The sequence below is a fragment of the Sphaerisporangium melleum genome, from assembly GCF_014646695.1.
GTDB classification, from domain to species: Bacteria; Actinomycetota; Actinomycetes; order Streptosporangiales; family Streptosporangiaceae; genus Sphaerisporangium; species Sphaerisporangium melleum.
Window position 1 is genome coordinate 1 of record NZ_BMNT01000037.1, and the last position, 42,274, is coordinate 42,274.

Genomic DNA, 42,274 nt, shown 5'->3' on the forward strand with positions numbered 1-42,274 from the left:
CGACCAGGCAACCGCATGGTCACACCGCAACCACGACCTCGCCGCTTGACATTCAACGTCCAGGGATGTCTGACACCTCAGTCCGGTTCCAGGCGGGGGCGCAGGCGGGCGGCGGCGGGGGCCGGATGGACGACCTCCAGCGCTCGCGCCAGCGCCTCCTCCACGCTCCCCGCGGTGCCGATCTCCACCGATCCCGGCCAGGGAGGGGTCCTGGCGGCCAGCGCCTCGGAGATCGCCCGGTCGGCGTCGGAGATCCCGCCGGTGCGCCGGGCCAGCCGCTCGGCCACCACCTCCGGCGGCGCCGCACAGCGCAGCGCGACCAGATCGCTGAAGGTACTCTGCGCGACCCGCCCGGCCTCCGCCCGGAAGGACGCGCCGGTCCAGGAGGCGTCCAGGACCACCGGCTCGCCGCGGCCGAGCAGCAGGCCCGCGCGGTCCAGCAGCTCAGCGTAGGTGCGTTCGGTCCACTCGGGACGGTAGATGCCCTCGCCGAACGCGGCGGGCGCGTGCCGTTCGGGGGTGATGCCCGCGAGCTCCTTGCGGACCCGGTCGCTGCTCAGCAGCGTGTACCCCAGCCGGTCGGCCAGGGCGGCGGCCAGCGTGGACTTGCCGGTGCCGGGCGGCCCGCCGACCAGCACCAGGGCGACCGCGCCCGCCCGCAGATGGCGCAGGGTCAGCCCGGTCAGATCGCGGGCCTCCCCGGCCGCCGGCCGGTCCCCCTGCAGATGCCGCAGGCAGGCCACCTTCGCCCGGACGAACGCCCGGTAGGCGATGTAGTGGTGCACCAGCGACGGCGGCGCGCAGTCCCCGGAGAACTCGGCGTACCACGCGAGGAAGGCCCGGGCCGCCTCCGGCGCGCCGAGCCGCTCGACGTCCATGGCCAGGAACGCCGCGTCGTCCAGCCCGTCCACGAACCGCAGCCGCTCGTCGAACTCCAGGCAGTCCAGGATGCGCGGCCCGTCGTCCAGGCAGAAGATGTCCTCGGCGAGCAGGTCGCCGTGCCCGTCCACGACGCGGCCCTGCCCGATCCGGGCGCGCAACAGCGGCTCGCGGCCGTCGACGAAACGCAGCGCGAGGCGCTCGGCCTCGGCGACGCGGGCCGCCTCGACGATCTCACCGGGGAGTTCGCGCACCTGGGCGAAGCTCGCCGCCCATCGCCCGCGCAGCGCCGGCCCGTCGCCCTCCCGGTCGATGCGCGGGCCACGGCGGGCACGGGCGTGCAGACCGGCGACCATGCGGGCCACGCTCCGCAGGTGCTCCTCCACCGCAGCGCCGGAGCGGATCAGCGCGGCCAGCCGCCGTTCGGGAGGCATGCGCCGCATCACCACCAGGTGCTCGCACGGCCGGCCGTCCGGACCGATCACGTCGGCGACGCCCTCGTAGACGTCCGGGGCCAGCCGCCGGTTGAGCTCGACCTCCTCCAGGCAGGCGGCCCGGCGCGCCTCCCGCCCGGTGAAGTCCAGGAAGCCGAACCGCACCGGCTTCTTGAGCTTGTACGCGCGCTCTCCGAGCAGCACCACGACGCCGGTGTGCGTCTCTGTGACCTCGGCCCACGCCCCCATCGCCGACCTTCCCCTCAAAAGGGCCGCCCCCTTGGGGAGACCTTCCCCGCCCGGCGCGTCCGACCCTCCGCGTCCGGCGCGTCGCGCGGCGCGGCGGGCGCCGCGCCGGACGGCGGCAAAGAGCGGGCAATCTTCCCCCCGGCGGGCGGCCACCGGCGGGACCGCGACCCGGCGGCAGGGTATGGGCCGATCAGCGCCGCCGCCGGTCCGGGCGGGCGGCGGTGGCCATCGGCCTGGAGGAGGCGCAGGTGCGCAACGCGATCGGGGTCCGGATCCAGGACGCCATGGAACGCCGCCACGCGGACGGGCGACCGGTCCGCGCGCCCTCCGCGCCGCCGGTCCGCACTGCCGCGTCGCGGCGGGCGTCGCGGGCCGCGCTGCTGCCCGCCGCGCTCGTGCTGGCCTGCCTGGCCCTCGCCTGGCCACCGGCCCCGGCGAGCGCCGCGCCGGCCGTCCCGCAGCGGCCGCGCACCACGGTGGCCAAGGGCGACCGCGGGCCGATCACCGTCGGCAACGGCCGGCACAACTTCACGTACGGCCAGTTGTTCAGCCCTACCTACATGCGCGGCGCGCAGCACGTCTCCAACGCCAGCGTCGTCGGCCACAGCCCGTCCCAGTCCGCCTTTTGTCGCAAGCGGCACAAGGTCTGCCACATCTCCGAGAGGATGTGGGTCTCCGGTCACCACCGCCCGCGCCGCGGGCACCGCCGCTGACCGGGCGCGCCGCCCTACGCTGAGACGTCGGTTGGAACCATGACGTGACCGGTTGGACGACAAAAGGGGCTCAGGTGGCGCTACCGTTTACGGAGTGGAGGAGATCGATCGCCGCATCGTGATGCTGCTGGCCGCCGACGGCCGCATGAGTTTCACCGACCTCGCCAAGGAGACCGGGCTGTCGGTGTCGGCCGTCCACCAGCGGGTGCGCAGGCTGGAGAAGCGCGGTGTGATCCGGGGGTACGCGGCCCTGGTCGACCATGACGCGATCGGCCTTCCGCTCACCGCCTTCGTCTCGATCAAGCCGATCGACCCCTCGGCGCCGGACGACGCGCCCGAGAAGCTCGAGCACCTGACCGCGATCGAGGCCTGTCACAGCGTCGCCGGAGACGAGAGTTACATCCTGAAGGTCCGCGTGCCGTCGCCGATCGCCCTGGAAGAGCTGCTGCAGCAGATCCGTGCGTCGGCCAACGTCTCCACCCGCACCACCATCGTGCTCAGCACCCCCTACGAGCACCGCACCCCCGATCTCACCGCGGGCACCTAGCCGCCGGCGGCAGCGGGCCGGGGGCGGCGCCCCCGGCCACGCGTCGCCGCGGCGTCAGGGGGCCGAGCGGCCACTGACGGTGCCGGCGAAGGCTTCGCGGGCCCGCGCCAGGGCCCGCGGCGCCGCGCCGAGCCGGTCCAGGCCGAGCAGCGCCGCGCCGGCGATCGGCGGCACCTCGGTCACCGCCGGCACCGCGTGCGGGGCCTGCGCGGCGTACCTTTCGGTGACCAGCGACGTCAGCAGCGGGTCACGGGCGGTGAGCACGCCGCCGCCCAGCACGACCTCGCACGGCCGCTCGAGCAGGCCGAGGCGGCGCATCGCGACCACTCCCATGACCGTGATCTCGTCCGCCTGGCGCTCGACCAGGCCCCGGGCGACGGCGTCGCCGCCCGCCGCCGCGGCCAGCAGCTCGGGCACCAGGCCGAGCAGCCGGTCGGGCCGCAGCTCGCCGAAGTGCAGCGCGATGACGACCTCCTCGGCCAGCCGCACCCCGAAGAACCGGCGGACCACGTCGAGCAGGGCGGTGCCGGGCCCGCGGCCGTCCTCGGCGCGCACGGCGTGCCACAGCACCTCCTCGCCGAGCCCGAGGCCGCCGCCCCAGTCGCCGCTGATCCTGCCCAGCGCCGGGAAGCGGGCCACCTCACCGGAGGGGGACACCCCTACGGCGTTGATCCCGGCGCCGCACACCACCGCGACGCCCCATGGCCGCGCGGCGCCGGCCCGCAGCAGGGCGAAGGTGTCGTTGCCCACCACCGCCGCCCGCCCGTACCCGCGGGCCAGGATCTCCTCCCGCAGCCGGTCCTCCTCCACCGGCAGGTCGGCTCCGGCCACGTAGGCCGCGACCAGGTCGGCGTACGGGGGCCGCGCGTCCGAGCCGAGGGCCCGGCGGGCGGTCTCGCCGAGCACGTCGATGGCCGCGGCCACGCCCGCGCTCTGCGGGAGGAAACCGCCGCCCCGGGCGGTGGCCAGCACCGTGCCGTCCTCGGCCACCAGCGCGACGTCGGTCTTGCTGTTGCCGCCGTCGACCGCGAGCACCGTCCTCACGCGGGCACCGCCCCGTCGCCCGCCCACGGCAGGAACGCGCGGTTGGCGGCGACCAGCCGGCCGGCCAGGTCGGCGGCCAGGGACGCCTGGCCGACCAGCGGGTGGGCCAGCAGCGCGTCGGTGACCCGGTCGGTGCCGCCGTGCAGGGCGGCTTCCAGGGCCAGCGCCTCGTAGGCGGTGACGTGCGCGATGAGCCCGGCGTGCAGCGGCTCGACCGGATCCACCGGCAGGGCGGCGGCTCCGGCGGCGCCGACGCGGGCGGGCACCTCGATGACCGCGTCCGCGGGCAGGAAGGGCAGCGTGCCGTCGTTGCGCAGGTTGACCACCTGGACATCCCCCCGGTCACCGGCCAGCGAGGCGATCAGCGCCACGGCGGCCTCGGAGTAGAACGCGCCGCCCCGCTCGGCCAGCAGCGCGGGCTTGGTGTCCACCGACGGGTCGGCGTACATGCGCAGCAGGGACTCCTCCAGGGCGGCGACCTCGGCCGCGCGCGAGGGTCTGCCGAGCTGCTCGGCCACGACGGCGTCGTGCTCGTAGTAGTAGCGCAGGTAGTAGGACGGGACGACGCCGAGCCTGCGGATCAGCGGCGCGGGCAGGCCGATGTCGGCGGCGATCTCCTCCCCGTGCTCGGCGAGCAGCCCGGGCAGGACGTCCCGTCCGTCCACGGTCACCGATCGCTCCCAGGTCAGGTGGTTGAGCCCCACGTGGCCGAGCGCGACGCGTTCGGGGGTGACGCCGAGGTGGGCGGCGAAGCGGCGCTGGAAGCCGATGGCCACGTTGCACAGGCCGATGGCGCGGTGCCCGGCCTGCAGCAGGGCCCGGGTGACGATGCCGACCGGGTTGGTGAAGTCGACGATCCAGGCGTCCGGCGCGACCTTGGCGACCCGCTCGGCGATGTCGAGCACCACCGGCACGGTGCGCAGCGCCTTGGCCAGCCCGCCCGCTCCGGTGGTCTCCTGCCCGACGCAGCCGCAGGCCGGCGGCAGGGTCTCGTCCACGTTGCGCGCGGCCTGCCCGCCCACCCGGAGCTGGATCAGCACGGCCTGGGCCCCCGCGGCGCCCTGCTCGACGGTGGTCGCGGTGGTGACGAGGGCAGGGTGGCCGGCCCGCCGCAGCATGCGCGCCGCCATGGCGGAGACCAGTGCCAGGCGCCGCTCGTCGGGGTCGATCAGCGCGATCTCCGACACCGGCAGCTCCTCGCGCAGCCGGGCGAACCCGTCGATCAGCTCGGGCGTGTACGTCGAGCCGCCCCCCACAACGGCCAGCTTCATTTACTTGACTCCTGTCAGCTTGACGCCTTCGATGAAGGCCTTCTGGGCGAAGAAGAACACGACGATCACCGGTGCCATGGCCAGCAGGGTCGCGGCCATGGTCAGGTTCCACTGGACGTGGTGCACGGCCCGGAAGGACGCCAGGCCCAGCGACAGCGTCCAGTTGCCGGGTTCGGTCCCGGCGTACAGCAGTGGCCCGTAGTAATCGTTCCAGCAGTAGAAGAACTGGAAGAGCGCCACCGCGGCGATCGCCGGCCGGGCCATCGGCAGGATGACGCGCACCAGGGTGCGGAACTCCCCGCACCCGTCCACCCGGGCCGCGTCGGAGTACTCCTTGGGGATGGTGACCAGGAACTGCCGCAGCAGGAAGATCGAGAACGCGTCCCCGAGCAGCATGGGCAGGATGAGCGGCCACAGGGTGCCGGTGAGGTGGAAACGCGCCCACAGGATGTACACCGGCACGGCCACCACCTGCGGCGGCAGCATCATCGTGGTGATCACCAGCAGGAACGCGATCCGGCGGCCGGGGAAGCGCAGCCGGGCGAGCGCGTACGCCGCCGGGATCGAGGACACCAGCGTGAAGGCGGTGGCGAGCCCGGCGTACAGCAGGGTGTTGCCGATCCAGGTCAGCAGCGGCGCCCGCTGGAAGATGCCGGCGAAGTTGTCCCACTGCCACTGCTCGGGCCACAGCCGGGAGGTCAGCGCCTGGTGGTCGGTCATCACGGCGGTCAGGCCGATGAACACCAGCGGGCCGAGGAACATGATCGCCAGGGCGATCGCGAGCGCGTGGGTGGCGATCCAGGTCAGCGCGGCGCGGCGGCGGTGCCCGGCCGGCGGGCGGGGCCGGGCCGCGGGAACCGGCCGTGCGGGCGCGGCGGTGAGGGTCATGCATCCTCCTCGGTGTCGCGGAACCGGCGGAGCAGGAACAGCGTGAACACCATCGACACCGCGAACAGGATCAGTGCCAGCACGCACGCGTATCCCATGGCGAAGTCGCGGAACCCCTGGTGGAACAGCCATTCGGGGAAGGTCAGCGTGGCGCCGCCCGGGTATCCGGGGACGAACACCGACCCGGCCGAGTCGGTGGCTCCGGAGGCGACCCGCGCCGCGACCATGGCCTGGGTGAAGTACTGCAGCGTCTGGATCACCCCGGTGATCGCGGCGAACATCAGCACCGGCCGGATCACCGGCAGCGTGATGTGCAGGAATCGCCGCCAGGCGCCCGCGCCGTCCAGGGACGCGGCCTCGTAGAGCTGCCGGGGCACGTCCAGCAGCGCCGCCAGGAAGATCACCATCAGGTCGCCCACCGACCACAGGGCCAGCAGCGTCAGGCCCGGCTTGGCCCAGTCGGGGTCGCCGAACCAGTCCGGGGAGGGCAGGCCCAGGGCCGACAGCAGTGCCGGCACCGGGCCGGTCCCCGGGTTGAGCAGGTACACGAACCCGAGCGTCCCGGCCACCAGCGGCACCAGGGACGGCAGGTAGAACACGGTGCGGAACAGCCCGGCGCCGGCCTTGAGCCGGGTGACGAGCTGGGCCACGCCGAGGGCGAACGTCACCCGCAGCGGCACCATCACCGCGACCAGCCACAGCGTGTTGCCGATCGCGGTCCAGGCCGCGTCGTCCCGCAGGAAGTACCGGTAGTTCAGCAGCCCCACCCATTCGAGGGTGAACAGGTCGTAGCGCTGGAAGGAGAAGTAGACGGTGGCCAGCAGAGGGTAGGCGAAGAACAGCCCGAACCCGGCGAGCCACGGGGACAAGAAGAGCAGGGCGACCAGGCCGCGCCGGCGCCGCGGCGCCGTGACCCGGTGGGGCGCCGCGCTCCCGCGGCGCCCGAGCGTCGTCGTCGCCATCGCTCAGCCGCCCGCGGTGAGCTTCAGCTTGTCGTCGATCTTGCGGTCCACCCCGGCGAGCAGCGCGTCCAGGTCCTTGGCCCGGCCGGATTCCCAGGCGATCTGGGCCTCCTGCAGCGTCTGCTGGTTGAACGCCGAGTTGATGTGCGCGGGCAGGGTGCTGCTGGCCGGGTGGGCGAAGATGTCGAGGAAGGTCTGGAAGTTCGGGTCGCGGTCCAGCTTGGGGGACTGCAGCGCGGGCAGCGTGCTCGGCACGTTGCGAAGGGCGTTGGACAGCGTGACCAGGGCGTCGGTGTCGGTGGTCAGGTGGCGCACCAGCTCCCAGGCGGCCTGCGAGTGCGCCGCGCCGCGCGGGATGCCGATGACGGTGCCGGCGATGAACCCGCCGCCGTACAGGTCGGGCCGGTCGTCGGCCACCGGCAGCGGCGCGGTCCCGTAGTCCAGATCGGGGGCGTCGGCGGCGATCATGGCGTTGCGCCACTCGCCGTCGATCGCCATGGCGACCTGGCCCTTCATGAACGGGTTGTCGGCCGACCACTCGTCGCCGAAGCTCTTGCGGAACCTCTCCAGCCTGTCGTAGCCGAACCAGTCGACCAGGTCCTTCTGCCAGGTCATCAGCTTCTTCCACGCCGGGTCGCCGCCGATGGCCGAGGTGCCGTCCGGGTCGGTCCACGTGGCGCCGACCATCGTCCCGGTGTGGATCGGGGCGTTCTCGTACATCTGGCTGCTCGGCACGAAACCGGCGACCTTGATCTCGCCCTTGGCGTCGCGCACGGTGAGCTTCTTGGCGAGCGCGGCGAGCTCGGAGAGGGTCCTCGGCGCCGGCTCGCCCTTCATGAGCTTCTTGTTGTAGTAGAGGCCGTAGGCGTCGGCGAGCATCGGCATCACGCAGCGCTTGCCCTGGTAGCGCGTGTACTCGGCGATCACCTTGGGGAAAAGCGACTCGTCGACCTTGGCGGCCGCCAGGTACGGCGACAGGTCCTGGAAGATGCCGGTCTTGCAGAACGTCGCGACGCTGTCGGTGGTGAACGACAGCGCGATGTCCGGCGGGTTGCCGCCGCGGGCGGCCTGGATGATCTGTTCGTCCTGGACGGCCTTGGTGGTCTTCACCGTGATCCACGGATGGGTACGCCGGAAGCCGGCGAGGGCGTCGTCGAACGCCTTGAGCTCGTTGTCGGCGACGAAGCCGTGCCACAGGGTGAGGGTGACCGGGGTCCGGTCGGGTGTGGCGCCGGCCTTCGGGACGGCCGGGGCGTTCTCGGTGCCGGCGGTGCAGGCGGTCGCGGCGAGCAGGGCCAGTGCCGCCGCCGCGAGCTTCGCGAGCGGGGGACGTGGTTTCACAGGGCCTCCCAGGGGGTGGGCGGTGCGGAGGGGAGAGGGCGGAGGCGGGACGGGGGTGGTCGGGAACGGCGGACACGGGGCCGGGGGAGGGACGGACGGGACGACGGCACGGCGGGGGAGCCGGGCCGCGTGCCCTGCGGAGCCGGGGTGAGCGGGCGAAGCCGGCGGGACAGGAGAGTGGCGGACCGGGCGCGGGTGGGCGACGGGAGCGATGGGACGTGGGACGGGTGGGGGGAGCCGGGAGGAGCGCTGCGAGCGGGGACGGTGAGGCAGGGAGAGCGGCGGGGCGGGATGGGCCGAGGTCAGGGGGAGACGGTGGAGGCGAAGACCTGTTCCCGGGTGATGGCCAGGGCCAGGCCGAGCGCGCCGGTCAGCACCGGATCGCCCTCGACGGCCGACGGCCGCACGGGCGGGCGCGGCAGGGTCAGCGCGTGCAGTTCCTCCTCCACCAGGGCGGCCAGCACCTCGCCACCGGCCAGCAGCATGCCGCCGGTGAGCACCACGAGCTCGGGGTCGGCCACCGCGACGATCGGCGCGAGCCCCACGGCCAGCCGGGCGGCGAGCTCGCGCAGCGCGCGTCCGGCCCGTTCTCCGCGCTCGCCCGCGCGGCCGATGTCCCGGACGGCGGCGCGCACCGCGCGGGCCGGGTCGGCGCCGCGCAGGCCGTGCGAGCGCAGCAGGCGCAGCACGGCGGGCCCGCCGGCCAGCGACTGGAACCCGTGGTCGCCCCGCTTGCCGGTCTGCCTGGCGGTCGGCGCGCCGGCGATCGGCATGTAGCCGACCTCGCCCGCGCCGCCGGTGGCGCCGCGGTGCAGCCGCCCGCCGAGCACCAGGGCGGCGCCGATGCCCTCGTCGGCCCACAGCAGCACGAAGTCGCCGTGGCCGCGGGCCACGCCGTGCGCCTGCTCGGTGAGCGCGACCAGGTTGACGTCGTTCTCGACGTCGACCGGTACGCCGAGGCCGGCGCGGAGGGCTCCGACCAGGCCGGGGATGTGCCAGCCGGGAATGTGCGCGGCGTAGCCGAGCCGGGCGGTGGCCGGGTCGACCGCTCCCTGGATGCCGATCACCACGCGGTGCAGGCCGGCCGGTGCGACCCCCGCGGCCCGGCACGCGCCCTCGACGGCCGCGCGTACCTTGGCCACGACGTCGCCGCCGCTCCTGCCGGGGGTGGGGTGCAGGTGCTCGCCGAGCACCGCGCCGGTGATGTCGGCGACCGAGGCGGCGATGCGCGTCCTGGTCACGTCCAGCGCGGCGACGTGCGCGGCGGCGGGGTTGATGCGGTACAGCTCGGCCGTGCGGCCCGGAAGTCCCTCGCGTACGCCGTCCAGCACGACCAGGCCGGCGCTGCGCAGGCGGGTGAGGAGCTGGGAGGCCGTGGGTTTGGACAGGCCGGTGAGCGCGCCCAGCTCTGGACGGGTGAGCGGTCCGCGTTCCAGCATGACCTGGAGGGCGGCGCGGTCGTTGATGGCGCGCAGCAGCTGCGGCCTTCCCGGCTGCGGGCCGGCGTTCGTGCCCTGCACGGCTCCCTCCTCCGCCCGATCTGTAGTTAGGAAACCTTCCTAACTAAGAAGGAACGTACAGCGGCCGCCCCGAGCGAGGTCAAGGGCCGCTACCAACCTGTGACCCGGCCGTGCGCCCCCTGCGTCCGTTCCGGCTCGGCCGCGGGGAGAGGCTCGCCGGAGCGAGAGAGGTGCGATTGGTGAGGGGTGCCGCATCCGGTCGGCGGAGACCGGGCCGCGCGGGGCGCGAGTGCCTGGCGGCGAAGTCCGGGCAAAGGTGGAACACCGGGTGGCCCTGTCCCGCCCGGTGTCACACGAACGATCTTCCCGTGGACCGGAGGGCCTGCTACGGCGTGCCGAGGTGTGCCGTCAGAGCGGGAGTTCGCACGAGTGCGCCGGCATGAAGAACGCCGCCTCGGAGGGCGGCGCGTGAGATCGGTCCAGGGATTGACCGATCTGCTATTCTGGGCCCTTGTCCCGACATTCCCTCGAAATACATAAAAGCCCGGAGTTTCACATTACCAGCAATAATAATGAAGCGGGGGCTTCTCGTCAAATAGAGGTGGCAAAGGAGCAGGAATACGTCACCGCGCTCTACGCGCGGCTCGACCTGCTGCGCGAACGCACCCGCAAGCAGCTCGACGGGGTCCTCGCGCAGGGCGGAGGCGGCACCCACCAGAACCGTTCCGAACGGGATTCCTTCGCCGGAATGTACGCCGAGCGCCTCGCCCGCCTGTGGGCCGTCGAGAACGCCCTGTGTTTCGGCCGCATCGACCTCGCCGCCGAGGGGCCGCTCTACATCGGCCGCCTCGGGCTGTCCGACGACGACCAGGCGCGCCTGCTCATCGACTGGCGGGCCCCCGTCGCCCAGCCGTTCTACCGCGCCACGCCCACCGAGCCGATGGGCATCACCCGCCGCCGCCACCTGCAGACCAAGGGACGGCGGGTCGTCGGCGTCGACGACGACCTGCTCGACCTCGACCGGCTCACCGACGCCGACCGGGCCACGCTGAACGGCGAGGCCGCTCTGCTGGCCGCGCTGGACGAGAAGCGCACCGGGCGCATGCGCGACATCGTGGCGACCATCCAGGCCGGGCAGGACCGCGTGATCCGCGGCGCCCTGGACGGCGTCCTGGTCGTCCAGGGCGGGCCGGGCACCGGCAAGACCGTGGTGGCCCTGCACCGCGCGGCCTACCTGCTCTACACCCACCGCGAGCGCCTGGCCCGCCGGGGCGTGCTCATCGTCGGGCCGAACCTCACCTTCCTGCGTTACATCGAGCAGGTGCTCCCCTCGCTGGGCGAGACCGACGTGCTGCTGTCCACCGTCGGGGAGCTCTACCCCGGCGTCACCGCCACCGCCCGCGAGACGGCCCGGGCGGCCGCGATCAAGGGCTCGGCCCGCATGGCCGAGGTGGTGGCCCGCGCCCTGCGCGACCGCCAGCGGGTGCCCCGCAAGCCGGTCGACATCCCGCTCGGCGCCTACACCCTGCGGCTGGACCAGCGCACCTGCGAGGCGGCCAAGAGCAGGGCGCTGCGCAGCCGCCGCCCGCACAACCAGGCCAGGGCGGTGTTCGTCCGGCACGTGCTCGGCACGCTCGCCAGACAGGCCGCCAAGGCGCTCGGCCGGGGCATGCTGGACGAGGAGGAGCTGGCCGACCTGCGCGAGGACCTGCGCACCGAGCCGGCGGTCAAGGCGGCCCTCAACCGCCTGTGGCCCTACCTCACCCCTCAGCAGTTGCTCATCGGCCTGTACGGCTCCCGCGAGCGCATGGCCTACGCCGGGCTCTCCGAGGCCGAGCAGGACGCCCTGTACCGCGAGGTGCCGCGCGGCGGCGGGGCGTACTGGACCGAGGCCGACGTCCCGCTGCTGGACGAGGCCGCCGAGCTGCTCGGCGACATCGACGCGGGCGTGCTGCGCGCGGCCGCCCTGCAGGCCGAGGAGGAGCTGGCCGCCGCGCGGCGCGCCGAGCAGGACGAGCGCGACTACGAGCTCACCTACGCCCGCGAAGTGCTGGAGCTGACCGGCATGTCGGACATGCTGGACGCCGAGCGGTTCGCGGCCCGGCAGCGCACCGAGGAGAACCACCTCACCACGGCCGAGCGGGCCGCCGCCGACCGCACCTGGGCGTTCGGGCACATCATCGTGGACGAGGCCCAGGAGCTGTCGCCCATGGCCTGGCGGATGCTCATGCGCCGCAGCCCCAACCGGTCCATGACCATCGTCGGGGACATCGCCCAGACCGGGTCGGCCGCGGGCGCCTCCTCGTGGGGTCAGGTCCTCGACCCCTACGCCCGCGGGCGCTGGCGCGAGGAGACGCTGACCGTCAACTACCGCACCCCGGTCGAGCTGATGGCCGTGGCCGCCGACGTGCTCACACTGGTCGGCCCCGGCCTGAAGGCGCCCGAGTCGGTCCGCGAGACCGGCGTCCGGCCCTGGTCCAGGAAGATCGACGGCACCGCGGACCTCGGCCTGATCGTGCGCTCCGAGATCGTGGACGGCGGGCGGCTCGCCGTCATCGTCCCGGCGGCCCTGGCCGAGGAGGCCGGCGCGGCGGTCACCAAGGCGGTGCCGGGTGCGGCGGCCGGGCCGGTGCCCGGCGCGCTGGAGGCCCCGGCCGTCGTCCTCACCGTCGCCGACGCCAAGGGCCTGGAGTTCGACGCGGTCATCGTGGCCGAGCCCGCCGAGATCCTCGCCGAGTCGCCACGCGGCCCGAGCGACCTGTACGTGGCCCTCACCAGGGCCACCCGCCGCCTCGGTGTCGTGCACTCCGGCGACCTGCCCGAGGTGCTGTCCCGGTGCGAGGCGCTCCCGCCGCCCTGACGCGACCTGTAGTATCGATCTTCCGGTGCCGCGCGGGCGGTGCCGGGCGGTGCTCACGTCCACCGGCCCAGCTGCGAAAACTTGGTGTCGCCGCTGATCGGGACACGGTTGACATCTGAGCTGAGGTCGGTAGTTTGCTGGACAGTCCAGCACGGGACTACCGGTTGGCCGTCTTCAGACATCGTCGGACTCTGCGTCATGACGGAGCACGACTCCGTCTGCTCAGCCAGGCGCAGCGCCGGCGTTCCGTCGAGTCGGGGCACCCCAGCCGGGTGGGGGGTTGGACCCGGGAGGGGCCCGGACGCCCAGTAGACAACGGAACTCCGCGCTCGCCGCCGACGGGACGGATCCGGTCCGAAGGGCGATCCGGGCCCTCTTCCCGTCTCGTGCCAGAGCCGCAGTGTGGTTCCTGGGTTCCCGCCCCGCAGGGAGGGAGGCCCAGGGATCACCATGCGTGATCGTCCGCCGCCGGGTCCGCCCGGTGGTTGGAGCCGGGTCCGCCGGGCGGTAGCGTTCGGTGGTTAGCAAGGACCCGCGCGAGAAGAGACACGCCCCCGTGGCCAACCCCACTGTGCAGGACGTCGAGCGGGCGCCGGCCGAGCCCGCCGCGCCTCCGCCTGCGCGCACCCTGCGGCGGCTCTGCGCCGGACTGGCCGGCGGGGTGCTGCTCTACCTCGCCTTTCCCCCGATCGACCTGTGGTTTCTCGCCCCGCCCGCGCTCGCGCTGCTCACCCTGTCGGTCTACCGCATCGGGGCACGCCGCGCCGCGCTGCTCGGCTACGCCGCGGGAGCGGCCTTCCTGCTCCCCGCGCTGGCCTGGGTTCAGCCGATCGGTTATGACGCCTGGCTGCTGCTGGTGGCGGTCGAGGGCCTGTTCTTCGCCGCGATGTCCGCCGCGATCGCGCTGGTCACCAGGCTGCGGGGCTGGCCGCTGTGGGCGGCCTGCCTGTGGGTGGCCCAGGAGCTGGCCAGGGGGGCCTTCCCGGTCGGCGGCTTCCCCTGGGTGCGTGTCGCGTTCAGCCAGGGCGGGTCGCCGTTCACCCCGTACGCCGCGCTGGGCGGCGCGCCGCTTGTAACTTTCAGCGTCGTCCTCTGCGGCACGTTACTGTCGGTGACGGCGCTCAGGGCGGTGACGCCCGGTGGCCGGCGGGTGGCCGGGGCGGCGCTGGCCGGGGCGCTCGTCGTGCCGCTGCTCGCCTACGCCGTGCCGCGGCCGGGCCCGCAGGCCGGGCCCACCGTCCGCATCGGCATCGTGCAGGGCAATGTGCCCGGCACCGGGATGGGTTTCCTCGGCGACGAGCCCGCGGTCGTGCTGCGCAACCACGCCGACAAGACGCACGAGCTCGCGCGGGCCGTGCGCGAGGGCAAGGTCGCCCGGCCCGACATCGTGATCTGGCCGGAGAACTCCACCGACATCGACCCCTACCGGGATCCCGGCGCCCGCGCGCTGATCGACGACGCCGTGCGCGACATCGGCGTGCCACTGCTGGTCGGCGCCGTCACCCGCTCGGCCGACGGCCTGCACCGGTACACCCGGGCCATCGTCTGGGACCCGGTCACCGGGCCGGGCGCCTACTACGACAAGCGGCAGCTCGTGCCGTTCGGCGAGTACGTCCCCTACAAGGACCTGATCGAGAAGATCGACGAGCGGGTCAAGCTGGTCGGCCTGCAGTCGGTGCCCGGCGACCGGCCCGGCGACCTGCGCATGGGACCGGTCACGGTCGGCACGATCGCCTGCTACGAGATCGCCTTCGACGGCATCGTGCGCAGCACCGTGCGCACGGGCGCGTCGCCGCTGGTCGTGCCCACCAACAACGCCACCTACGCGCTGACCGGCCTGCCGCCGCAGCAGCTCGCCATGTCCCGGCTGCGGGCCGTCGAGCACGACCGGGCGGTGATCACCGCGGCGACGACCGGCATCTCCGCCTACGTCGACCCCGGCGGGAACGTGCGCTGGCGCACCGCCGAGCGGGTGGCCGACATGGCGGTGGTCACCGTGCCGGTGCGCACCGGCGAGACGATCGCGACCCGCGTGGGGGCGGCGCCCGAATGGGCGCTGACGCTCCTCGGGGCCGGCGCCCTGGCCGCCGCCGTCGCCCTCCGGCGCCGGCGACCCGCGGTCTTACACGACAGATCCGACGAAGAGGGTGGCTGATGGAGCGGATTCTCGGGCGGGTACTCGTGATCGTGCCGACGTACAACGAGCGCGAGAACCTCCCCAAGATCACCCAACGGGTGCGGGCGGCGGTGCCCGAGGCTCACCTGCTGATCGCCGACGACAACAGCCCCGACGGCACCGGCGAGATCGCCGACCGGCTCGCCGCCGAGGACGATCACGTCCACGTCCTGCACCGGCCGGGCAAGCAGGGGCTCGGCGCCGCCTACATCGCCGGGTTCCGCTGGGGCCTGGCCGAGGGCTACGACGTGCTGGTCGAGATGGACGCGGACGGCTCCCACCAGCCGGAGGAACTGCCCGCGATGCTGGACGCGCTGGCCGGAGGGGCCGACCTGGTGATCGGCTCCCGGTACATCCCGGGCGGCCGGCTGGTGAACTGGCCCGCCTCGCGCAAGGCCCTGTCCAAGGGGGCCAACGTCTACGTCCGGCTGATGCTCGGGGTGCCGACGCACGACACCACCGCGGGCTACCGCGCCTACCGTGCCTCGGCGCTGGAGAAGATCGCGCTGGACGAGGTGCAGTCCCAGGGCTACTGCTTCCAGGTGGACCTGACGCTGCGCACCGTACGGCAGGGGCTGCGGGTGGCGGAGGTGCCGATCACCTTCGTCGAGCGGACGGCCGGGGCCAGCAAGATGAGCCGCTCCGTCTTCGCCGAGGCACTGTGGCGGGTCACCCTGTGGGGCCTGGCCTCCCTGCCCCGCCGCCTGGGCATCCGCCGCTGAGCGCTGCACAGGGTCGGCTGAGTTCGCCGGCCGGGGGGAGCCGCCGCCGAGCCCGCGTAGGGCATCCTGAGGCCGCTCACGCTCCGCTGGGACGTCTGCCCTGGGCGGGCCCTCCCGTGGCGGCTCTGTGCGAGCGGGGTGAAGGACGGCCGGCGCCGCCCGCCGCTCTCCGGCGGACCCGGCGGCACACCCGGCCGGGAACCGCCGGGCGGGTCCGCGCGTTGTAGGTCGCGAGGTGATGAGGCCATGCTGCGTGTGCTGCTGTTCTTGGTGTTCCTGGTCGTTCCGGTGCTGGAGATCTGGGCGCTCATCCAGGTGGGCCAGGTGATCGGCGGGTGGCAGACCGTCGGGCTGCTCATCCTGGACAGCCTGATCGGCGCCTGGCTGGTGCGCCGCGAGGGCCGGCGCGCCTGGCGGGCGCTGCGGCAGGCGCTGGAGTCGGGCCGCATGCCCGACCGCGAGCTCGTCGACGGGGCGCTGGTGGTCGCGGGCGGCACCCTGCTGGTGACCCCGGGCTTTCTCAGCGATGTGCTGGGCTTCGTCCTGATCCTGCCGTTCACCCGCCCGCTGGCGCGCCGCGGCCTGGGCTGGTTCCTCGGCCGCCGGGTGCGCGCCATGACCGCGGCGTCGCCGTTCGGGATGATGTTCCCCGGCGGCCCCACCGGTCCGGGCGGCCCCACCGCCTCCGCGGGGCCCGTCCGGCGTCCGGGCGCCCGGGTCGTCAGCGGGCAGGTCGTCGGCGACGAGCCACGGGACGCGGCCCCCGGCCCCCGCGCCTGACCGCACGGCGGGAGTCACGGCTGATCCGGCCCGAGACCGGCCCGCCCGGTGCGATGCGGCCGCCGCGCCGATCGGGGATCGTGCGCACGCTCCCGGGCCCCGGCCACCTGTGGTGCGTGGGCATCGCCGGCGGCGGTGTGCACACCGCTGAATCGGTCCACGGCCGGAACGGCTCGGCGGACGGGACGTGAGAGCCGCGCGCTACGCACAATAAAAGACGCCTCCTGGCCACCCTGCGAGGTGGCCCGGAGGCGTCGGCCGGTCGGTCAGGCGCTCTTACGCCGTTGTGCCCGAAGGATCGCCAGGCGCTCGTTCAGCACCTCTTCGAGATCCTCGATCGTGCGACGCTCCAGTAGCATGTCCCAGTGAGTGCGCGGCGGCTTGGCCTTCTTCTGCTGCGGCTGCTCGGCGTCCACTCTTAGGGCGGTGGCACCGCAGTTGCGGCACTCCCAGGTCGCCGGGATCTCCGCCTCCGCGGCAAGGGGCACGTCGAAGCGATGGCCCTTCGGGCAGGTGTAAGGCACCTCCTGGCGCGGAGCCAGGTCGGTGTTGCGGTCGTTCTCGTAGCTGGTGGCTCCGAGCCGGGTACCGCGAAGTGCACGCTCGCCCATGTTTCAATGCCTCCTGAGGGCCCCAATGTGAGGGGTGGGTCTCCACGGCTTACAACACTTGATACCGTGGATGGATTCCCACCCTGAGGGTGATCCAATCGCGCCATTTGGCGCCGTCGTGGATCCTCGGCCGATCTTCCCCGCCGCCCCCCTCCGCCGCCCGTGCCACCTCGCGGTACATCGGGTGGGAGATCCGCTCTCATCGCCGCGCCACGCCACGGCAGAACGATCTATCGGCTCGCTCCACCGCCGGGGTCGTTCCCCCATCCCACCGGGGGGTGCGGGTGAGGCGTCCGCCCGCTTTCGGGCAAGACGCCTGGACACCTCCGGCCGTTCTGACCGGGCTAGATGTGGGAGGGCACCTGGTTGCCGGCCTCTCTGATGGCCCGGGGGAGGTTGGTGACGAGCAGCAGGACGAAACCGGCCACGAAGAAGACCACCAGCGACAGGATGGCCGTGCGGTAGCTGGAGGTGAGCTGCAGGGCCAGGGTCAGCGTGAGCGAGCCCAGGAACGCCGATCCCTTGTCGCTGACCTCGAACAGGCTGAAGTACTCCGCCTCCTTGCCCGCGGGGATCACCAGCGAGTACAGCGACCGCGACAGGGCCTGCGTGCCGCCCATCACGATCGCGATCAGGAAGGCGATGGCGTAGAACTGCACCGCGGCGCCCTTCTGCAGGAAGTAGGCCACCGCGACCACGGCCGTCCACAGCACCAGGCTGACCAGCACGGTCCGCTTGGTGCCGTAGCGCACGGCCAGCCGCCCGAGCAGCAGCGCGCCGCCGAAGGCGAAGAACTGCACCATCAGGATCGCGCTGATCTGCGTGGTCTTGTCCAGTCCGAGCTCCTGGTCGGCGTAGGTCGCCGAGAACGAGATCACCGTCTGCACGCCGTCGTTGTAGATCAGGTAGGCGAGCAGGAACAGCAGGCTGCGCGGGTAGCGGCGCAGGTCGGCGAGGGTGCGGCCGAGCTGGCGGAAGCTGCCGGCGACCGCCCGGGCGGGCGTGGCGTCGTGGGCGGCGACGGGCCGGTTGCGCAGGCGCAGCAGGGGGATCACGGTGAACACCGCCCACCACAGGCCGGCCGAGGCCAGGCTGATGCGCACCGCGAGCCCTTCCTCGATGCCGCTGCCCAGATAGAGCGCCAGGTTGATGGCCAGGAGCGCGAAGCCGCCCAGGTAGCCGAAGCCCCAGCCGCGCGAGGAGACCGCGTCGCGCTCCTCGGGGCCGGCGATCTGCGGCAGGAAGGAGTTGTACACCACCATGGCCGCGCCGAACGAGGTGTTGGCCACGATGAACAGCACGCCGCCGAGCACGTAGGCGTCGCCCGCGACGAAGTAGAACCCGAGGGTCGCCGTCGCGCCGAGGTAGGCGAACAGCGTGAGCAGTTCGCGCTTGCGGCCGGTGTGGTCGGCCAGGGCGCCCGCGATCGGCATGATGATGATCTGCAGGACCACCGACACCGTGACGACGGCCGAGAAGTACGCCTTGGCGCGGACGTCGAAACCGAGGAAGCCGACGAACCCGTCCGCCCCGCCGGCGGCCCGCTCGGCGAGGGAGGTCAGGTACGGGCCGAGGAAGACGGTGATGACCGTCGTCTGGAACCCCGAGTTGGCGAAGTCGTACCAGTACCAGCCGCGTTGCTCCCGCTTTCGCGCCTTCGGCGATTCATCGGTGACGAGGGGGGTGCTCATGGCGTCTCCTGACGGGGGTCACGTGGGGCGTCGGTACGGTCCCGCCGGGACGGGAGGCACGTCGGGGGCGGGAGAGGAAGTCCGGGCGGGGCGGGGACAAGGCGGGGGGCGGCCGTGGTCAGGCGTGGGCGGTGGGGCGGGGATGCCACTGGCCCCGGGCGCGCAGCACGTCGCGCAGCCCGGAGATGTTGTCGGTCATGATCCCGTCGACGCCCATGTCGAGAAGGCTCTCCATGACGCCCTGGTCGTCCACCGTCCACACGTGCACCTGCATGCCCAGGGCGTGCGCGGTGCGCACCAGGGCCCGGGTGGTGACCCGCATCCCGCGGAACCCGACCGGCACCTGCGCGCACGGGACGCCGTCCCGGGCCAGGCCGCCGAGCAGCCGGCCGTACCCCGAGCCCATGGCGGCCGCCCGTAGCCGGGCGACCCCGCGCGGGCCGAGCGCCGAGCAGACCGGCCGGCCGACGGCCATGCGGGCCCTGGCGAGCCGCATGTCGGAGAAGGAGGTCAGGCAGACGCGGTCGTAGGCGTTGGTGCGGCGGATCGCCTCGGCCAGCGGGGCGATCGCCGGGGCCTCCTTGACGTCGATGTTGACCCGCACGTCCGGCCAGGTGCCGAGCACGTCCGACAGCAGGGGGATCTCCTCCACGCCGCCGATGCGGGCCCGCCGCACCTCGCGGTAGGGCAGGGCGGCGACCCGGCCGTGCCGGTCGGTGACCCGGTCGAGGGTGTGGTCGTGGAAGGCCAGCAGCACGCCGTCGGCGGTGGCGTGCGCGTCGGTCTCCAGGTAGGTGTACCCCATCTCCACGGCCCGGGAGAAGGCGGCCATGGTGTTCTCCCGACCTTCGGCCGCCCCGCCGCGGTGGGCGAAGGCGAGCGGGCCGGGATGGTCCAGGAACGGGTAGCGGCGTTGCACGACGAGGAGTATCCCCTGTGTAAGGCTGTCACGTCAGCCTACCCCGGTGAACATTCGGGCACGAACCACCACGCGGGCCGCGAGCCGGCGTTCCTGGCCGGGCTCACTCCTCCCCGGCCTCGGGCGCGGCGCCCGAGGCGTCGGCGGCGGCCCACTCCTGGCGGCGGGCCTCGGCCAGGACGATCGCCGCGGCCACGCCGACGTTGAACGAGCCGACCCGGCCGACCTGCGGGATGTAGAGCACCTCGTCGGCGGCCTCCAGCAGGGCGGGGGAGCAGCCGTGGTCCTCGCTGCCGAGCACCAGGCACACGTCGCGGCCGAGCCGGGCCTGGTGCAGCGGGACGGCGTCCTCGGTCAGCTCGACGGCGATCACGGTGTAGCCGTCCTGTTTGGCCTCGCGCACGGCATCGAGGACGGGCGCGGGCTCATGCCAGGTGACCAGCCGGTCGGTGCCGAGGGCGGTCTTCTGCACCTTGGGGTTGGTGGGCGGGGTGGCGTTGCCGGCCAGCCACACCTGCTCGGCGCCGAAGGCGGCGGCCGTGCGGAAGATCGAGCCGACGTTGAACGGGCCCGTCACCGACTCCAGGATCAGCGACAACCGGTTGTCGGTGCCCCGGCGCCAGGTGCGGTTGAGCCGCTTGACGTCGGTCGGGCGCAGCTGCCTGCGGGTGCCTGTGCTCATCGAGCGTTCATCGCTCCTCGTCGGGGGCGGCGGCGCCGCCCGGGTGGCCGGTGGCGGGGCGCGCGGCGACCCGCAGGACGCGGTAGGCCGACCGGGAGGCCTCCCGCGTGGTGGCCCAGCCCTGGTCGCCGAGCCAGCGCTGCAGCGAGTCGGAGCCGAGGTGCTTCTGCACCACCAGGTACGCCGTGCCGTCGGGGGTGAGCCGGTCGAGCCAGCGGGTGAGCATGGCGTGCAGGGCGGCCTTGCCGATGCGGATGGCCGGGTTGGACCAGATGGCGGAGAACCGGATGCCGGGCGGCATCTCGTCCACATGCCGGGGTCTTACTTTGTAAAGGCCCGCGCTCTGGGCGTTGCGCTCGCACAGCTCCAGCGAACGGCGGTTGACGTCCACCGCCCACACCGTGGCCTGCGGAGCCCGCGAGGCCATGGTGAGCGCCACCGGGCCGTATCCGCAGCCGAGGTCGAGCAGGTCGCCCTCCTGCGGCGGCGGTGGCACGCTCTCCAGCAGCACGCGGGTGCCCGGGTCGAGGCGGCCGGGGGAGAAGACGCCGCTGTCGGTGGCCAGGCGCAGGTGCAGGTCGGGCAGGACCACGTCGACCGTGCCCGGCCGGGCGGCCGCGCCGGGCCGCTCGTCGAAGTAATGTGCCCCCTTGGACGTCACGCAGAGACGTTACCAATCCCGCCGCACTGCTCGTGATCCGGCGGCACCGGCCTGTGCCCGCGTGCGGGCGATCACCGGCCGCGGACGTCCGGCCGGCGAGGGGGTCAGGGCAGGCGGGTGCCGAACAGCATCGCGGCGCCCGCCACCAGCAGGCCGGTCAGGACGCCGGCCACCGTGAACCACTGGCCGATCTCCTGGTACACCACGTGGTAGCCGAGGGAGCTGCCGATCTGCCGGTAGACGTCGCGCAACTCGTCCCCGGACTCGGCGGTGTAGGCGCGCCCGCTGGTGCCGTCGGCCAGCGTCTGCAGCGTGGACTTGTTCACCGGCACCTGCACGTCGCGCCCGTCGATGCTCACGGTGCCGTCCGGGGTGCCGTAGGCGATGGTCGAGACCGGCACACGCAGGCCCGCGGCGGCCTGGACCGCCTCGTTCACCGAGCGGCCGGAGGTGTTGTCCCCGTCGGACAGCAGGACGACCGCGGCCGGCGGCGGGTCGGTGACCGCCTGCTGGTCGAACGAGCGCACCGAGTCCAGCGAGTTGAACACCGCCTCCCCGATGGCGGTGCCCGGCCGGGTGGTCAGGTTGCCGACCGCGGTGATCACGGCCATGTGGTCGGTGGTGGGCGAGATGACCACGGAGGCCGAGCGGGCGAAGGAGACCAGGCCGACGTTGAACCGCTCGGGAAGGTCCTTGACGAACTGCTGGGCCGCCTGCTTGGCCGCCACCAGCCGGGTGGGGGAGACGTCGCCGGCCTCCATGGACAGCGAGATGTCCACCGCGATGATGATCGTCGCGCGGTCCCTGGGCACGCGCGTGGCGTCCGCCGGCCGGGCGGCGGCCATGATCAGCAGGATCATCATGAGCAGGAACAGCGCCGCCGGCACGTGGCGCCGCCACTCGGGACGCTCGGGGGCGACCAGGGCGAGCAGCGTGAGGTTGGTGAACCGCATGGCGTACCTGCGGCGGGCGAACTGGGTCAGGACGTAGGCGGCCACCACCACGGCGAGCGCCGCCAGCAGCCACAGCCAGCCGGGAGACAGAAAGGTCACGCGCCCGCCCTCCTGCTCGGGTGCCGCCCGGCGAGGTGGGCGGTGCGCCGGTGCTTGAGCGTGTACTGCACGATGTCGTACACCCAGTCGCGGTCGGTGCGCAGCACCAGATGGCCGGCGCCGCACCGGCGCAGCGCCACGCGGTTGGCCTCCCGCTGCGCCTGGGCCGCCTCGGCGTACGCGCGGCGGATCCGGGAGGTGAGGCGGACCTCGCGGGTGCGCCCGGTCTCGGGGTCGGTCAGGGCGACCAGCCCCACGTCGGGCAGCTCCAGCTCACGCGGATCGATGATCTCCACGGCGAGCACCTGGTGGCGGGCGGCCAGGCGGCGCATCGGCCGCTCCCAGGCGCGCTCGCCGTCCAGGTCGCCGCCCGTGCCGAGGTCGAGGAAGTCGGAGACGACCACGCGCAGGCCCCGCTTGCGGCGCGCCCGGCCCAGCACGTCGATGGCCTCGCCCAGCCGGGTGGGGCCGGAGACGGGTGCGCCGCGCGGGGCGTCGAGCAGGGTCTGCAGCAGCGCGTACAGGGCGGGGCGGCCGGTGCGGGCCGGCAGGCGGTGCATCTGGTCGCCGTGGACGACGCAGGCGCCGAACCGGTCGCCGATGCGGCTGGTGAGGAAGCCGATGGCGCCCACGGCGGCGACGACCAGATCGCGTTTCTCCATGTCGGCGGTGCCGAAGTCCATGCTGGGGGACAGGTCGGCGAGCGCCCAGGTCTCCAGCTCGCGGTCGGCGACCAGGTCGCGGATGTGCGGGATGGTGGTCCGGGCGGTGACCGACCAGTCCATGCGGCGGACGTCGTCCTCGCCGGGGACGTACACCCTGCTGTCGCCCGGCTCGCTGCCCGGGCCGGGCAGCAGGCCCTGGTGCCGTCCCTGCAGCAGGCCGTCCAGGCGGCGGACCACGGTGAGCTCCAGGCGGCGCAGGACGTGCTCGGGGCTCGCCGGCTGCGCGGCGGAGGCGGCGGTCATCGCTGGGCCTGGTTCCACACGACCAGCGGGGGCGGCACGGCGGCGAGGACGCGGCGGACCACGTCCGCGGGGTCCACGCCGTCGGCCAGCGCGTCGAAGGTCAGCATCAGGCGGTGGCCCATGACGTCCACGGCGACGTCGCGCACGTCGTCGGGGAGCAGGTAGTCGCGGCCGCGCAGCAGGGCGAGGCCGCGCCCGGCGGCGACCAGGCCGAGGGTGGCACGCGGGCTGACGCCGATCTCGATGGCCTCCTCCAGCTCGCCCAGCCCGTACTCGGCGGGGGAGCGGGTGGCCATGACCAGGCGCACCACGTAGTCGGCGACGAGCTGGTGGACCGACACCTGGTCGGCGAGCTTCTGCAGCGCGGTGAGCCGCTCGGGGTCGAGCACCCGGGAGGGCAGCGGCGGCGCGACGCTCATGCGGTGCAGGATCTCCAGCTCCTCGGCGGCGCTGGGGTGGGCGACGCTGACCTTGAACAGGAAGCGGTCGCGCTGGACCTCCGGCAGGGGGTAGACCCCCTCCGACTCGACGGGATTCTGGGTGGCCAGCACGATGAACGGCCGTGGCAGCGGATGGGTGATCCCGGCCAGGGTGACCTGGCGCTCGGCCATGACCTCCAGCAGTGCCGACTGCACCTTGGCCGGGGCGCGGTTGACCTCGTCGGCGAGCAGGAAGTTGACGAACACCGGCCCGAGCTCGACGTCGAAGCGCTCGCTGGAGGGGTGGTAGACCCGGGTGCCGACGATGTCGCTGGGCACCAGGTCGGGGGTGAACTGGATGCGGGCGAAGGTGCCGCCCACCACGGTCGCCAGGGTGGAGGCGGCCAGGGTCTTGGCGACGCCGGGGACGCCCTCGAGCAGGCAGTGACCGCGGGCCAGCAATGCCACCAGCAGGCGCTCGATCATGTGGTCCTGGCCGACGATCACGCGGCGTACCTCGGCGAGGGTCTGCTGGAGGAGACGGAGGTCCGCGTCGGCGCCGTCGTCCGGCCCGGACCCCTCACTGCGCTCTTCGGCAACGGTCATACGGCCATTCCATCAAACACGACGCAAAGGTGCACGGCACCATCACGGTGAGCCGGGCCGGGTGTCGCGTGTGCTTTCATGGCTGGGTGGCCACTCCGCTCCAGTACGGCGACCCGCCCCGGCTGGGTTCCTACGTGGTGCAGGCGCGGCTGCAGTCACCGGCCACCGGTTTCGTGTACCTTGCGCAGGACGCCGAGGGGCGGGCGGTGTCGATCGCGTTGCTGACCCGCGGCGCCGCGCTGGACGCCGCGGCCCGTGAGCGCTTCCTCACCGCGATCCGCCAGGTGGCGCCGGTGCGCGGTGGCGTGCGCGGCTGGGTCGCGCGGGCCCGGGCCAGGGGGCCGGTGGGCGCGCCGCCGGTCCTGGCGATCGACGACGGCCCGGCCCCGTGGGTGGCGGTGCCGTACGTCCCCGGCGGGACCGGCGCGGAGTGGTTCCTGCGCACGGTGCTGGTCAGCGGCACGCTGATCGGTGCGGCGCACGGCCCCGAGTTCGTGCCCTACTGGCTGGGCGACCGGGCGCCGGCGGTCCCGGCGCCGCCGGAGCCCGCGCCGCCGGCGACCGAGACCAGGCGCGCGGTGCTGGTGGCGCTCTCGATGCTGGTGGCGCTGATCACGCTCACCGGGGCGATGACGTGGCTGCTGCTCGGCCCGGAGGAGTCGGCACCGCCCTCGCGGCCGCTGCCGCCGACGCTGTTCGTGCCGACGCCGCCGCCGGTGCCCTCGCCGGGTGAGACGCGCAAGCCGACGCAGTCGCCGTCGCCCTCGCCGGGCGAGAGCGGCACGGTGTCCCCGCGGCCGACCCTGCCGGGTGTGGACGAGGGCGAGGACATCTGACGCCGCCGCCGATCCCGGGGCCGCGCGTCATCGAGGGGCCTTCCGGTGCGAGCGCGCCGCGCTCGGGCCGATCGTGGAGACTTGGGGAGTGCGCGCGAGCCGGTTGATCTCCCTGCTGCTGCTCCTGCAGGCCCGCGGCCATATGACGGCCGCCGAGCTGTCGCGGGAGCTGGAGGTGTCGGTGCGGACGGTCTACCGCGACGTGGAGGCGCTGTCGTCGGCGGGTGTGCCGGTGTACGCCGACCGGGGCCCGGCGGGTGGCTACCGGCTGCTGGACGGCTACCGCACCCGGCTGAACGGCCTGACCGCCGAGGAGGCGGCCTCGCTGTTCCTGGCCGGGCTGCCGGGCCCGGCGGCCGAGCTGGGCCTGGCCGAGGTGGCCGCCGCCGCCGAGTTGAAGCTGCTGGCCGCGCTGCCGCCCGAGCCGCGCTCGCAGGCCTCGCGCATGCGCGAGCGCTTCCTGCTGGACGTGCCCGGCTGGTACCGCGACGCCGACGACGTGCCGTTCCTCGGGGAGGTCGCCGACGCGGTGTGGGAGGGGCGCCGGCTGCGCATGCTGTACCGCCGGTGGGGGCCGGCCGAGGTGGTACGCGAGGTCCGCCCGTACGGGCTGGTGCTCAAGGGCGGTTCCTGGTACCTGGTCGCGGCGCCCGAGGGGGCGCCGGCGCGCACCTACCGCGTCTCGCGCATCCGCTCGCTGGAGGTGCTGCCCGGCCGCTTCGCCCGTCCTGAGGACTTCGACCTGGCCGCGTTCTGGCGGTCGTACTCCGAGGACTTCCGCGAGCGGATGTACACCGCCGAGGTGACGGTGCGGCTGGCGCCCGGCGCCGAGGACCTGCTGCGCTACACGATGGGCACCCGGCCGGTCGATGCCGCCCTGGCCGAGGCGGAGCCGGCCGGGCAGGACGGCCGGCGGGTGCTGCGCCTGCCGGTGGAGTCGGTCCGGCACGCCTGCTGGCAGTTGCTGCGCATGGGGGACGGCCTTGAGGTGCTGGGGCCGCCCGAGCTGCGCGCGGCGATGGCGGCCACGGTGGCGCGCCTGGCGGCGATGTACGGCGACCCGGCCGTCCCGCGGGAGGGGGCAGGGGAGGTCACCGGGCCGGCGCCGCGGTGAGGCCCCCGGCGTGGGCGGGTACGGGGCGCAGGGCGATCGACCGGGGGGAGACGACCACGACGGGGCAGGGGGCGCTCATGATGCACGCGACCACCACGGGGGTGGCGGCGACCGGCGTGCCGGGTTCGGGGTTGCGGATGCCGAGCACCAGCATCTCGGCGCCCTCGCAGTGGGTCAGCAGCACCTGGGCGGGCGGGCCGTGGGTCACGATGGGTTCCAGACAGGGGGCCACGTGGCCGACGACGCGGCGGGTCTGTTCCCTCGCCGCGGCGTACTCCTCGTCGTGGGAGCGCCAGGTGCCCATCGGGGCGTAGGACGCGCGGTGCTGCCCGGACCACTGCCAGGCGTGCACCGGTTCGATCTCCGCGCCCCGGAGTCCGGCCTCGCCGAGGGCCCAGCGCAGGGCGGCGGTGGCGGCGGGGGAGTGGCTCACGCCGACGACGATGCGTGGCCGGGTCGTGTTGTGCGTCACGGGCACCTCCTCCTCATCGAGCATCGCGTGGAGGAGGTGACGGGCCGCCAAAGCACACGGAAAATGCCACTAAATGTTACATACTTCGCACTCTGTGGCACGCTCCGTGCCATCCGCCGTGGCCCCGGACCGTGCCGCGCCGTCGTGCGCGCCGGTGGAATCGGCGATGAGACGCGCGGCGGCCGCGCTCGGGGACACCGGCGCCGGAGGGAGCAGCCGCCGGGCGCCCGGCCCCTGCTCGCCCAGGGCGTCCTGGGGGTTGGCGAGCGTGCACACGTCGATGGACAGGCAGCCGCAGCCGATGCAGTCGGTGAGACGGTCGCGCAGGTGCTCCAGCTGTTTGATGCGGGCGTTGAGGTCATCGCGCCAGCACTCCGACACGCGTGCCCAGTCCTGCCGGGTCGGGGTGCGCTCCTCGGGCAGCAGGGACAGCACCTCGCGAATGGTCGCGAGCGGGATGCCGACGCGCTGGGAGGCGCGCACGAACGCGACCCGGCGCAGCGTGTCACGGCTGTAGCGCCGCTGGTTGCCCGCGGTGCGCCGGCTGTTGATCAGGCCTTGCCGCTCGTAGAACCGCAGGGCCGACGGGGGCACCCCGCTGCGGTCGGACAGTTCGCCCACCGTCAGCTCGGTGGCCTGCCAGGAGACTCGTGTCATGCGGACCAGGCTAGCCGGACCTGAACCATTGTTCAGGTCCGGCCGGCCGGGGAGCGGCGTGTACGGCCTCAGCCGTCGATGCGGTGCGTGGTCCAGAAGGACGACAGATCGACCGAGGTGGCCGCCTGCGCGGCGGCCTTGAACTCGGCGGTGGTGGAGATGCCGTACCAGTGCGCGGCGGCGTAGGCGTTCAGCAGGTTCTGCATGGCCGTGGTGCCGATGGCCCGGCGCAGGTCGTGCAGCGCGCACTTGCCGTAGTTGTAGACCACCGTGCCGTACCGGCCGGAGTGCGCGTCCCAGTACGCCATCGAGTTGCTGATCTTCTCGGCGGACGACTGCCACGAGACGCTGTTCCAGCAGTTGGTACCGGACAGGCCGTTGTACAGATCGGTGGAGTAGTCGGCGAACGCCTCGTCCAGCCAGGGGCTGGTGTACTCGTCGTCGCCCACGATGCCGTACCACCACTGGTGGGCCAGCTCATGGGCGAGGGCGGTGGAGCTGGTGGTGTTCAGCACGAAACCGGGGTACTCCATCCCGCCGAACCAGAAGTTGTTGTCGAGCACCACGTCGACCTCGCCGTAGGGGTAGGCGCCGAAGCGGCCGGCGTGCGCGACGAGCGAGTTGCGGGCGGTGGTCATCAGCGAGGAGGCGCTGGTGGAGCTCACCCCGCTGGTCCGGTAGATGTTCACCGTGACGCCCGTGCTGGTCGTGCCGGTGGTCTTGGTGAACGGCCCGGCCGCCCAGGCGAACTCCCGCACCTTCTTGGCGGTGGCGGTGGTCACGGTGCGCCCGGAGCTTCCCGGGGTGTCCACCGAGGTGCCGGTCGCCGGGACGAGCAGCGTGGAGGGGTGGTCGAGGGTGACGGTGTAGTCGCTGATCAACTGGTAGAACGACTCGCCGTTGTTGGTGTAGGGGTCGAGGTGCCAGCCGGCGCCGTCCCGGACGGCCAGCACCGGCAGCGCGTTGCCGACGAATGCGTAGGACCCGTCGCGGCCGAACCGGTCGGTGCCGTTCGGCACCGTGATGCTCAGGTCGAACCCGATGGTGGCGCTCTGGCCCTGGGCCAGCGGCGCCGGCAGGGTGATCTTCATGGCGGTGCAGCCGGCCGACAGCGGCGAGGCGGTGCCGCCGGTCACGCCGGTGACGGTGATCGGCGTGCTGGAGGGGCAACTGCCGTGGTAGTTGTCCCACAGCCGCAGATAGACCTCCGGCAGGGGATCGGCCGAGGCGTTGGTGAAGGTGGCACTCTCGTGCCCGGTCCACGTGCTGCCCGAGGAGTTGGCGGTCAGGCTGACGGTGTAGGACGCCGTGGCGGGCGTGCGCACGCCGTCCGCCGCGTGCGCCGCCGGCGGTGCGCCGACGGCGACCAGCAGCGCGGCCGCCGCGATGGACAGGAGCGTTCGTCGGACCATGAGGACGGTTCTCCCTTCGGAAAAGCCAGGACCCCCCGCCCTGCCGACGTAACGTAACTTTTCCCGTTGGAAGGGTCAATGATCCGGTCAAGACCGATATGCGTGATCGACCGGCCCGCGCGGCTGCGGCGCGCGCGGGCGCGGTGAAGGGAGCGGGTCAAGAAGGGGTGATGGCGGCGCGGGCCTCGTCGGCGGTGGAGTAGGTCGCGAAGGCGTCGGCCACCCCGGTCAGGCGGAAGGTCCGCTGGACCCGGGCGTTCAGCCCGGCCAGCGCGACGCTGCCGTCGCGCTGCGCCAGTGTCTGCCGGGCGGCCAGGAACACGCTGATGCCGGTCGAGTCGCAGAACGCCAGGCCGGTGACGTCGATGATCAGGTGCCGGCACTGATCGGCGTAGGCCGCCTCCAGGGCCTTGCGCAGGTGCGGCGCGCTGCCATGGTCCAGTTCCCCCGTCAGGACCAGGGTGCGCACCGGGAAGGGGAGGAGGCCGTCGGCGGACCCGCCGTCGACCCGTACGGTGAAGTTCATGGGGGACCTACTCATGGGCGAGCGATGAGGGACGACAGGCGGACGGGGGAGGACAGCAGGGAGTGGTCACCGGGACCGGCGCGCGTTCCAACAGCGGATGCTCCACATCGAGGACGATATGCCAAGCAGGCACGCCTGCCCACCGATCGGGTCGTACGTGATCGGCAAGGTGGTGCCGATCACCGGGGAGGCGGGATCACGAGCGGTGCCGGGGGCGATGGCGGGGGTCCGGGGCGTTGGTGGTCCGGAGGCCGTGCGGCCGGGGGCGGGCGCCGGCACCTCAGGTGGCCGGGCCGAGCGGCCGGCCCGCCCCGGCCGGTTCGATGGCCTGGCGCAGCAGCACGGCCGACCCGTCGGCGTTCCGGGTGATCCGCACCTCGTCGCAGAGCTGCCGCATCAGCCACAGTCCCCGGCCGCGCAATGTGGTCACCCCCGGGTTGCCGGCGTCGGCGTGGGCCGGCACCAGCCGCCCGAGGCGGTCGTGCACCTCCACGGTGACCGAGCCGTCGTCGTGCCACGCCTCGACGTGTCCCTCGCCGTGGGCGTGGTCGAGGACGTTGGCGGCGGCCTCGTTCACCGCCAGCACGAGGTCCTGCAGGCGCACCCCGGCCAGGCCGGCGCGTGCCGCGTAGTCGTTCACCTGTCCCCGCAACATGCTGAGATCATCGGTGATCGGCCACTGCGCGGGCGCATGCCCCTCGCGATCCACCGGCACCCTCCTGCCACGCCGCCAATCGTCCACATTGCCGAAAGTCCGTCACCGGCTGACCATAACCCCTGCGCGTTCCGGCCCGCGCACCGGCCACTCTTCCATTCCCCGTAGCCCCGCGCATGGTCAACGGCGCACCCCGCCACCGCTCGCGGCCGTTGACAGGCCTTCGCGGCCGATGCTTCTCTTTGTTAGTAAAGTTTCTTAACTTTTTAGGAGATCAGGTGCCGAGCCCCCCGGTTTCACGGCTCTTCCCGGCGTACCTCCTGCTCATCCCCGCACTGGCCGCGGCTCTGCTCTCCGCCTGCGCGCCCGGCGGGGGCGGCGCGGCCGCGGCGAACCCGCCGGCCGAGAGGGAACGCGGGCCGGCCGTCCCGGCCGGCCTCGCCGGCCCCGCCAAGAAGGAGATCGCCATGCGGCTGGTGTCGAGCGCGGAGAACTCCTCGCTCGACTGGCGCGCCCAGTATGGCTACATCGAGGACATCGACGACGGCCGGGGGTACACCGCCGGCATCATCGGCTTCTGCTCCGGCACCGGCGACATGCTGCGACTGGCCGAACTCTACGCCCGGCGCGAGCCCGGCAACGTCATGGCGAGGTACCTGCCGGCGCTGCGCGCGGTCGAGGGCACCGACTCGCACAAGGGGCTCGGCGCCGGCTTCGTCAAGGCGTGGAAGACGGCCGCCGAGGACGCGGCCTTCCAAAGGGCCCAGGACGACGAGCGCGACCGGGTGTACTTCGACCCGGCGGTCGCGCAGGCCAAGGCGGACGGCCTGCGCGCCCTCGGGCAGTTCGCCTACTACGACGCCATGGTCATGCACGGCCCCGGCGAGGACGCCGAAAGCTTCGGCGGCATCAGGAGCCGTGCCCTGCGGAAGGCGAGGCCTCCGGCGCGGGGCGGCGACGAGACGGCCTACCTCAACGCCTTTCTCGACGCGCGCGAGGCCGCCATGAGGATCGAGGAGGCGCACGGCGACACCAGCAGGGTCGGCACCGCGCAGCGGGTCTTCCTCAAGGCGGGCAACCTGGACCTGAACCCGCCGCTGACCTGGAAGGTGTACGGCGACCGCTACCACATCGACAAGTAAGGCCACGCGCGGCGCGCGCACCGAGCCGTCCTACTGGTACGTTGTACGGAGTACAGCGTACGGAGTAGACGGAGGGTGTGGAGTGGGTTCGACGCGACATGCGATCCTCGCCGAGGGACTGCGCAAGCGGTACGGCGGCACCCAGGCGCTGGCGGGGTTCGACCTCGCCGTCCCCGAGGGCACGGTCTGCGGGCTGCTCGGGCCGAACGGCGCTGGCAAGACGACGGCGGTGCGCATCCTGACCACCCTGCTGCGGCCCGACGCCGGCCACGCTCGGGTGGCGGGGTTCGACGTGGTGCGCCAGGCGGAGCAGGTGCGCTTCCGCATCGGCCTGGTCGGGCAGCACGCCGCGCTCGACGAGGTGCTGAGCGGCAGGCAGAACCTCGTGATGTTCGGCCGCCTCTACCACCTCGGCGCGGCGGCGGCGCGCCGCCGGGCGGACGAACTGCTCGAACGGTTCGATCTCGCCGGCACCGGCGACAAGCCGGTCAGCGGCTACTCGGGCGGCATGCGCCGCAGGCTCGACCTGGCGGCGAGCCTCATCCTCGCCCCGCCCGTGCTGTTCCTCGACGAGCCCACCACCGGACTGGACCCGCGCGGGCGGGGCGAGGTCTGGCAGGCGGTGGCCTCGCTGGTGGCCGCCGGCACCACCGTGCTGCTCACCACGCAGTACCTGGAGGAGGCCGACCGGCTGGCCGGCCGGATCCACGTCATGGAGGCCGGCCGGGTCATCGCCGAGGGCACACCCGAGGAGCTGAAGTCGCTCATCGGCGGCGACCGCATCGAGGTGGTCGTACGGGACGCCGGCGACGTCGCCACCGCGGCGGCCGTCGCGGAACGGGTGGCCGGCGCGCGGCCGGACCGCGACGACGACCGCAGGCGGGTGAGCGTCCCGGTCCGCGACCGGGTGGCCGCGCTCACCGCCGTGGCCTCGGCGCTCCAGGAGGCCGGCCTGCCGATCGAGGACATCGCCCTGCGCCGCCCCACCCTGGACGAGGTGTTCCTGCACCTCACCGGACACACCGCCGAGTCCGCGGGCTCCAGCGGCCCGATGGGGCCGGCGGAGCCCTCCGCCGCCGAGGGGACCGCCGCATGAGGCCGGCCACGTTCAAGGAGAACCGATGACGATCATGACCGACGCCCCTGCGGTGCCCGCGCCCGCCCGCACCCTCGCCGACCGGCTGCGCTGGGCGCTGGCCGACGGCTGGGTCATCACCCGCCGGGACCTGTCGCACCGCGCCCGCCGGCCGGCCATGGTCGCGGTCGAGCTGCTGTTCCCGGTCATGGTGGTCCTCATGTTCGCCTACCTGTTCGGCGGCGGCATGACCATCCCCGGCGGCGGGGACTACCGCGAGTTCCTGATGCCCGGCATGTTCGCCCTGACCATGGTGTTCGGCCTCGAGGCGACCTTCACCGCGATCAGCACCGACGCCGCCAGGGGAGTGACCGACCGGTTCCGCTCACTGCCGATGTCCTCCTCGGCCGTGGTGACCGGGCGCTGCGCGGCGGACATGCTGAACTCCGTGGTCGGCCTGGCCGTCATGATCGCCGTCGGGGCGGCGGTCGGCTGGCGCTGGCACGAGGGCCCGGGCCGGGCCCTCGCGGCCGTCGGCCTGCTGTTGCTGCTGCGCTTCGCCCTGCTGTGGGCCGGCGTCTACCTCGGGCTGGTGGTACGCAACCCCGAAGCGGTGATGGCGATGCAGATCCTGGTGTGGCCGCTCGGCTTCCTGTCCAACACCTTCGCGTCGCCCGCCACGATGCCGGGATGGCTCGGCGCGATCGCCGAATGGAACCCGATGTCGGCGACGGTGGCCGCCACCCGGGAGCTGTTCGGCAACCCCGGGTGGGGCGGGGGATCGTGGGCCGCGCAGCACGCCTCGCTGCTGGCACTGGCCTGGCCGCTGGTGCTGCTGGCGGTGTTCTTCCCGCTGTCGGTCCACCGCTACCGCACCCTGGACCGCTGATCACCCCGCCGGGGTGCGGAGGCGGAGGGGCGAAGGTCAGGGCCCGGCGGGCGGGACCGGGGCGCGGCGCTGCTCGATGAGCACACCGAGGCCGTCCAGGACACGCCGCAGCCCGAACTCGTAGGCGTGGCCGGGGGCGTAGGCCGCGTTGTGCGCCTCGCCCGCCGCCGCGCCCACCCGGGCCGCGGTGGGGTACTTCTCGGCGTCGAAGACCTGGGCGAGCATGGGGGCGCTCGCCTCCCACCACTGCTGGTCGGTCAGCGCGCCCTCATGCTCGAAGGCCCGCGCGTCGGCCGCCGCGCGGGCGGAGGCGTGGACGAAGCCCAGCAGGTAGCTGAGCGCGTCGTCCATCTCGACGTCGTCCAGGCCGAGGCCCTCGAAGGCCCGCAGCTCGTACTCGTACTTGGCCAGCAGGCCCGGCCCGAGCGGGGGCCGGGTGGTCGAGACGGCGGATACCCAGGGGTGGCGCTCGTACAGGTCGCGGTTGGCGCGGGCGATGGCCGCCAGGCGCTCCCGCCACGGCAGGCCGGACAGGCCGGGGCGCGGCATCCGGCCGAACACGGTGTCGAGCATCAGGTCGAGCAGCTCGGCCTTGCCGGGGACGTAGGTGTACAGGGACATGGCGCCCACCCCGAGCCGCTGCGCGACCCGGCGCATGGTCACCGCGGCCAGGCCCTCGGCGTCGGCGATGGCGATGGCCGCGTCCACCACCTCGTCGACCGTGAGGCTGTGGCGGGGCCCACGGTGGGAGGACGGGGCTCCTGGATGCCTCCAGAGCAGTTCGAGGGTGCGCACCGGGTCTCCGGCGCCGCTGCGGTCGATGGAAGGCGGCACCCGCTCATCCTTCCACCACCCCCGAGCAGCCGCCGCACCGCGCCTCGCGGCGATCACCCGGGCGTCCGAACCCGGCGGAGGCGGATGGGCGCGGGGGCGGAAAAGCGGTTGCGGGGCGGGTGGGCCGCCGTGGTAGATCTTGTGGCCCTACGCCCGGCCGGAGAGCGGCGGGCCCGACACGAGAGGAGGCAAGAGCGATGTTCACCCCGATCACCGCGTTCGTGTCCTCCGAGGTCGCGCGCCCGCGCTGACCACCGGAGCGAGGCGGGCGCGCCCTTCGCAGGAGAGTGCCTTGACCTTCGCACCACAACGAGAACTGACCATCCGCCCGATCACCGGGCCCGAAGAGCTGGGCCTGTTCACCCGGCTGTCCTACATGCTCGACGACGAGCTGGCCGATGACCTCGCCTCCGGCCGGCGGCATCCCGGCTGGATGTGGGTCGCGCTGCGCGGTGACCGGCTCGTCGCCAGGCTCGCCTGGTGGAGCAGGCCGGGAGACGCCGCGCCGTTCCTGCTCGACGTCTTCGACCTGGCCGAGGCGACCGGCGGATCAGATGCCGTCGAGGACGGGGTCCGCCTGCTGCGGACCGCCATGGCGCAGGTGCTGCGGGACGGCGCCCGGCCGCCGGAGTACCTCCGTTACCTGCCGCCGCGGTGGCGCCAGGACCCGGCGGCGCGCAGCGTGGTCGAGACCCGGGTCACGGCGCTCGAACGGACCGGCGCCCGGCTGTTCGTCGAGCGGCTGCGCCTGGAGTGGCGGCCCGGCACGGACATCCCGGCTCCGACCGGCCGCCTGGTGTTCCGCCCGGTCGCGGGCCGCGACGAACTGGTGGACCTGATGACCGAGGTCCTGCGGGGCACGCTCGACGCGCACGGCCGGGAGGAGCTCACCCGCATGTCCGCCCGCGAGGCGGCGGTGCGGCAGTACGAGGAGGAGCTGGCGGGCTACCAGAGCCCGCGCGACTGGTGGCGGGTCGCCACGCTGCCGGGCGGCGATCCCGTGGGCTTCGTCATTCCCGCGCACAACTCCTACAACCCGATCATCGCCTACATCGGCGTCGTGCCGGGCCGCCGCGGGAACGGCCACGTGGACGAGATCCTCGCCGAGGGCACCCGCATCCTGGCCGCCGAGGGCGTCCCCCGGGTCCGCGCGTCCACCGACGTGGGCAACGTGCCGATGGCCCGTGCCTTCCAGCGGGCGGGGTACGCCGAGATCGGACGCGAGATCGACTACACCTGGACGTGAGCCGGCCGGGGCGGGCGGGGTGTCCGCCCCGCCCGCCACCGGACTGCGGGAGCGATCGCGGGATGCCCCCGGCCGGCTCCCATGGGGCGGGCGCGGTGTGGTTCAGCTCTCGTGGCGCGGGATGCCGGACACCTCGTGGTCGGCGTGGAACAGCGCCTCGGAGATCAGCCGACGCACATGGGCGTCGCGCGCCCGGTACAGGACACGGCGGCCGTCCCGGCGGCTGTCGACCAGCCCGGCCAGGCGCAGCTTGGCCAGGTGCTGGGAGACCGAAGGGCGCGCCACTCCGATGGTCTCCGCCAGCGAGGAGACGTCGTACTCGCCGGAGACCAGCAGCCACATCAGGCGAAGGCGTGTCCCGTCGCTGAGCATGCGGAACGCCTCCACCGCCGTCTCGACCTGAGCGGACGTGGGGTTCTGCTGCAAGGGATGCGCACCTGATACGTTGTCGCGTGCGTACATGACTACATATACTCCTCGCGAGACCCCCCGTGCGCAAGCGAGGCAGCCATGTCCGACCAGCAACGGCCCCGATCGTCATCTCCCGGAGATCATCCAGGGCACGGCCACGGGCGTCCACACCCGTGGCCGGCCGCTGAACGCGAACCGGACCTGGACCGAGAGGGGACGCCGGAGCGGACGGCGGCCCCGCCCGAGGCCGGGCCTTACGGCGGCGACCAGGACGAGAGCGACGGCCGCGACCCGGCGACGGACACGGGCCGCGCGGACGGCCGGGCCGATGAGCGTGAGCACGACCACGGCCCAGGACACCGGCACGGGGATGGCCACGAACCAAGCCCCGAACACGGACAAGAGCACGGGCACGGCCATGGGCATGGGCATGGGCATGGGCATGGGCATGACGGGGGGCACGGGGAGGCGCGGAGCGGCCTGGGCCGGGTGGCGGCGTGGCTCTCCCACCTGGTCACACCGCACAGTCATGACAGTGCCGACAAGACCGACACGGCACTGGAGTCCAGCAGTCGCGGCCTGCGCGTGCTCGGGCTGTCCTTCGCGGCGCTGACGGTCACCGCACTGGCCCAGGCCGTGATCGTCGCCTTCTCCGGTTCGGTCGCCCTGCTGGGCGACACCCTGCACAACTTCGCCGACGCGCTGACCGCCGTACCGCTCGGCATCGCCTTCTGGCTGGGCCGGCGCGTGGCCACCCGCAGGTACACCTATGGCTACGGCAAGGCGGAGGACCTCGCCGGGCTGGTGATCGTGGTGATCATCGCGGTCTCGGCGATCGCCGCGGGATATGAGGCCGTGCAGCGCCTGCTCGCCCCGCAGGACGTCCGCGCGCTGGGCTGGGTGGCCGCCGCCGGTCTGATCGGCTTCCTCGGCAACGAGTGGGTCGCGCGCTACCGGATCAGGGTCGGGCGTGAGATCGGCTCGGCCGCTCTGGTCGCCGACGGCCTGCACGCCCGCACCGACGGTTTCACCTCGCTGGCCGTGCTGCTGGGCGCCGGTGGCTCCGCGCTCGGGTTCCCGCTCGCCGACCCCCTCGTCGGCCTGGTGATCACCCTGGCGATCGTGATGGTGCTGCGCGGCGCGGCCCGGGAGATCTACCACCGGTTGATGGACGCCGTCGACCCGGCCCTGCTCGACCAGGCCGAGCGCGTGCTGGCCGGTACACCGGGAGTGCGCGGGGTGGGCGCGGTGCGGATGCGGTGGATCGGCCACGCTCTGCGCGCCGAGGTGGACATCAAGGTCGATCACCACCTGTCCCTGGTCGAGGCGCACGCGGTGGCCGTCGAGGCGGAGCACCGGCTGATCCACCAGGTCGCCCGGTTGCGGGCGGCCACCGTCCACGCCGATCCCCATGGTCCCGGCGACGCTGACCACCACGCCGCGCTGGCCTCGCATCGCGAACCGACGACGGCCTGACGCGCCGGGCGGTGGCCTCGCCGAACGAGGCGGCGGCGAGATGCTCGCTCGCGCGCCCGGCGCGGCGGGGAACGTCTCAGCGGCTCATGGCGTGCCGGCTCGTGAGCGGTCGCGGGGGTCGCTTCATCGGGGGAGATCCTTTCGTTCCCGGTGGAGATCGACGGGCAGGGATCGCGCAAGTACCCATTAAATCCCTATTACCTATAGCTTAAGTGGGTATAATGCGGGGTGATGTGGTCTGACCGAGGAGATCGGATGTCCCTACCGGATTTCCTGGTGATCGGAGCGCCCAAAGCGGGCACCACGGCGCTGCACGCGGCGCTCGCCCGACATCCCCAGATTTTCATGTCCGCCGTCAAGGAACCGAAGTTCTTCCTCACCGACGGGCCGCCCCCGGATCGCGGCGGCCCGGGTGACGCGCAGACCTTCAAGGAGCACGTCTGGCGCCGGGCGGACTACGAAGCGCTGTTCGCGGCGGCTCCGGCGGGAGCGCTCAAGGGGGAGTCCACCCCGTTCTACCTGTACGACCGGCAGGCGCAGCGCCGCATCCGCGCCATGATCCCCGGAGCCCGGCTCATCGTGGTGCTGCGCGACCCGGTCGAACGGGCCCACTCCAACTGGACCCACCTGTGGTCGGCCGGCCTGGAGCCGATCGGGGACGTGGTGCGCGCATGCGCCGAGGAGGATCGCCGCATCGCCGCCGGCTGGTCGGCGTTCTGGCACTACGTGTCACTCGGCAGGTACGGCGAGCAGCTCGAGCACCTGTTCACGCTCTTCCCGCGGGAGAACGTCCTGCTGTTCCGCTATCGCGACCTGGTCGACGCCCCGGCCGAGACGCTCGACCGGATCTGCGCGTTCCTCGGCGTGCGGGAAGGAATGATCGGCGAGGTCCCGCGGGAGAACGTCACCGCCCACCCCGAGCCGACGCTGCGCCACCGGGCGCTGTCGCGGCTCGTGCGACTGGGGGTGACGGCGGGGCGCCGTCTGCCCGGGACGGTGGCGTCCCGGATCGTCGAGCCGCTGGAGAAGGTGATGCAGGACAACGGCCGGCCGCGCCGCCCGCTCGGCTGGGAGCAGCGCCAGGCGCTGATCCCCCGCTTCCGTGACGACATCGCGCTGCTGGAACAGGTGACCGGAGAGCACTTCGGTGACTGGCTGCGCCCGAGGGACCGCTCGGGCGGCCTGATGGGCGACCGGCCGCCCGGCCAGCGTCAGGCGCGCAACGGCCGTCCGCGCGTCCACTGACCGGCTCCCGCCCTCCCCGCGACACGACCGGGCGTGCGGGCGCGTCCTCGTCATGCCCGCCGCCCGGGTGAGCGGGTCCCGCTTACCCGGCGCGCCGGGTGGGTGCCGGGCGGCCGTCAGTGCAGCTCGGTGCGCAGCTCGTGCGCGCCGTCCTCGCGGGTGATCTCGTAGTAGAGGCGCCGCCGGCCGCCCGGAAGCTCGAGGATGTCCAGGTAGCGCAGCCCGCCGTACGGCGATTCGGCGATCGGCTCGGTGCCGGCCGGAGTGAGCGTCGCGTACTCGGAGCCGACCGCCAGGCCGGTGCGCTCCTCGTAGTTCTCCGCGGCGCTCGCCCGTCCGTCATAGGTGGCCAAGATCGTGTCGCCCATGTGCACGACCGAAGTGACCCTGGCGCCGCGCGAGTCCCAGCAGCCGGGGCGGCCGGTGAGCGCGGTGCCCTCCCAGGTCCACTCCAGCCCGTCGGCGCTGGTGGCGTAGTCGGTGACCATCTGGTCCTCCTCACCCGGCTCGGCGAGCGGGTGGCAGGAGGCCCACAGATGCCACATGCCGTTCCGGTGGACGACCACGGGGTCCTTGACGCCGGTCTTGGGGTCGCCGGGCAGCACGATCTTGCGTTGCGCGGGGTCGAACCCGGCCGGGTCGGCGGCCTCCATGACCTCCACCCGCCAGTGCTTGGTGCCATAGGTGGCGCAGCTGATGTAGAGCCGCCACCGGCCCTCGGGGGTGCGTACGAGGGCGGGCCGCTCCAGCGACTCGGTGTCGGCCTCCTCACGGGTCAGCGTGTAGACCGTCTCGAACCGCTCGCCGTCCGATGAGCGGGCCACCGCGACGGCGTAGCCGCGCCCCTCACCGATCGGGCGGCGCAGGCGATAGGCGAGGTGGTACACCCCGTCGCTGTAGACGGAGCTCGGCGCGCCCACCCAGTTGCCGGGTTCGTCGCCGGGGGGAGCGATGACGAGGGCGGAGAGATCGGGCCGGAGGACCGGCAGGGAGCTTGTCGGGTCGTTTTTGTTCATCGGCACGTCCGAAACAATAAACGGCGGAAGGGGGTGCTGACGAAGAATCGCGCTGGTCATAGGGGGTGTCCCGTACCCTTGGGCACCCCTGTCGACCGGCCGTCCGACCACCATACCCGATAATTCCTGACGGGTTTACATGAAAGAATCATCGGCCGGCCGTGAACTTCTCCGGCGCCTCCTCCCGCGCGCGTCGACGTTCCGGTGCCGGGCCGTCGCCGGCGGAGCCGTCAGGTCGCGACGCCTTCCCCGCCGGACGCCGGCGCCGCGTCCGCGTCCGGTATGCGCCCTGCGCGGATTAGTCTGGTGGGACGCCGGAGGCGCCTGCCCGGCCAGGAGAGCGCAAGCCGTGTGCCGCGCCGCTCCCGGGCGGGCTCCGGCGGACCGAGGGAGGGATGACCATGATCAGGCCCGTGGCGACGCCGGGGCGCGACCATCCGATCACGATCGAACGCAACCCCGCCCGCGTGGTGGTCATGGCCGGGGGCCGGGTGCTCGCCGACAGCCGTGCCGCCCTGACGCTGCGCGAGGCCGACTATCCGCCGGTGCTGTACATCCCGCGCGCGGACGTCGAGATGACCCGGCTCGAACGCACCGGCCACGCGACCTACTGTCCCTACAAGGGCGACGCCTCCTACTACCGCCTCCTCGATGGCGGGCCGCGCGAGGCCGAGGCGGCGTGGTCCTACGAGAGCCCTTATCCGGCGGTCGCCGAGATCGAAGGGCACCTGGCGTTCTATCCCAGCCGGGTCGAGGCCATCGAGGAGCGCCCGGCCGGCTGATCGTGAGCCCGGCACCGGCTCACGCCGGAGCGATCCGCCGGACCAGGCCGCCGGGCGCCGGCACGCCGGGGAGCCGCTCGGCGAGCGCATCCGCGTCACCGGCGTCGCCCTGACCGGCGTGGGTGCCGCTTCGGAGGGGTCGTGGTACCGCGCCGATGACGCGCGCAAGCGGGTGGGCCGTTCTTGCCCTGTTTCGGCGGTGCACTGCCTACCATTGCGGAGCGACAAGCCGGTCATCTACCGACACCTCCGCCGACCGTGTCGTCAAGGCGGTCCGGCGACCTGACCACGAGGAGCCGGACATGCACGACGGTGCCGAGCCGCCGTTCCCGTACCCCCTGCTCGAGGCGCTGCGGGGCTCGCCCGGCAGCCCGGCCTTCGAACACGGGGACCGGCTCATCTCACGGGGTGAGCTGCTGGACCTCATCCGGCGTCTGGCCGCCGCGCTGCAGGACGCGGGTCTTGGGCCCGGCCGGGGAGTCGCCCTGCGCACCGGCGTCTCGCCGGAGGCGTTCGCGGTGCACATGGCCGCGCACGCGCTGGGCTGCCGTGTGCTGTGCGTGCGCCCCGGCTACTCTCCTCGCCTGCTCGCCCATGTGCTCGGCCTGGACATCGACGCGGTGGTCGTCGACGAGACGACGATGCGGCCGGAACTGCTCAGCGCCGCCGGGCCTGCCACGGTGCTGTCACTGGGACCCGTCGCCGGCGCGCTCGATCTGCTGGCCCATCCCGGCGGCGACGGCTTCCCCGCCGTCACCGCCCGCCCGGACGACGTGGCCCTGCTGACCTTCACCAGCGGCAGCACCGGCGAGCCCAAGGGCTGCGCGCTCACCTACCGAGGGCTCGGGACGCACTGGTCCTGGCAGCCCGGCCTCTGGTCCCCGCTCGCGACCGCCTTCGCCGAGTCCTTCGAGCGCTTCCTGCTGTTCGGCACCCTGTCCAGCACGGTGATCCTGGACTATCTGCTGCTGTGCCTGCTCGGTGGCGGCACCGCGGTGATCCCCGAGGAGGGCGCCGGCCCGCTGTTCCCGCACGCGATCGAGCGCCACCGGATCACCGGCTCGGTCATGGCCGCGCCCCGGCTGGCCCAGATGCTCGACCTGCTCCGCGACCGGCCGGCCGGCCTGAGCGGCCTGCGGGCCCTGGTGATCGGCGGATCGCCGCTCAGCCCGCACCGGCTGACCGAGGCCATGCGGCGGCTGGGCCCGGTGGTCTACAACGGGTACGGGACCACCGAGTCGGGGTTGATCTCCATGCTCACCCCCGGCGACATCGCCCGGTTCCCCGGCCGTGCGCCCGCCTCGGTCGGCCGCCCGCACTCCTTGGTGGAGATCAGCGTGCGCGACGAGGAGGGCCGTCCGGTCGCCACCGGGCGGACCGGGGAGATCTTCGTCCGTACCCCGTACCAGATGACGGGCTACTGGGGGCGGCCGGAGGAGAGCCGGGAGGCGCTGCTGGACGGCTGGCTGCGCACCCGCGACCTCGGCCACCTCGACGAGACCGGCCTGCTGTACCTGGTCGGCCGGGCCAGGGACATCATCCTGGTCAACGCCGCCGTCGTGTACGCCGGCCCCATCGAGCGGGTGCTGGCGGGCCATCCCGGCGTGGCCGAGGCCTACGTGGCCGGCGCGCCGGACGAGCGGACCGGGGAGGCCGTCCACGCGTTCATCGTCCCGGCCGCCGGCCGCAGCCCCGAGCCGGACGCGCTGAGGGAGCTGGTGCGCGCCGACCTCGGAGAGGAGAGCGTCCCCCGGACGGTCACGACGGTGCCGGCCGTTCCGGTCGCGGCCAGCGGCAAACCCGACAAAAGCGCTCTGTTGCAGCGGTACGGCCCGGCGGTGCTCTGATCGGCGTCGGCCGACCGGCCGGCTCCGGCCGGTCGCCGTGACGCGGGCGAACCCCGGCGGAGGCCGCGGCCCCCAAGGGCGCGGGCGATCCCGGGAAAGGGAGGAGCGGCGCGCGAGGTTCGGGGGCGGCGCGCCGGGGGAGTGGCTCGCCTTGACGGGCGAAGACGGTCGCTGGGAGTGTGGCGGCATGTTGGAAGTGGCGGTGATCGAGGACCCGGCGGCGGCCGAGGTCTCGCTCGATCCTGTGCGGGCGCGGCTGCTGGCCGAGCTGGCCGAGCCCGGGTCGGCCACCATGCTGGCGGCCAAGGTGGGCCTGCCCCGGCAGAAGGTGAACTACCACCTGAAGACCCTGGAGCGGTACGGGCTGGTCGAGCTGGTGGAGGAGCGGCGTAAGGGCAACGTGACCGAGCGGATCATGCGGGCCAGCGCGGCCTCGTATGTGATCTCGCCGGCGGCGCTGGCCCCGGTGCAGCCTGATCCGGCCCGTGCGCCCGACCAGCTCTCGGCGCGCTGGCTGCTGGCGGTGGCCTCGCGGCTGGTGCGCGACGTGGGGCAGTTGATCACCGGGGCGGCCCGGGCGCGCAAGCAGGTCGCGACGTTCGCCATCGACGGCGAGGTCCGCTTCGTCTCGGCGGCCGACCGCGCGGCCTTCGCCCGTGAGCTGTCCGAGGCGGTGGCCGGCCTGGTCGGCAGGTACCACGACG

Annotated in this window: 40 protein-coding genes and 1 pseudogene; 17 read left to right on the plus strand and 24 right to left on the minus strand. The window is 73.4% G+C overall.

Translation table 11 applies throughout. The features are described 5' to 3' along the window. Positions 1 to 77: 77 nt before the first annotated feature. Complete coding sequence (locus IEY93_RS28240; RefSeq protein WP_189166177.1) at positions 78 to 1,562, minus strand: bifunctional aminoglycoside phosphotransferase/ATP-binding protein; 1,485 nt, start codon at positions 1,560 to 1,562, stop codon at positions 78 to 80. 221 nt (positions 1,563 to 1,783) lie between these two features. On the opposite strand from IEY93_RS28240, the gene IEY93_RS28245 reads away from it, so the two are divergent. Next, entirely contained in the window at positions 1,784 to 2,275 is a 492-nt protein-coding gene (locus tag IEY93_RS28245; protein WP_189166178.1) for a hypothetical protein, read from the plus strand. Between the two features lie 94 nt (positions 2,276 to 2,369). Then, the gene (locus IEY93_RS28250) at positions 2,370 to 2,822 is read left to right on the plus strand and encodes an Lrp/AsnC family transcriptional regulator (RefSeq protein WP_189166179.1); all 453 of its coding nucleotides are present in this window, start codon (positions 2,370 to 2,372) and stop codon (positions 2,820 to 2,822) included. Positions 2,823 to 2,876: 54 nt separating this feature from the next. Here IEY93_RS28250 and IEY93_RS28255 read toward each other — a convergent pair whose 3' ends face one another. The 6 genes from IEY93_RS28255 to IEY93_RS28280 all read right to left on the minus strand — a co-directional run bounded on the left by IEY93_RS28255 (position 2,877) and on the right by IEY93_RS28280 (position 9,848). Beyond that, positions 2,877 to 3,866, minus strand: a complete 990-nt coding sequence (locus IEY93_RS28255) for an N-acetylglucosamine kinase (RefSeq protein WP_189166180.1) — start codon at positions 3,864 to 3,866, stop codon at positions 2,877 to 2,879. Beyond that, the gene (locus tag IEY93_RS28260) at positions 3,863 to 5,137 is read right to left on the minus strand and encodes a family 4 glycosyl hydrolase (RefSeq protein ID WP_189166181.1); all 1,275 of its coding nucleotides are present in this window, start codon (positions 5,135 to 5,137) and stop codon (positions 3,863 to 3,865) included. The genes IEY93_RS28255 and IEY93_RS28260 overlap by 4 nt, the downstream gene beginning before the upstream one ends. Then, positions 5,138 to 6,025 carry a carbohydrate ABC transporter permease gene (locus IEY93_RS28265; RefSeq protein WP_189166182.1) on the minus strand — a complete coding sequence of 296 codons (888 nt, stop codon included), beginning with the start codon at positions 6,023 to 6,025 and terminating at the stop codon, positions 5,138 to 5,140. Beyond that, entirely contained in the window at positions 6,022 to 6,987 is a 966-nt protein-coding gene (locus IEY93_RS28270; protein WP_189166183.1) for a carbohydrate ABC transporter permease, read from the minus strand. Before IEY93_RS28270 ends, IEY93_RS28265 begins: the two co-directional genes overlap by 4 nt. Before the next feature lie 3 nt (positions 6,988 to 6,990). Next, the gene (locus IEY93_RS28275; protein WP_189166184.1) at positions 6,991 to 8,328 is read right to left on the minus strand and encodes an ABC transporter substrate-binding protein; all 1,338 of its coding nucleotides are present in this window, start codon (positions 8,326 to 8,328) and stop codon (positions 6,991 to 6,993) included. Positions 8,329 to 8,630: 302 nt separating this feature from the next. Further along, a complete protein-coding gene (locus IEY93_RS28280; RefSeq protein ID WP_229691545.1) occupies positions 8,631 to 9,848 on the minus strand; it encodes an ROK family transcriptional regulator in 1,218 nt (405 codons plus the stop codon). Positions 9,849 to 10,389: 541 nt separating this feature from the next. On the opposite strand from IEY93_RS28280, the gene IEY93_RS28285 reads away from it, so the two are divergent. From IEY93_RS28285 to IEY93_RS28300, 4 genes are all read left to right on the plus strand, one after another. Beyond that, complete coding sequence (locus tag IEY93_RS28285; protein WP_229691546.1) at positions 10,390 to 12,648, plus strand: HelD family protein; 2,259 nt, start codon at positions 10,390 to 10,392, stop codon at positions 12,646 to 12,648. 556 nt (positions 12,649 to 13,204) lie between these two features. After that, a complete protein-coding gene (lnt, locus tag IEY93_RS28290; RefSeq protein ID WP_229691547.1) occupies positions 13,205 to 14,803 on the plus strand; it encodes an apolipoprotein N-acyltransferase in 1,599 nt (532 codons plus the stop codon). Then, entirely contained in the window at positions 14,803 to 15,546 is a 744-nt protein-coding gene (locus IEY93_RS28295; protein ID WP_189166185.1) for a polyprenol monophosphomannose synthase, read from the plus strand. Before lnt ends, IEY93_RS28295 begins: the two co-directional genes overlap by 1 nt. A 246-nt stretch (positions 15,547 to 15,792) precedes the next feature. Beyond that, positions 15,793 to 16,326: an FxsA family protein gene (locus IEY93_RS28300; protein WP_189166186.1), complete on the plus strand. Its 534-nt coding sequence runs from the start codon at positions 15,793 to 15,795 to the stop codon at positions 16,324 to 16,326. Positions 16,327 to 16,592: 266 nt separating this feature from the next. Here IEY93_RS28300 and IEY93_RS28305 read toward each other — a convergent pair whose 3' ends face one another. The 8 genes from IEY93_RS28305 to IEY93_RS28340 all read right to left on the minus strand — a co-directional run bounded on the left by IEY93_RS28305 (position 16,593) and on the right by IEY93_RS28340 (position 23,935). Further along, positions 16,593 to 16,937: an RNA polymerase-binding protein RbpA gene (locus tag IEY93_RS28305; RefSeq protein ID WP_189166187.1), complete on the minus strand. Its 345-nt coding sequence runs from the start codon at positions 16,935 to 16,937 to the stop codon at positions 16,593 to 16,595. Positions 16,938 to 17,281: 344 nt separating this feature from the next. After that, positions 17,282 to 18,628, minus strand: coding sequence for an MFS transporter (locus IEY93_RS28310; protein WP_189166188.1), 1,347 nt, complete (start codon positions 18,626 to 18,628; stop codon positions 17,282 to 17,284). Positions 18,629 to 18,746: 118 nt separating this feature from the next. Beyond that, a complete protein-coding gene (locus IEY93_RS28315) occupies positions 18,747 to 19,547 on the minus strand; it encodes a glycerophosphodiester phosphodiesterase family protein (protein WP_189166189.1) in 801 nt (266 codons plus the stop codon). Between the two features lie 103 nt (positions 19,548 to 19,650). Beyond that, positions 19,651 to 20,229: an RNA methyltransferase gene (locus tag IEY93_RS28320; RefSeq protein ID WP_189166190.1), complete on the minus strand. Its 579-nt coding sequence runs from the start codon at positions 20,227 to 20,229 to the stop codon at positions 19,651 to 19,653. Between the two features lie 7 nt (positions 20,230 to 20,236). Beyond that, the gene (locus IEY93_RS28325) at positions 20,237 to 20,890 is read right to left on the minus strand and encodes a class I SAM-dependent methyltransferase (protein ID WP_189166191.1); all 654 of its coding nucleotides are present in this window, start codon (positions 20,888 to 20,890) and stop codon (positions 20,237 to 20,239) included. Positions 20,891 to 20,994: 104 nt separating this feature from the next. After that, positions 20,995 to 21,942: a VWA domain-containing protein gene (locus IEY93_RS28330; RefSeq protein ID WP_189166192.1), complete on the minus strand. Its 948-nt coding sequence runs from the start codon at positions 21,940 to 21,942 to the stop codon at positions 20,995 to 20,997. Then, complete coding sequence (locus IEY93_RS28335) at positions 21,939 to 22,910, minus strand: DUF58 domain-containing protein (RefSeq protein ID WP_189166193.1); 972 nt, start codon at positions 22,908 to 22,910, stop codon at positions 21,939 to 21,941. The genes IEY93_RS28330 and IEY93_RS28335 overlap by 4 nt, the downstream gene beginning before the upstream one ends. Continuing rightward, the gene (locus IEY93_RS28340) at positions 22,907 to 23,935 is read right to left on the minus strand and encodes an AAA family ATPase (protein WP_189166194.1); all 1,029 of its coding nucleotides are present in this window, start codon (positions 23,933 to 23,935) and stop codon (positions 22,907 to 22,909) included. The genes IEY93_RS28335 and IEY93_RS28340 overlap by 4 nt, the downstream gene beginning before the upstream one ends. 86 nt (positions 23,936 to 24,021) lie before the next feature. On the opposite strand from IEY93_RS28340, the gene IEY93_RS28345 reads away from it, so the two are divergent. Both IEY93_RS28345 and IEY93_RS28350 read left to right on the plus strand, forming a co-directional pair. Then, on the plus strand, positions 24,022 to 24,771 hold the full coding sequence (locus tag IEY93_RS28345; RefSeq protein ID WP_229691548.1) for a hypothetical protein: 750 nt from the start codon (positions 24,022 to 24,024) through the stop codon (positions 24,769 to 24,771). Between the two features lie 88 nt (positions 24,772 to 24,859). Continuing rightward, entirely contained in the window at positions 24,860 to 25,885 is a 1,026-nt protein-coding gene (locus IEY93_RS28350; RefSeq protein ID WP_189166195.1) for a helix-turn-helix transcriptional regulator, read from the plus strand. Here the strand turns inward: IEY93_RS28350 and IEY93_RS28355 are convergent. The 5 genes and pseudogenes from IEY93_RS28355 to IEY93_RS28375 form a co-directional block, all read right to left on the minus strand. Next, positions 25,863 to 26,357 (minus strand): universal stress protein, encoded by a 495-nt coding sequence (locus IEY93_RS28355; protein ID WP_189166196.1) that lies wholly within the window; start codon positions 26,355 to 26,357, stop codon positions 25,863 to 25,865. The two genes, IEY93_RS28350 and IEY93_RS28355, sit on opposite strands and share 23 nt — an antisense overlap. Before the next feature lie 210 nt (positions 26,358 to 26,567). Continuing rightward, positions 26,568 to 27,014 (minus strand): annotated as a pseudogene (soxR, locus tag IEY93_RS28360) (redox-sensitive transcriptional activator SoxR); the annotation flags it as partial. 68 nt (positions 27,015 to 27,082) lie between these two features. Continuing rightward, on the minus strand, positions 27,083 to 28,426 hold the full coding sequence (locus tag IEY93_RS28365; RefSeq protein ID WP_189166198.1) for a M1 family metallopeptidase: 1,344 nt from the start codon (positions 28,424 to 28,426) through the stop codon (positions 27,083 to 27,085). 157 nt (positions 28,427 to 28,583) lie between these two features. Continuing rightward, a complete protein-coding gene (locus tag IEY93_RS28370; RefSeq protein ID WP_189166199.1) occupies positions 28,584 to 28,967 on the minus strand; it encodes an STAS domain-containing protein in 384 nt (127 codons plus the stop codon). 265 nt (positions 28,968 to 29,232) lie between these two features. Next, positions 29,233 to 29,661 carry an ATP-binding protein gene (locus IEY93_RS28375; protein WP_229691549.1) on the minus strand — a complete coding sequence of 143 codons (429 nt, stop codon included), beginning with the start codon at positions 29,659 to 29,661 and terminating at the stop codon, positions 29,233 to 29,235. 224 nt (positions 29,662 to 29,885) lie between these two features. Between IEY93_RS28375 and IEY93_RS28380 the strand changes: the two genes are divergently transcribed. The 3 genes from IEY93_RS28380 (at position 29,886) to IEY93_RS28390 (ending at position 32,713) form a co-directional block, all read left to right on the plus strand. Continuing rightward, positions 29,886 to 30,749 (plus strand): chitosanase, encoded by an 864-nt coding sequence (locus IEY93_RS28380; protein ID WP_275412044.1) that lies wholly within the window; start codon positions 29,886 to 29,888, stop codon positions 30,747 to 30,749. 82 nt (positions 30,750 to 30,831) lie between these two features. Continuing rightward, positions 30,832 to 31,845, plus strand: coding sequence for an ATP-binding cassette domain-containing protein (locus IEY93_RS28385; RefSeq protein ID WP_189166201.1), 1,014 nt, complete (start codon positions 30,832 to 30,834; stop codon positions 31,843 to 31,845). A gap of 25 nt (positions 31,846 to 31,870) precedes the next feature. After that, positions 31,871 to 32,713, plus strand: coding sequence for an ABC transporter permease (locus IEY93_RS28390; protein ID WP_372444529.1), 843 nt, complete (start codon positions 31,871 to 31,873; stop codon positions 32,711 to 32,713). 36 nt (positions 32,714 to 32,749) lie between these two features. On the opposite strand, the gene IEY93_RS28395 is transcribed toward IEY93_RS28390, so the two are convergent. Then, positions 32,750 to 33,547 carry a TetR/AcrR family transcriptional regulator gene (locus IEY93_RS28395; RefSeq protein ID WP_189166202.1) on the minus strand — a complete coding sequence of 266 codons (798 nt, stop codon included), beginning with the start codon at positions 33,545 to 33,547 and terminating at the stop codon, positions 32,750 to 32,752. A 292-nt stretch (positions 33,548 to 33,839) separates the two neighbouring features. Between IEY93_RS28395 and IEY93_RS28400 the strand changes: the two genes are divergently transcribed. Next, positions 33,840 to 34,793 carry a GNAT family N-acetyltransferase gene (locus IEY93_RS28400; protein WP_189166203.1) on the plus strand — a complete coding sequence of 318 codons (954 nt, stop codon included), beginning with the start codon at positions 33,840 to 33,842 and terminating at the stop codon, positions 34,791 to 34,793. Positions 34,794 to 34,895: 102 nt separating this feature from the next. Here IEY93_RS28400 and IEY93_RS28405 read toward each other — a convergent pair whose 3' ends face one another. Beyond that, entirely contained in the window at positions 34,896 to 35,255 is a 360-nt protein-coding gene (locus tag IEY93_RS28405) for an ArsR/SmtB family transcription factor (protein WP_189166204.1), read from the minus strand. Between the two features lie 75 nt (positions 35,256 to 35,330). Further along, the gene (locus IEY93_RS38705) at positions 35,331 to 35,636 is read right to left on the minus strand and encodes a hypothetical protein (protein ID WP_229691550.1); all 306 of its coding nucleotides are present in this window, start codon (positions 35,634 to 35,636) and stop codon (positions 35,331 to 35,333) included. Positions 35,637 to 35,693: 57 nt separating this feature from the next. On the opposite strand from IEY93_RS38705, the gene IEY93_RS28410 reads away from it, so the two are divergent. Together IEY93_RS28410 and IEY93_RS28415 are read left to right on the plus strand one after the other, a co-directional pair. After that, positions 35,694 to 36,680: a cation diffusion facilitator family transporter gene (locus IEY93_RS28410; protein WP_229691551.1), complete on the plus strand. Its 987-nt coding sequence runs from the start codon at positions 35,694 to 35,696 to the stop codon at positions 36,678 to 36,680. A gap of 255 nt (positions 36,681 to 36,935) precedes the next feature. Then, positions 36,936 to 37,925 (plus strand): sulfotransferase family protein, encoded by a 990-nt coding sequence (locus tag IEY93_RS28415; RefSeq protein ID WP_189166206.1) that lies wholly within the window; start codon positions 36,936 to 36,938, stop codon positions 37,923 to 37,925. Between the two features lie 116 nt (positions 37,926 to 38,041). Here IEY93_RS28415 and IEY93_RS28420 read toward each other — a convergent pair whose 3' ends face one another. After that, positions 38,042 to 38,941, minus strand: a complete 900-nt coding sequence (locus IEY93_RS28420) for a glycoside hydrolase family protein (protein ID WP_189166262.1) — start codon at positions 38,939 to 38,941, stop codon at positions 38,042 to 38,044. Positions 38,942 to 39,342: 401 nt separating this feature from the next. Between IEY93_RS28420 and IEY93_RS28425 the strand changes: the two genes are divergently transcribed. From IEY93_RS28425 to IEY93_RS28435, 3 genes are all read left to right on the plus strand, one after another. Continuing rightward, positions 39,343 to 39,723: a DUF427 domain-containing protein gene (locus IEY93_RS28425; protein WP_189166207.1), complete on the plus strand. Its 381-nt coding sequence runs from the start codon at positions 39,343 to 39,345 to the stop codon at positions 39,721 to 39,723. Between the two features lie 302 nt (positions 39,724 to 40,025). Further along, positions 40,026 to 41,570 carry a class I adenylate-forming enzyme family protein gene (locus IEY93_RS28430; protein ID WP_189166208.1) on the plus strand — a complete coding sequence of 515 codons (1,545 nt, stop codon included), beginning with the start codon at positions 40,026 to 40,028 and terminating at the stop codon, positions 41,568 to 41,570. Between the two features lie 187 nt (positions 41,571 to 41,757). After that, positions 41,758 to 42,274, plus strand: a 517-nt coding sequence (locus IEY93_RS28435; RefSeq protein ID WP_229691552.1) for an ArsR/SmtB family transcription factor, incomplete at its 3' end; no start/stop codon positions are given.

Bases quoted from the DNA above. Each gene is read 5' to 3' on its own strand.
- IEY93_RS28420 (WP_189166262.1), bottom strand. From the start codon at position 38,941: ATGAACAAAAACGACCCGACAAGCTCCCTGCCGGTCCTCCGGCCCGAT.
- IEY93_RS28425 (WP_189166207.1), top strand. From the start codon at position 39,343: ATGATCAGGCCCGTGGCGACGCCGGGGCGCGACCATCCGATCACGATC.
- IEY93_RS28405 (WP_189166204.1), bottom strand. From the start codon at position 35,255: ATGTACGCACGCGACAACGTATCAGGTGCGCATCCCTTGCAGCAGAAC.
- IEY93_RS28415 (WP_189166206.1), top strand. From the start codon at position 36,936: ATGTCCCTACCGGATTTCCTGGTGATCGGAGCGCCCAAAGCGGGCACC.
- IEY93_RS28340 (WP_189166194.1), bottom strand. From the start codon at position 23,935: ATGACCGTTGCCGAAGAGCGCAGTGAGGGGTCCGGGCCGGACGACGGC.
- IEY93_RS28320 (WP_189166190.1), bottom strand. From the start codon at position 20,229: ATGAGCACAGGCACCCGCAGGCAGCTGCGCCCGACCGACGTCAAGCGG.
- IEY93_RS28305 (WP_189166187.1), bottom strand. From the start codon at position 16,937: ATGGGCGAGCGTGCACTTCGCGGTACCCGGCTCGGAGCCACCAGCTAC.
- IEY93_RS28390 (WP_372444529.1), top strand. From the start codon at position 31,871: ATGACGATCATGACCGACGCCCCTGCGGTGCCCGCGCCCGCCCGCACC.
- IEY93_RS28270 (WP_189166183.1), bottom strand. From the start codon at position 6,987: ATGGCGACGACGACGCTCGGGCGCCGCGGGAGCGCGGCGCCCCACCGG.
- IEY93_RS28430 (WP_189166208.1), top strand. From the start codon at position 40,026: ATGCACGACGGTGCCGAGCCGCCGTTCCCGTACCCCCTGCTCGAGGCG.
- IEY93_RS38705 (WP_229691550.1), bottom strand. From the start codon at position 35,636: ATGCCCATGCCCATGGCCGTGCCCGTGCTCTTGTCCGTGTTCGGGGCT.
- IEY93_RS28310 (WP_189166188.1), bottom strand. From the start codon at position 18,628: ATGAGCACCCCCCTCGTCACCGATGAATCGCCGAAGGCGCGAAAGCGG.
- IEY93_RS28295 (WP_189166185.1), top strand. From the start codon at position 14,803: ATGGAGCGGATTCTCGGGCGGGTACTCGTGATCGTGCCGACGTACAAC.
- IEY93_RS28300 (WP_189166186.1), top strand. From the start codon at position 15,793: ATGCTGCGTGTGCTGCTGTTCTTGGTGTTCCTGGTCGTTCCGGTGCTG.
- IEY93_RS28265 (WP_189166182.1), bottom strand. From the start codon at position 6,025: ATGACCCTCACCGCCGCGCCCGCACGGCCGGTTCCCGCGGCCCGGCCC.
- IEY93_RS28365 (WP_189166198.1), bottom strand. From the start codon at position 28,426: ATGGTCCGACGAACGCTCCTGTCCATCGCGGCGGCCGCGCTGCTGGTC.
- IEY93_RS28335 (WP_189166193.1), bottom strand. From the start codon at position 22,910: ATGACCGCCGCCTCCGCCGCGCAGCCGGCGAGCCCCGAGCACGTCCTG.
- IEY93_RS28370 (WP_189166199.1), bottom strand. From the start codon at position 28,967: ATGAGTAGGTCCCCCATGAACTTCACCGTACGGGTCGACGGCGGGTCC.
- IEY93_RS28240 (WP_189166177.1), bottom strand. From the start codon at position 1,562: ATGGGGGCGTGGGCCGAGGTCACAGAGACGCACACCGGCGTCGTGGTG.
- IEY93_RS28260 (WP_189166181.1), bottom strand. From the start codon at position 5,137: ATGAAGCTGGCCGTTGTGGGGGGCGGCTCGACGTACACGCCCGAGCTG.